The following is a 57,671-nucleotide window of genomic DNA, read 5'->3' as shown; positions in this document are numbered from 1 at the left end:
TGGGGGTGGCCGTGGCAGCAGATGTGTTGATTCAGGCAAATCACGGAATCGGTTTTGGCCATGACCCAGTGCAGATCGTGGGAAACCACCAGCACCGCGCAGCGCAGTTCGTCCCGCAGGTCGGAAATTCGCTGATATAGCGCCTCCTGACCAGTGATGTCGACGCCTTGAGCTGGTTCGTCGAGCACCAGTAGCTGTGGTTTGGCGAGCAATGCGCGCGCCAGTAGAACGCGCTGGGTTTCACCGCCCGACAACTTGTGCATGGAGCTGCTGCCCAAGTGACTGGCGCCTGCGCGCTGCAGGGCCTGGTCGGTGGTCATTGCGCTGTGATGGGCGAGGCTAAGAAAGCGCTTTACGGTCAGTGGCAATGTCGTGTTGGTGGTGAGTTTCTGGGGCATATAGCCTATGCGTAGCCGGGGTGTGCGCTGAATATGTCCGCTGGTGGGTTGGGCCAGCCCCAGTATCAGTCGCACCAGTGACGTCTTACCGGCGCCGTTGGGTCCAATTACGCTGGTTATTTCAGCTTCCCGCAGCGTCAGTGAAATATGCGACAGGATGTCGCGTTCGCCCTGTTTTAGGCAGATGTTATCGAGTGAAATCAAGGGTTTCATACGGCTGCCTGACAGTTTGGGCAGGAACCTACGATCTCAACACTGCTCTGGTGAATCGTGAATCCGCGGGCGGCGGCGCAGCTGGTTAGCGCCTGGCTCACCGGCTCTGCAGCCATCTCTACCGTGGTCTGGCAGTGCCGGCAAATCAGAAATTGGCTGTCGTGAGGTTCGCCCGGCAAATCGCAGCCGATATAGGCGTTCAGGGAGGATAAGCGGTGTACTAGGCCATGTTCCTGCAGAAAATCCAGAGCGCGATATACCGTTGGCGGTGCCGGGTGGCCCTGCCCTTCTGCGGCGAGCTGCTCGAGAATTGCATAGGCACCAAGCGGTTTATGGCTCTGCCACACTTTCATGAGCACCTGTTCTCGCAGGCTGGTCAGGCGCGCGCCGCTGGCTTTGCATATTTGCCGGGCTGCTTGTAAAGCATCCTTGATGCAGCGTCGGTGGTCGTGTTTCTCGTAGGCTGTTGGTGCGCCCATGGCGTATCCCATTGAAGATTTACAATGTTATAATATTGCATTTCTTGCAGAGGTTCACGTTTTGACTCGATACAGGTTGGTGATTGCAGTGCTGGTGCTGCTGACTGCTCCGGGGGCAGTGTTGGCCAGTACCCTCACCGTGCTGAGCAGCGTAAAGCCCATACAGATGCTGGTGTCCGCGGTGGGCGGTGACAATGTGGATAGTCAGTTGCTGCTGCCGCCCGCGTTTTCGCCGCATGATGCGCGGTTGAAGCCGTCTCAGTGGCAGGCGTTGGAGAAGGCGAATCTTATCGTTTGGGTGGGACCGGAGTTGGAGCGTTTTCTGGCGTCGGCCATGCGCGATCGCGAGAATGTGCTGCCCCTTGGGGTGTTGGCGGGCGAGGCGATCAAAACAGATCCGCATATCTGGCTGAGTGTGGATCAGGTGGTGGACATGACCACAACCATTGCCAAAGCGCTGGCGAGAAAGAGTCCGCGCCATGAGGCGGGATTTTTGGCGCGGGCGGCGCGGCTGATTTCCTTATTGCGGCAGGAAGATCTGTTGCTGCGACAGCAGTTTACGCGCAGCTACCCTCCATATCTGCTGCCGCATCGAGGTTATACCCATTTTGAGCAGCAGTACGGTCTGGCGCCGGCGGCGATTGTCAGCCCCGGTGGCGACCATTTGCCTGGTGCGGCCCATATCGTGGCGCTTCGGTCGCGCTTGCTGGCGGGGGAGTTTCGCTGTGTGTTCAGAGAGCCCCAGCACGACGGTAAGTTGATGCAGCGTTTGCTGGACGGGGTTGAAGTGCAGCAGATTACGCTGGACCCCATGGGTGCTGGGATTGAGGGCGGTAGTGATGCCTTTGTCCGGTACTACCTATCCCTGGCAGAAGCCTTTTTGGCTTGCAGGGAGTAAAAAAATAAAGGCGGCCATGCGTGGCACGACCGCAGTCAGTTTTGGCCTTACTTGCTTGTCATCAGCTCTGCTATGCGTGCGTCCAGCTCGGCACCCAGAGAGGCGGAAACCTCGTCCAGTGTGCGATGCATGACCTGCAGGCTCTTGTCAGAAGAGATGGTCTCTTCCTGAGCGGTGCTGGTCGTGACGTCAGTAGAGTTGTAGGCCAGTACCAGCGACTCGTCGATACGAACTTGCGGATCGGCGGCAGTCGCCAGCGTGCTGGCAATCGTCAAAGTGATTGCACTTGCAAGTCTTTTCATCGCTTGGTTCCTCCTTACATGGGCTCCGTGCCCGTTATCAAATGCCTTGTTACATTTGGTGTTACGTAAGGTAACACAGTGCGGATCAATCTTCCCCATTAAATTGGTGTAATTTTGCTCATCCCCGGTGCTAATTTGCATAAAGTGTTACCAGGGGTGCGGCGAAGGTAACACTTTTGTAATAAATCTCTCACGTCGCCGCCATCTTGGGGCGAAATTTGACGCCGTGCTACACTTCCGCGCTCAGCGAATAACAGGCTCCGACTTCCCATGACCACCCTTGATCCCGCCCTGGTGCTGGTAGATGGTTCTTCCTACCTCTACCGTGCTTTTCACGCCCTGCCCATGCTCACCACCTCAACCGGCCGTAATTCCGGTGCTGCTAAAGGGGTGATCAATATGATCCGGCGGCTGAAAAAGGATTACCCCAACGCCACCATCGCCGTGGTATTTGACGCGAAAGGCAAAACCTTCCGCGATGACATTTATCCGCAATACAAGGCTAATCGCCCGCCCATGCCGGAAGAGCTGCGCGAGCAGATTGAGCCCATTCACGCCATTATCCGGGCCATGGGCTTGCCGCTGCTGGCAATCGAGGGTGTCGAGGCTGACGATGTCATAGGTACCCTCGCCGCCCAGGCCGCCAAGGCTGGTCGCTCGGTGCTGGTGTCAACGGGTGATAAAGACATGGCGCAATTGGTGAATGACCATGTGACGCTGGTGAATACGATGACCGACACGGTCATGGATCCGGCGGGCGTGGAGGAAAAGTTTGGCCTGCCGCCGGCGTTGATTATTGATTATCTGGCCCTGATGGGTGACAAAGTCGACAACATTCCCGGCGTACCCGGGGTGGGCGAAAAGACCGCCCTCGCCCTCCTGCAAAACCTCGGCAGTCTAAAAGATATCTACCAGAAGCTTGAGCAGATTCCGGAGCTGCCCATTCGCGGCGCGAAAAAGCTCCCGGAAAAGCTCGAAAATGAGCGCGAAAAAGCCGAACTTTCCTATGAGCTTGCAACGATCAAGCTCGATGTGGAGCTGCCGCTGGCCTTTGACGAGATTCAGCAGGGAGAACAGAACGCCGACGAGTTGCTGCATTGGTACCGGGAGCTGGAATTCAATACCTGGATTGATGAGGTGTTGGCGGGTGGTGAAACCAAGCCTGTGGAAGAGATCAAGGTCGACTACGAGATTGTACTGGACAAAGGGGCGCTGAATGCGTGGCTGGCCCAGCTGGATGCCGCTCCCCTGTTTGCATTTGATACCGAAACCACAAGCCTCGACTATATGGAGGCGCGGGTGGTGGGTGTGTCCTTTGCGGTAGAGGCTGGCAAGGCCGCCTATGTGCCTTTCGGTCACGATTACCTTGGGGCGCCAGACCAGCTCGGTGAAGACGAGGTGCTAAGTGCGCTCAAGCCACTGCTGGAAAATCCGGATAAACCCAAAGTTGGCCAGAATCTGAAATACGACGCCAATGTGCTGGTTAATCACGGCATTGTGCTGCGCGGTATCGCGGAGGACACCATGCTGCAGTCCTATATTCTGGACGCAGCCGGCAACCGTCATGATATGGACTCGTTGGCGCTGAAATATCTGGGCCACTCCACGGTTCACTATGAAGACATTGCCGGCAAGGGTGCCAAGCAGCTGACCTTTAATCAGATTAAAGTTGAAGAGGCGGGCCACTACGCCGCCGAAGATGCCGATATCACCCTGAAACTGCACCAGACACTGCGACCGCAGATAGCGGCCGAAAAGGAGCTGGATGACGTTTATCGCGCCATTGAAATGCCGCTGGTGCCCGTGCTGTCCCGGATGGAGCGCTTTGGCGCCAAGGTGGATCGGGCGTTGCTGGACAAGCAGAGCCAGGAGTTGGCGGAAAAAATCGACGCCATCCAGAAGGCCGCTCACGAGGAGGCTGGCGGACCATTTAACCTCTCGTCACCCAAGCAGCTCGGCGAAATTCTGTTCGACAAGCTGGCGCTGCCGGTAGTGAAAAAAACGCCGAAAGGTGCGCCGTCAACGGCTGAAGAGGTGCTGGTGGAGCTGGCCCATGAGTACAGGCTGCCGCAGCTGATTCTGGATTACCGCGGTATGGCCAAGCTCAAGTCTACCTATACCGACAAGCTACCCCAGATGATCAGCCCCAAAACCGGGCGTATTCACACGTCCTACCATCAGGCTGTGGCGGCCACGGGTCGGCTGTCGTCTACGGACCCGAATTTGCAGAATATTCCCATCAGAACGCCTGAGGGGCGGCGTATTCGCCAGGCCTTTGTGGCGGAGCGCGGCTATAAGCTGGTGGCGGCGGACTACTCGCAAATCGAGCTGCGCATCATGGCCCATCTGTCGAGTGATCAGGGGTTGATCAAAGCCTTTGCTGAGGGCGCGGATATTCACCGCGCGACGGCAGCTGAAGTCTTCGGCTCTACGCTGGAGGAGGTCACTGACGAGCAGCGGCGCAATGCCAAGGCGATCAACTTTGGCCTTATCTATGGTATGTCGGCCTTTGGGCTCGCCCGTCAGCTCCATATCGAGCGCGGCGAGGCTCAGGATTACATCAATCGTTATTTTGACCGCTATCCCGGCGTGGCGCAGTTTATGGAAGACATCAAGGTCAACGCCAAAGAGAAGGGTTACGTGGAAACCCTATTTGGTCGCCGCCTGTATCTGCCGGATATAAAGGCCAGCAATGGCATGCGCCGTCAGGCTGCCGAGCGCATAGCGATCAATGCGCCGATGCAGGGCACGGCTGCCGACATTATTAAACGGGCGATGATCGAGGTTGATGCGTGGTTGCAAAGCAGCGATGTGGATGCGGCCATGATCATGCAGGTGCACGACGAACTGATACTGGAAGTGGCGGAAAATCAGGTGGATAGCGTGTCGCAACAGCTTGAGAAACTGATGGAGGGCGCGGCGCAACTGGCGGTGCCACTGGAAGTGGGGCTGGGTGTCGGCAATAACTGGGATGAGGCCCACTAAGCCCCTGTTATTGTTGGTGTTCCGGGAATATTACCAATTCCCGGGAAACGGGAACTTATCAGCTGGGAAACCTTCTAAGCTAATACAGCAGCATAGCTGTTGGCCGACTTTCTCCATGAGTCGGTTTTTCCCCAGAGAAGCTGATTGCCCGGTGCTCCCCCATGCACCGGGCTTTTTTTGTTGGCTCTCGTTGGTGCGGAAAGGGGGTGCTGCCGGTTTTCAGGGCGTTGCGCCCTCCTCGCTCTCCTCGTCTTCGTCCGTCGCCGCTAGCCACAGATCCAGCTGTTCCTTTAGGTCCTCAAGCCCAGTGCCCTTCAGGGCTGAAAACAGTTGCGCCTGTACCAGAGCGCCGTAGGGTTGTAAGTGCTTCCTTACTTTTAGCAGCGTGTTCTTGGCCTGGCCGTTACTGAACTTGTCCGCCTTGGTTAGCAAAATACGCACCGGCATTTCACTTTGGGCTGCCCATTCGATCATGGTCAGGTCAAAGGTCTGTAGCGGGTGGCGAATATCCATCATCAGCACCATGCCCCGCAGGCAGCGGCGTTCCGAGAGGTATTGTTCCAGATGGCGCTCCCATTTCTTTTTCACTTCGGGGGGCACCTTGGCGAATCCGTAGCCGGGCAGATCGACCAGTCGCTGGGTGTCGCTCAGGCTAAAAAAGTTGATCAGCTGCGTGCGGCCGGGGGTTTTCGAGGTTCGGCACAGCTTCTTGTTTTCCGTCAGTCGGTTGATGGCGCTCGATTTGCCGGCGTTTGAGCGACCGGCAAAAGCCACTTCGGCGCCGATATCGTCCGGGCACTCCCGCAGGCTGGGGGCGCTTTGCTGAAAGCGGGCGCGGCGATAAATGATGGCCGGAATGTCATCCATGGTGGGTCTCTCAGGTGGAATGAGGTGTTCAAAGGGGTTATAGTGCTGCCCCCGTAGGGTTGGCCTCCCCCCGGTGGCATTGTGTATAATGCCGCAGTTTTTTTTCTCGGTCATCCTGCTGGACGTTTTCCGTTGCGATGTCTGTTGTAATTCGTGAGAGCTGATATGAAGAAATCCCTCGCTGCACTGTTGTTTTCTGCCGTTCTGGTCGGCACTGCCCAGGCGGATGCGCTGGAAGATCGCTATAACCGCACCTGTGCTATCTGTCACGCTGCCGGTGCTGCGGGTGCGCCACGCACTGGTGATGCCGATACTTGGAACAAGCGCATTGAAGAGAAAGGCATGGACACGCTGATCGAAAACGCCAAAAACGGGATCAAGGCAATGCCGCCGAAAGGCATGTGTTTTGATTGCTCCGACGAGGATTTCAAAGCGTTGATCGAGCTGATGGCTAAGCCGAAGTCGTAAATCCCACGCCCGAATTTAGACAAGATACTGAGTAGACACCATGAAAAAATCACTGTTGGTCATTCTGTCCTCGCTGTTGTTCGCCCTCCCCGCTGTTGCGGGTGACGCAAAAGCGGGCAAAGCAAAATCTCAATCTTGCGCCGCCTGTCACGGTGCTGACGGCAACAGCGCTGCGCCCACTTTCCCCAAGCTGGCGGGTCAGAATGAAAAATATCTGATCAAGCAAATGAATGACATCAAGTCTGGCGTGCGCCCGGTGCCTACAATGGCAGGTCAGCTCGACAACATGAGTGCGCAGGATATCGCTGATATCGCCGCCTACTTTGCCAGCCAGAATGGCAGCGTAGGCCAGGCCAATGCCGATCTGGCCAAAAAAGGTGAGGCGATCTACCGTGGCGGCATTATCGAGCGCAACATTCCAGCCTGTACCGGTTGTCACTCACCGGCCGGTGAAGGCAATGCTGCAGCTGGTTTTCCAATGCTGTCGGGCCAGCACGCGGCCTACACCGAGGCCCAGCTTAAATCTTTCCGTGCCGCTGCCGATGGAGATTCCAGCGGTCGCATGAACGACGGCGAAGAAACCAAAACCATGCGCACGATCGCGTTCCAGTTGAGCGATAACGAAATCAAAGCGTTGGCTGCCTATATTCAGGGGTTGTACTGATACCGGTATTGGTCCTGACAGGCAGGTGGAAAAAGAGGCGGCTTCGGTCGCCTTTTTTATTTAGAATGTGTTGTTACGTGCCTGCAGGCGGGCTTAAAAAAACCAAGTTTGCGGGAACTGATGCCTGTAATCCTGATCAGATGAACAATGTTTTAGCCTGGAGAGAATAATGCTCATACGCCGATGGCTGATCGCCAGCCTGTTAACCCTGCTGTCGATAGCCGCCTGTGCCGAGGACGCCACCACAAGCTTCGAAGAAGGTAAACATTACGTGCGACTGGATACGCCAGTGCGCACCGTTGACCCGAACAAAATCGAAGTTACCGAAGTGTTCTGGTACGGCTGTTCCCACTGCTTTCATTTCGAGCCCATGGTTCACGCCTGGTCTAAAAAACTGCCCAAGGATGTCGAGTTTGTACAGTCTCCCGCGATGTGGAACCGGGTGATGGAAATTCACGCCCGCGCGTTCTATACGGCAAAAGCGCTGGGCGTTTTGGACAAGGTCCACCAGCCCATCTTTGAGGCTATCAACGTTGAGCGCAATATGCTGACAACGCCCGATGCCATCGCAACGCTGTTTGCCAAATATGGTGTGGAAGAAAGCACGTTCCACAAGGCCTTCAAATCCTTTGCGGTAAACAGTCAGGTGCAGCAGGCTGATGCCCGCGCGCGTGGCTACCAGATCCAGGGCACCCCGGAAATGATCGTTAACGGCAAATTCCGGGTCAGCACCCGTACCGCTGGCAGTCAGCGCGGTATGCTGGAAGTGGTTGACTATCTGGTGCAACAAGAGCGCAACAGCGCGCAGTAGGTTAGCCTTTGACAGCTTCAAACGTGAGCAGCGCGCCGGACTGGATGGTCGACGCGCTGCGCCACAGCGCGCAATCACGCCGGGTTACCGTCGATGGCTGCGCAATCCACTATCTGTGCTGGAATCCCGAGGCAACCGACAAACCTACATTATTGCTCGTGCACGGTTTCTGCGCCCACGCGCACTGGTGGGATATGACAGCCCCCGCCCTTCTCGACAGTTATCGGGTGGTGGCGATGGATTTCAGTGGTATGGGCGACAGTGGCTATCGGGACAGTTATTCCTATGAAACATATTGCCGGGAAGTGGCTGCGGTCATCGACGCCGAGGCCATGGCGCCGGTCAATTTGGTGGGGCATAGCTTCGGCGGGTTGGTAAGTATTCAGACCACAGCGCGTTACCCCGATAAAATTCAGACCCTGACGATAATCGACTCGCGAATCAGCCTGCCTCGAAATGCTGGTGAAACGCCATCGCGCGGCGCCACCGAATTGCGGCCAAAGCGGGTCTACCCTACCCTCGAGCAGGCTATCGCACGATTTCGCCTGATACCGCAGGAAAACAGCACCTTGCCCGCCGTGTTTGAGCATGTTGCGCGCGGTTCGTTGCGTGAAGAAGCTGGGGGCTGGGTGTGGAAATTTGACGACCGAATCACACTTACCCTGGAGCCGGTAGAGGTGCCTGAGGCCGATTTACTGCCCGCTATCGTCTGCCCCACAGCGTTTATATACGGCGAGCACAGTATCGTTGCGCCACGAGAAATGGCTGAAAGAACTGTAGGTTACATGGGTAATGGGCGGCCACCGATCAAGGTTGCTGATGCTCATCATCACGTGCTACTGGATCAGCCACTGGTACTGCGTGAACTTCTCAAAAATCTCTTGGCGGAGTTGCGCGCCGAAACCTGAGGGTTATGATGGAGTATTGAATGTTTGCAGTGCTCCGTCATGAATTTTATACATCGCCAACTCCCCTTCCTTTGTGTTGCTCTTTTTCTGGCGGCTTGTGATGGCTCCAGCTCTTCATCAGGCGGTACGCCGTCGGGCGCGTCGGCAACACCAGCGCCTGATCCGGCGCTCGCCGCCTGTCTACGTGACAATCCGGCGCTGGTGCCGGCCAGTTTTGCGGCGCAGACCGCTCCCGAAGGTTATGTTGCCGACAGCAGCGGTGACTACGAGCTTAACCTGAATGCATTGAATATCAGCGTCGCCGATCAGAGCGGTGATTGCGCTGGCAACACGGCGTTTCGCTTTGGTAGTGGTATCGCGGATATTACCGGGGTGGTTGCTAACACTGGCGGTATGGGGTGGGAAGACCCGGCTCAGGTGCTCAGTGGCGTGCATACTCGTCAGTATGCACGGGCATTTGCCATAGCAAGCCCCTGTAACGGCAAACGTATCCTTTTCGTGTCTACAGATACCGGCATGATATTCGGATCTGTGCGTCAGGGCGTGCTGGCAGCGATCGCTGCCGATGCGCAGCTTGCCACGCGCTACGGTCCGGATAACCTGATGCTCTCGGCGACTCACACTCACTCCGGGCCCGCTGGCTATTCTCATCATGAAGCCTTTAATCTATTTCACTTCGGCTTCGATGAAGACAACCTGAATGTCATCGTCAGGGGTATCGTTGAATCAATCCGTAAGGCTGATGCCAACTTGCAGGCCAATACCGCTACCGCGCCCATAACCCTGGGTATTGGCGAGCTTCTCAATACCAACATTAACCGTTCGCTGCCCGCCTTTGAGCGTAACAGCGAGGCTGAGCGGCGCGAGTTTCTCGATGGCCGAGGCGATCCAGTTGACGTAGACAAGCGCAGCGTACAACTCAATCTTGTGCGTGCTAACGGTTCGCCAGTGGGGCTGATAAATTGGTTTGGTGTGCATCCTACCGTGGTGGGCTCCTACGAATCTTTTGTCAGCGGTGACAACAAGGGCTATGCCTCGCTTTTGTTTGAGCGTTTGATGAACACCGACTATGACGCGGCGGATTCTGTCGATACCTTCGTGGCTGCCTTTGCCCAGACGGACGAAGGTGATGCTTCCCCCAATATTTTTATCCGGCAATTGCCTCACCCTGATCCGGCGCGCGGTGGCGCGGCTAATGATTTCGCCTCTGCAGCGCTTTCCGGAACCAAGCAGGCTGCGAAAGCGTTGGAGCTATTTAGCAGCTCACAGCAGCTGTCCGGGCCGGTGGATTATCGTTTTTTCCACGTCAAAATGGATGAAGTTACGGTGGAGAGCTACGACGGCCCCGCCCTGCCCCCGGAATGGGATGCGCCGGTGAAGCGCACTTGCGATCCTGCGTTAGGCGTTTCTTTTGGTGCCGGTGCTGAAGATGGCCCGGGCCCGACAGTTGAGGGTGCAAGCTGTGCGGACCCGGATTTTGCGCAGGCTGCAGCCGATGATTTTGCAGCGGGCTCCGCGGGTAAGATTCCGCCAAACTTGGCCGCCACTACGGTACTGTGCAATGTTGGTCTGCTGCCGGCGATGGATCTCTCCTGTCACGCGGAAAAGCCGATTCTGTTTGCGATTGGTGAGCCCATGAATGCCGAACCAAGCATCCTGCCCTTTCAACTGTTTCGTCTGGGCAACATGGCCATCCTTGGGGTGCCTTTTGAGGTAACTACCATGGCATCGCGGCGCCTCCAGAAGACCTTGCTGAAAACCCTTGCACCAGTTGGGGTTGATACCGTCGTGATTGCCGGCCTGGTGAACGATTACGTACATTATTTAACAACGCGAGAAGAGTATTCTGCGCAACAGTATGAAGGAGCTTCCACGATTTTTGGGGCCTGGCAATTAGCGGCTGTGCAGCAGGAAAGTGCGCGATTGGCTCAGTCTATGGTGGCGGCAGTCGCGGCGCCGACGGGGCCGGCCTATGTTGATGCAACCCCGGTTGTTCGACGCACACCCTACTCACCATCTGACAGCAGTTCAGGCGGTAGTTACGGCGACGTGTTGGAAGATGTTACCGCCAGTGCGGTTCGCGGTGAAAGCATTAGCGCCGTGTTTCAGGCAGGACACCCGCGCAATGTGGTGCGAGCACAAACTGCACTGTCATTTGCCACCGTAGAGCGTCGCCAGCCTGATGGCAGCTGGCAGGTGTATCGCAACGACAATGCCCCCGAACTTTTCTTCCGTTGGCGAAGTGACAGCCAGATGGAGGGCAACCCCAATGATGCGCCCGTGACCGGGCCGTCGCAAGCAGAGGTACGCTGGGAGGTGCCGCTGGATACCCCGGCCGGTGAATACCGGCTGCGCCACAATGGCGTGGCTCAGGAATCGCCATCGGCGGCGACCATACTTTATGAGGGCGTGTCTTCTGGGTTTACGATCGATGGTGCCGCGCAGAATTGCGATACGATCGCCCCCTACCAGCCTTGAAGGCGTCGGCGTCGGCGTCGGCGTCGGTTCGGTTAAAAAACACGCGTCACGCCCCCTGCTTTTCTGATCAGGCCGGGATGGGGCTAGCGGGGTTGGTGGTGTCGGTCATTGCTATAGCCGTGGCGCAGGTGCGATTGTCGAACAGGCGCTGCTCATGCCATCCGCTGGCGAGGAAGGGGCGCCAGGCGTTCTCTGGCTGCTTCAGTCGATCCGCAAGTAGATAGAGTACCGCCGGGTTGTGGGTCAGGCCCACGTGGCTGCCCGGTACGCGAATGTTCTCACTTTGCGCGCGCTTTTCATCTACGCAGTAGTGCCAGTGCACCACGCCATCGCGTTGGGTAAAGATATTCGAGCAGGGCACTGTAGGAGTGGTTTGCCACAGCTCAGGCTGTTTCAGCATGGGGTCTTCGCCGGAGCCATTGAGCAGCGAAAACGCCCGACCGACGAAGCTTTGCACGCCACTGGAGTCGGTATCTGGAATGGCAAACGGCGAGCCGAGCGTGACGACCTGGCGCACGTTTTCGGGATCTAGAGCGGCCAGTGCTCGGGCATACAATCCGCCGAGACTCCAGCCGACCAGTGTGACCTTTTGTCCGTGTTGTCGCACAATGGCCGCCAGCCGGTGTTGTAAGGCATTCAACTTGTGCTGGTGAAGCCCGGTATTTACGCCCAATTTCCAAGGGTGGGGGTTGTAGCCCAGTGTTGCCAGGGAGTGGCGCAGCGAAGCCGTCAAGATATCGCTGGTCAGAAAAGCCGGAATAACCAGCACGGGGTGACCATCGCCCACGGGTAACAAACGCTCCAGGGGTTTGCTGGACAGGTGCGCCAGTGCCTCCAGTGCGAACCGAGTCTCCAGCACAGTGTGCAGGGCGTGGGGTTTCTTGTTCAACATAGCGATGATCTCCAAATATCTTCGCTTCAAGGAGGCGAGGGGCGGTGACGCTAACGGTTAGCTGTGGACAATGCAAAAGGGCGGGGTGGCCCAACCGGGCCTATTGATCCAAAAAAATAACTCAAGACTATGATTTATATAGAAAAATGTAGCCTACTACGTAATTACCGTAATACCCTCGGGATTTTGTTCAGGAGTTCAATATATTGACCTCGTTTCAGGTTGTGGAGCAGCCGGACTGGTCGCACTGGCTGGCGGATCAGGGGAATACTGTGCTGCTGGTGGATCACGACAGCGAGGCAGCAGACTATCGCCGCCGCATTGCTGAATCTCAGGGGCAAGCCTGGCTGGAAAAGCTGCGTGTGATCCCGAAGGCGCAGTGGTGGGTTGAATTGTGGGACAGCAGCTTCCCCGCGCGTCAGGTATTGCGTCCGGTGCAACTATTGGCGCTGGCAGAGCAGTGTCTTGGCGACAGTGCTCATTTGCCTGAATCAGTGATTGGACTGCAAGGCATTGCGCGACGTTTTGTTGACGCGTTCGAGATTGCCGAACGCTACGCCATCGCGTTAACAATGGCAGATGTGTCGGGGCCTGATCAGGAGGCGTTTCTTGTCTGGCGCGATGAATTGCGTCGGCGCCTGGATGCTATGGATGCTATTAGTGCGGGCCAGTTAGTCGCTACCCTGAGCCAAAACTTTGCATCTCTGGAGCTGCCGCAGCGAGTGCTGTTGAGCCACACACTGGAGCTGAGCCTGCCGGAACAGGATCTGCTGCGGTCAATGCGCAGCGCCGGGGTGACTGTGAATACTCTGCCCGTGTTTACCGAACCCCAAGCCGAGAGTGTCGTCTTTCAGGCGCGCTTTGACGCCGCAAGCGATGAAATTGTGCAAGCGGCACAATGGGTAGCGGCCCGTTTCGACGAGGCCCAACGCGGCAGTGCAGCCTTGCCCCGTCTGGCGATTGTGGCGCCGGATATGGTCAGCCGTGAAAACGCATTGCAGCGTGCGTTGGAGCGCTATCTCTATCCTCTGGCCCTGTTTCCGGCTGTAGCGGGGGGGCGAATCAACGAACCCTGGCGGGTCGGCAGCGGTAAGCTGGCAGGGTATCCGGTGATTGCGTCGGCCCTGGATGCTCTGCAGGCCGCCGCCGGCGACACCGAGCTTGAGCAAGTCAGTCGCCTGCTGCGCAGCTCCTTCATCGCCGAAGCCACTGAACTGTCAGCGCGTCGGGCGCGTCTCGACTGGCATTGGCGTGAATATCTGCAGTCGAATACATCCCTGCAGCGGGCCCTGCGTGAGGCTGAGTTCGCAGGATTTGCCGATAGTGTGGCGGCCCTTGCTGCCTTGCGCGATGCTGCGGAGGGACATCACTCGCGCTGTCTTCCTTCGGTCTGGGTTGAGCGCTTTGATAAAGAATTACTGGCGGTCGGTTGGCCAAATCGCGAGGCTGGCGATCCGGTAGTTGATCAGTGTCGGCAAGGTTTCAGTCAGGTGATGGATACCCTGCGTGCACTCGATCGCCAGCTGGGACGGATTTCCCGCACTCAGGCGCTGCGATGGCTACAGCACGTTTTGCAGAATAAACGTTTTGAGCTGCGCCGGGATCAGGCCCCTATGCTTCAGCTGCTGAATTTTGATGAGGCCAGTGGGCAGCACTTTGACGGACTCTGGATTATGGGGCTGACGGATGCTGCGCTGCCGGCCGCCGTGGAACCGTCGCCGTTCTTGCCACGCGACAGCCTGTTGCGGGCCGCGGTGCCTCGCGCTGATCATCGCGACGCGCTACTGCGAGACCAGCGGCTGCTAAGCTCGCTGATGACGTCAGCCAGGCAGGTGGTGTTGTCCAGTGCCGGCCAGAGTGAGGAAGGCGTGCCCCAGTCTGCCTGCACGCTGATTGACTGGCATTATCCGCAGTATCCTTTGGCGGTGGATGAGGAGGCTTTTGAACTATCTATCGGCGTGACACTGCCTGACGAGGACCCGGTGCGACCGGTATCCGCGGCCGAGCGACAGGGTTTGCGCGGAGGAACCGGCATTTTCAAGGCCTTTGCGGCGAGTCCGTTTTTCGCCTTCCTGAAATATCGCTTGCGACTGGAGGCACTGCCGGTGCCGGTTGAAGGGCTAGATGCTCGCGTGCAAGGACAATGGATTCACCGCGCGCTGGACCACTTCTGGGCTGAAGTGAAAACCAGTGCTGCGCTGGCTACCCTGACTGACACACAGGCTGAGGCGCTATTGGAAGCGGCGGTGGGGCGCGCTATGAGTGATGCGGTCGCGCACGGCGACGAGCTGCAGCGTATCGAAAAGCGCCGGATTCTCACCTTGCTGAATGAATGGCTGGCCTTCGAGCGCAGTCGCAATGAACCCTTTGTCGTGGAAGCCAGAGAAGTAGGGGGCAAGGTTGATGCCTTTGGGCTGCCACTGCGTATTCAGATTGACCGTATAGACCGCATTGGCGATCACCGGGTGGTACTGGATTACAAAACCGGTAGTGTCACGGCCAGTGCGCTTAATGCTGAGAACCTGCTGGAGCCGCAGTTACCGCTCTACGCATTGCTTGGCGAGGCGGTGACCGGGGAACCGGTGGACGGCGTTGTACTGGCCCAGATCCATCCCCGCGACGGGATGATGGTGCATATGCGTTCTTGTTGGGCTGCTAACCTGGTGGATAAAACAGTCAGAAACCCGGTGGATACGCCGGAGAAATGGGAGGCTGAGTTAACCGCCTGGCGTAAGGTATTGGCAGGCTATGCCAATGGTTTTCTCGCCGGTGACAGCGGGCATGATTACGCTCAGGGCGCAGGGGCCTTTCCCTATGATCCCTATGTGACGGTGCTGGCGCGCGAAGAGGTGCTGGACGATGAATAAGCCGGTACCAGATCAGGCGGCCCGCGATGCTGCAATAGATCCGCATCACTCCGTTCTGCTGCGCGCTCCTGCCGGTTCGGGTAAAACTGGGGTGTTGCTATTGCGCTTTCTGAATTGCCTGCTGAGCGCCCCGACTCCGGAAGCGGTGGTGGCCATCACGTTCACCCGCAAGGCTGCAGCGGAGGTGCGCGAACGTATTCTTGATGCCTTGACGATTCAAGAAGGGGATGGCTCACCCTACGGCGATACGCTGGCGGCGCTGGCGTCTCAGGTTCGCGAGCGAGACCAACAGCAGGGTTGGGGATTGCTGCATAATCCGTCGCGACTGCGTATTTCCACCTTTGACAGCTTTTGTGCGCGCATCGCGCGCCGCTTGCCGCTGCTGTCAGGGCTTGGCCAGATTCAGACCACCGATGACGCGGACGCGCTGTATCGAGAGGCCATATTTAATCTGTTCCGCCAGTTGGAAGGGGATGATGCCGCATTGCGCGCGGCGCTGGGTAATGTATTGGACTACGCCAGTAACCGTCTGGAGCAGTTGATTCCCCTGTTGAGCAATTTGCTGGCCAAGCGTGATCAGTGGGTTGAAGGTGTAGTTGCCGGCGATGTGGCAGGGATGGAGCAGGCTCTACAGGCGGTGGTTGTCAGCGCGTATCAGGATTGTTGTGAACACCTTGCACGCCATGATTTTTCGCAGCTTATTGAGATTGTCAGGCAGCAGTCAGGCCATGAAGAAAAGCTCGCCTGGGCGTGTGACTGTGCTGAGCTGCAGCCATTTGATGAAGGCAATCTGCGGCTGCACGCGCGCCTGGCAAATCTGATGTTAACTGGCACGGGCAACAGCCGTAGCCTGCGTAAGCGGGTGGATAAAAACCTGGGGTTTCCTCCTAAACAGGCCGCTACCGAGGCCCTGAAAGCCTGGCTTTCGCAGCGCCATGAAGACCCGGCGCTGGAAGAGTTTACCGCCACCCTGCGGGCGCTGGCCGATCTGCCGTTGCCTACTTTGCCGGAGGCGGCGCGCAGTCTGATCGAAGACCTGATGCGGGTTTTGAAACATCTGCTGGCAGAGCTGCATCTGGTGTTCGACAGTCGCGGCCAACTGGATTTTCCGGAAGTGGCATTTCGCGCCATTAACGCGCTGACACCGCTGCCCGACAGCGAAGGTGTTTATGGTGATGCGCTACTGCAGGAAGATCGAATCCAGCATGTGCTGGTAGACGAAATGCAGGACACCTCGGTAAACCAGATTGTGCTGCTGCAACACCTGATGCAAGGCTGGGAGCCCGGCGATGGTCGCAGTTTGTTCCTGTGTGGCGATCTGCAGCAGTCGATCTACCTGTTTCGCGGCGCACTGGTGGGTGAATTTGAGCAGTTGCTGGCGCTGGGCTCCTTCAACGGTCATCCCTTGGTGTCGCTGCAGCTGGTGTCTAACTTTCGTTCGGCGCCGGCACTGGTGGAGTGGGTGAACACCGCGTTTACCGACACCTTTGCCGACAGCTATACCCCGGCGCAGCCTCAGCGCAGCGAGCCGGGCGAGGTGGTCGTGCATGCCTTTGCGGGCGATAAGGCCGCCGCCCGGGAGCAGGAGGCGGCGCGTGTCGTAGCACTGGTGCAGGCCGCGCAACGCGACAACCCTGAAGGGAGTATCGCCATATTGGTACGCTCGCGCAGCCATCTGCGGGCGATCGTACCGGCCTTGAAGCAGGCGGGCTTGTCCTTTGCGGGGCAGGATATAGATCGCCTGGCAAGTCAGAGTGCGGTTATGGATTATCTGGCCCTGCTGCGCGCCTGGTGGCACGGCGCCGATCGCGCCAGTTGGATCGCTTTGCTGCGCGCGCCGTTTGTCGGCTTGAACTGGGACGACTGCTGGGTGGTGGCCAATGCTGCCAAGGAGCAGCTGATCAGCGAACTGGTATTGGAATTCGATCAGGGTTCGACACCGGCGATCTTTCAGGGAGAGTTGGCGCTGTCTGGCGAGGGAGTGGCGCGACTCCAGGCGCTTGCTGCGGTGTGGCGCTGTATTGCCGATCACCCCCGCGCCGTCGATATTCGCTGGGCGGTGCCGGCGCTGTGGCATAGCCTTGGCGGTCCGGGGCTGGTTGACGGCCAGTCGCGGCGCCATATCGAGCGGCTGACCAATTTGCTGGCTGATCACAGCCCGGGTGGAATACTGCAAAACTGGCAGGAATTTCAGCGCGCCCTAGACAAGCTCTATGCTGAATCTGCGCCAGCGAAGCTGGAGATCATGACCATCCACAAATCCAAGGGGCTGGAGTTTGACACGGTCATATTGCCCGGCTTGGGCGAACAGGGGCGTAACGGTGAGGGCGCCCTGTTTTATTGGCGGCGCATGGCCGGGCAGCTGGTCCTGGCGCCGCGTTCGCCGCGCGGTAACGACGAGGACACCGACCGGCTATATCGCTATCTGCAGCAGTTCCAGCAAAGCGAAGTTAACCGTGAACTTGATCGCCTGCTCTACGTGGCGCTTACCCGGGCGCGACGCAGCCTGCATCTGGTTGGCGCGGCAGGCGTGAGTAGTAAAGGCGACCTGACAGTTAGCAGCAGTTCGCTGCTGGCACGGCTGTGGCCGCAAGTGACAGCCGATTTTGAAGCCGCTGAGGTGCTCGAGCCGGTGGCTGCAGAAGCTGTTCTGCGCACGCCGCTCGCGCCGCGCCGCGATGGCGAACTGGCGCTGACTGTCAAACGCGAGTGGCCCGGTGAAAACACGGTAGAAACGACGGTCGACCGGCTAGCGCGGCAGGCCCGCGAAGGTGTTTTGGAGGCCAATATCGAGGAGCGTTGTGTCGGGCTGGTCTACCACGAGCTGATGCGTCGTCTGGCGATGACGGGGGCGCCCAGAGAAGACCTGTATCCGGCCATTGCTGCTCGCCTGCGTCATTACTGTCATCCAGAAGCAGCACTGCAAACCAGTATCGAGCAGGTTATCAGCCTGGTGGAGAACACTTTTTCCTGTGAGCACGGTCGCTGGATTCTGGGAAGTTATCAGGCCTCGGGTGCCGAACAGGCTCTGCGCCGGCAAATGGGCGACCGCTTGCAGAAGTTTATCGTCGACCGCTTTTTTGTGGATGGCGACACCTGCTGGATCATCGATTACAAAACTGCTCGTGGCACTGGCGAGGCCTTCCTGGCAGCGCAACGCGATCGCTACAGCGAAAAAATGCAGACCTATAAAATGGTGATATCTCAGGCCACGGGGTGGCAGGAGGTGCGCGCCGCGCTGTATTTCCCGGCTTCGCAGTCGCTGGTTGAGTGCTGATGGGGGGTTAGCGTCGGCCGCCGATGGCGTCTAGCAGCGCGGCAAAGCGGGCGAGGTCGCGGTCATAGCGGGCCGCGGTCTGTTCTTTTTCGGTTTCGCGTACCTCAATCAACTCTTCGACATCGCTGAGCTGCTGTTTAAGGGTGGCGATGGCATCGAGCTGTGCATCACTGACTTTCTGGCCCTGGCGCTCGGCTTCGGCCGCCCGAAAAACCTCCCGTTCGACCTGCGTTTTCAGGTAGTTGCGGTTACCTTTGAGAATCGATATGCGTACCTGAATGTCGCTGAGGGCGCGTTTCTTGGCTTCGCGGATATCGTTGACATCGCTGTAGCGCAGCAGCAGTGACTCATCCCACCGTTTTTGTTGTGCTTCGCGTTCCCGGGCCAAGTCGGCTGCCTCGGCGGCACCGGGAGGCAGAGCCGGTGCGACGCGTTTTACCACCTGACCGCCCGGTTTTATGACCTCGTAGCCGCGATTGACGGCAGCTGGTGGGAGGGTGTCATTGAGCACTATGCTGCCCTGCTCGTCCTGATACCGGAAAAGCAGTTTCCCTGCCTGCGCGGGGTAGGCCAAGGTGGCTGCCAGTAGCAGCACGCCTAAATGGGTTTGCGTCAATCGTTCTCTCATCGCGAGGGCTTGGCCACCAAAGGGGGATTAGACACCAAACTGACGGCGGTAGTTCTCAATAGCTTCAAGGTTAGCAGCTTCCACGGTATTTGTACGCAGGTACTCCACAATATCGTCTAGTTGAATAATACTCACTACGGGAAACCCGAAACGTTGCTCAACTTCCTGAATGGCCGATAATTCGCCCTGGCCGCGTTCCTGCCGGTCGAGCCCGACAATCACGCCAGCTACCTCGCCACCGGCAGCGGCGATGATGTCCACAGATTCGCGAATGGCGGTGCCGGCCGTAATCACGTCGTCGATAATCAGGGCCTTGCCCTGCAGTGGCGCGCCTACTAACACGCCACCTTCACCGTGAGATTTGGCTTCTTTGCGGTTATAGGCATAGGGGACATCGCGATGATGGTGGTCGGCCAGTGCGCAGCTGGTTGCGGCGGCCAATACGATACCCTTGTAGGCTGGGCCGTAGAGCACATCAAATTCCGGTGCTCTGGCGCTAATGGCGGCCGCGTAGCAGCGGCTCAGGGTGGCTAGCGCTGCGCCCTGGTAAAATTTTCCGGCATTGAAGAAATAGGGGCTTTCGCGGCCGGATTTGAGGGTAAATGTGCCAAATGTGAGTGCTTTTGCCGCAATGGCCTGTTCAATAAATTGTTGTTGATAAAGTTCCATAGTACCCTTCAGCTCCAGCCTCTATGTGGCAGATTTTTCGCGCTTTTTTCGGACAGATTGCTCCGGCTGCGCTAAACTGCCCATTGTAGCAGCCAAAAGCGCGCAATAATAAATTGGCTGGCAGTGCCACCGGCGTACCTTAAAGCGTAAATAATGGGTATTGCAGGGTGGCTGGCTGCGAGCACTGTATCTTACCGAGAGCTTATTGGGTTATTAATGAGAATAATCAGCTTTTGTGCCAACGGCATTGAAGACGCCGCCCAGCGCGGGTTTTTCGAATGGATTGAAGAGCAGGACGCTGACATCATCTGTATTCAGAACATTGGTGTTCAGGAGTACAAGCTGCGTGATCCCAAGTTCTTTCCGTCGGAGTACAACGCGTATTTCTTCGACGCAGCTGAACCCAATACCAACGGTGTGGCCATTTATACCCGGCGACTGCCCAAGGCTATTATGTATGGCCTGGGGTTTACCGATTTCGATATGGAAGGCCGCTATATCCAGGCGGATTTCGACGAGCTCAGTGTTGGTTGTCTGCTGGCACCAAGCGGTTACCCCAAGGATGCCAAAGCTCAGGCGCGCAAGGGCGAATTTTTTGACCTGTATTACAACCACCTGAACAAGATTCGCAACAAACGTCGTGAGTTCGTGATCTGTGGCAACTGGAATATGGTGCACCGCAACATCGATGTGCAAGAGCCGGATGCCGTCCAGGGTATGTCCGGGTTTCTCGGCGAAGAGCAGCAGTGGATGGAGCGGCTGTTTCACGAGCTGGGCTATGTCGATGCCTTCCGGCAGGTTAACCGCGACGCGGACGAATTTACCTGGTGGCCCGACGGTGACCAGAACAGCAGTGGCTGGCGGGTGGATTACCAGATTGTGTCGAACCGTTTTAAACCGTATATCGAATACGGCACCATCTACAAAAACCAGCAGTTTGGGGATCATGCGCCCCTGATCATGGATTACGATTACGAACTGCCAGAAGCAGAATTCTAAGCGCCCCCAGCAGGGTGCAGCTAACCTGTTGTTGTAGCCAGCTCAGCCAGCAGCGCTGAATTCAGGGCTTCCTCTATCTGTACTTTATGGCGCAATGCCTCACCAAGACGCTGCCCCGCGTTGACACCTTCCTGCGCGCGGTCGCGATAAAGAATCTGGTTCACGTAACAAAAGCGCAGCTGGTGTGGCGGCAGCTGCTCGCGAATGTAATCGGCGGCGTGCTTCAGAATGTCTTTCCCGTACTGGGCAAAGTGCAGGGTTTTCTGGTTGATTTTCAGGTCGAAGCGAGCACCGTCATCGTCGGTGCGCGAGGCCAGCATATTCACCACAATACGCAGTCTATCCGAGCGCAGCTGCTGAGCGAGCGGTTCAACGAGCGGGCGACCGTTACGCTCAACCAATTCGTACCAAGCCACGGCGCAGTTGTTGAAGTAGTTCTTGCGCAGGCTGTCGATAAAGTTTTTCAGTTGGCCGAGCATGATACTGCTGTCGTCGCAGAGCAGTGACTGATAGTGAATGCCACCGCGGCCATCAATAACATAAATGTCGGCTGCTTCCTCACGCCTTTGGAACACTATGCGCAGCGCACCGGGGCTCTGCAGCTCACTGACACAGCGCAGGGCTTGTAGGTTTGCGTTATCGCGGCTCACCTCAATACGGCTGTTGGCGTGCTCGCTGCCAGCCAGCAACTGGGTAAGGTCGCTGAAGTTCGACGCGGCGCGCAGGCGGACCGTGTTCCTGTGGCGCTGAAAACAGTAATAAGTGCGACCAGCCTCAAAAATAAAACGATCGCCGTCCCCCGCTTTGTCAAAAAACGCCATTACGGGCTGCAGGTCGTCGTTAAACTGGCTCGCGTAGCGCTCAGCGCTTAAAGAAAAGGGTTTGATCTGCAGCGCTATCGGTTGTTTCTGGCTCACCGTTGCCGCCAGTACATACTGCATCGCTTTGGCGGCTGCGTGGCTGTCGGTAAAGCTTTTGCAGATCACCTCGCCCCAACTGGTGACGTTGACTATATCGACATGTCCCACAAGTGGAGTGTCGAAAGAAGAACGTTGGCTGGCGCTGCCCACAATGCAGGTCAGCGATTGCGTATAGCGCGCACTTTCAAAGCGTTGATGATACTCGGGGTGGGTGGCGTAGGCCGAGTCAGGCAGGATGCCTGCAAGCTGCTTGACCAGGTTTTCCAGCTTGCCGCGATGGTGATCCGGATGATCCGACGCTAGATGAAAGCGGGTGTCGCCGTCGATCAGGCCATTGCACAAACACCAGCAAATGAGCGCAGGCAGGCTGTCGCTTTCGCGTAGCGCCGTGCTGCTGTGCCAGTTCACCAGCGTGACCTTGCCGGCTATTAGCGCCCAGCTGGGCTTGTCGGGGTCGGCCTTGCCCAAGTAGCAGAAGCTTAAGTTTTTTTCTGCCAAGTCTTCGGAGATGCCGCTGTTGATCCAGTCGATCTTGTCCGGTTGGCGTTCGAATGCGGAAAACAGTTTGCGGCCCAGCACGCTCATTTCTCGGGAGCTGATCAGTTGGTCGGCCTGGTTCCGGGTGGCGAAGTTCTGTAGAAATCGGTAGCTGCCGGTTAGCTCGCGCACCAGTTCCAGGTGCTCCTCGCGCACTCGGGTTACCCGCCAGCTGTCGCGCATGTCGAGGTTGTGCAGCTGCTCATTGCTCCAGCCCCATTGCCTGACGAGCTCTTCGAGCACATTTTCCCGCCACCCAAGATAATTGCTGCGGCGGCTCAGTTTGAGCTCGGTCTTGAAATAGAAGGCGCGGCGCAGCAAGTTCAGGCGCAGCGGCTCGTCGCGCTGCTCTAGGTAAGCTTCCAGGCGCTGATAAATCATCGTGTAGGGGTCGTGTGGTTCCGCCCGCCACTGGGGTTGGTGCAGTTGGCGCTTTAATGTTTCCGATAGGGTGTGATTATCAGGGTGGGCGCTGGCGTAAGCTTCAATCAAGAGCAGCTTGATCAGCGACTTATGGGGTTGGCTGATGGCTTTGAATAGCTGCCAGATGCCGGCGCCCACGTACTCCCCAGCTGGAATCTGATGCACATTGCCAAAATCTAGGGTCAGTCGGCCAATGCGCTTGTGTTTGTGGTGAAGCTCGGCGAGCGCGCCATCGTAGTCCGTGGTGTCGGGAGAAATCAGCCACCAGGCCGGATACTTACCGGCGACAAGTATGGCGCTGCGGTAAAATTCGTCCAGTAAAAGGAAGTGTTGCGTGCTGCCGCAGTCTTCGGCGTTCAGGGCCTTGCGTTCACCGGCGCGGAAAGCCTGCGCCGACATCAGGAAAAAATGTATTTCCAGCCCTAGTGCTTTGTTGGCGTAGTGGCTCAGGTCTTCGCATTTCTGGTTCAGTGCGGCTCGATCGCCGTCGCTCAGGTCGGCGCGGTGGCAAACCCACACATCGATGTCTGAACTGGGTGCGTGGGCCACACTGCCGATCGAGCCCATCAGAAACAGCGCTTCCAGATCGTGATTTTTGTCTGCCGAGGGGGTGTACTGAAAACTATTAGCCAGATGCCGTTTAACGCGCTGCACCATTTCTGGCGAGGGCTGGTAGCCGCTCAGCCCCGCCGGGCATTGTAGCGACTGGAAGCCGGGCAGGACGGGGTGATTGCAATGAAAAAACAGGGGTAGGAAATCCAGAAACAACTGCTGGCGGGGGCCGAGCAGGGAGCGGGCACGCTCCAGCCGCAGCTGGTTCATGGTTTGTAACCGCTTGAAAACCTCTTTGATGTCAGGGGCTTGGCGATGAAAAAATCGACGAAACCCGGCACTCAATGGCTGCAACATTGCTGGACGCTGTGCTCCCCGGCGGCCGAAAGGTGTGGCTCGCAAGCCAAAAGCTGCCTAAACATTCTCCTGTAATCCTGTGATATGCAAGCCATTTTTTTATATTGATGCAGACACTATTCCGGCATCGCGCTATTATGGTTTAGACCATAAGTATCTGCTGCTGATCGGCGTGAACGGCCCCGGTCAGCGCTACAATAACTCCGTGGAGGTTGTTCCCATGAAAACACGCTCGCCTGTCGCACGCTGGTTTAATGCGCTCTGCCTGTCTCTGGCTCTGATAATACCGCAATTGTCGGTTGCTGACGTGGTAAAGCAGCAGCCGACCGCCCTAGCGATGGCGACGGATACAGTCATCGTGCGTCCAGTCATGCTGGCCGTTACTGTGGTGGGAACCGCCTTTTTTCTGGTGAGTTTGCCGTTTTCAGCCTTGGGCGGCAATGTCGGCCAGGCAGCGGACACCCTGATGGTACAGCCGGCGGCCAACACCTTCCTGCGTTGTCTGGGCTGTACCCGCATGGAATACCGAGAGCGTGACGAAGACTGAGTTTCACATTCCTCTCGGATGACTACCTATACCGGGCGGCAGCTCCTTTAAGGGGGCCACATCGCTCCCGGAATCCTTTAGAATAGCCGCAATCTCCGGTGCGCCCCATCAGGGCGCGCACCGCGTTCCGTAATATCCCCGGTGCGCACCTCCGGCACCGCATGTGACATTACACTCCCAGGCAAGGATTTGGATAGTGGAAGACACCCCCTCACCAAAGAAGGGCTTTTTTGATCGGATAAAGGCTGGTTTGACCGGGTCTGAAGAGGATCTGGCAGCCGCTGAAGGTTTTATCGATGACGCCGAACTAGCGCCCTGGCAGCATGTTGAGCTGACCGACGAGCAGCGCATGCGCCTGTTCGAGCGCCTCACCCGTGGTCTGCAACAGACCGGCGCCAACATCGGGCAGGGGCTGGGCAACCTGATTCTCGGTCGCAAAGCTATTGATGACGACCTGCTGGAAGACATCGAAACCCAGCTGCTGATGGCTGATATTGGTATCGATGCCACGCAGCAGATCATCGACAACATCACCGATGCGGTTAAACGCAATCAATTATCTGATCCGGAAGCCTTGTATCAGGCGTTGCAGCAGGAGCTGACAGCACTGTTGGCGCCGGCGCAGTCGGAGCTGGTGATCGAAGAGGCCCATAAACCCTATGTCATTCTGGTGGTGGGTGTAAACGGTGTTGGCAAAACCACCACCATCGGCAAGTTGGCAAAACAACTTCAAGTGCTGGGCAAGTCGGTCATGCTGGCAGCCGGCGACACATTTCGCGCCGCTGCGGTCGAGCAGTTGCAGGTCTGGGGTGACCGCAACAAGGTACCGGTAATTGCCCAGCACACTGGCGCAGATTCTGCGTCGGTGATTTTCGACGCCCTTCAGGCAGCCAAATCCCGCGACGTGGACGTTTTGATCGCGGATACGGCGGGTCGACTGCACAACAAAGACAACCTGATGGAAGAGCTGAAAAAGGTTGTTCGGGTAATGAAGAAAATCGACGATACCGCACCCCACGAAGTGATGCTGGTGCTGGATGCCGGCACCGGGCAGAACGCATTGACTCAGGCGAAACACTTCCAGCAGGCGGTCGGTGTGTCCGGCGTCACCCTGACCAAGCTCGATGGTACCGCCAAAGGCGGTATTATCTTTGCCATCAGCCAACAGCTTGGTATTCCCATTCGCTTCATTGGTATTGGTGAAGGCATTGGTGACCTGCGACCATTTCGCGCTGACGAATTTGTGGAGGCGTTGTTTGCCCGCCGAGCAGACGAAGCATAGGATAGGTTGCCTCCAACATGACAACTGTCCGGACGATAACTAATTCATGATCCAGTTTGATGACGTCTGCAAGCGCTACCCCGGTGGCCACTCGGCGCTCAATCATCTGAGTTTTCAGGTGGAACGCAACGAGATGGTGTTTCTCACTGGGCACAGCGGTGCGGGCAAGAGTACGCTGCTGAAATTGATCATGATGATGGAGCGCCCTACGTCGGGACAGGTCTTTGTCGACGGTAAAAATCTCAATCGTCTGTCGGCGCGCAAAATTCCGCAGCACCGACGCGGTGTCGGCGTGGTATTTCAGAATCATCAGCTGTTGTTTGATCGCAGTGTGTTCGACAACGTGGCCCTGCCGCTGATTATTGCCGGTTTTCAGCCGCGTGATGTGGGTCGACGGGTGCGGGCGGCATTGGACAAGGTCGGTTTGCTCGACAAGGAAAAGAAGAATCCGGTCACTCTATCTGGTGGTGAACAGCAGCGTGTGGGTATCGCGCGCGCTGTGGTGAACAAGCCAGCCTTGTTGTTGGCGGACGAGCCCACCGGCAACCTCGACCCGGAGCTATCGGCCGAGATCATGAATCTGTTCGAACAGTTCAATCAGGTCGGCGTAACAGTGATGATTGCCAGTCATGATCTGTCGCTGATTGAGCGGATGCCTTACCGGGTGCTCACACTCAAGGAAGGGCAGATGTTGCGCAGCGCGGCGGTGAGCTCATGAGTGCCACGCCAACGCGTAAACCGCGACGCTCACCCCCGGAACAGAAAACGCCGGGGCTGGGCGCCAGCCTTGCCCCGATCGGATTGAAAGAACGCTGGCACGGCTACTGGGCCAATCAGCGGCAGGTGGGAAAGCAAACACTGCAGCGACTGCTCGGTGAGCCCGCCTCGACGGCGATGACAGTCCTAGTGATCGGTATCGCCTTGGCGCTGCCGTTAGTCATGATGGTTGCGTTGTCCAATATAGAACAGCTCGGACGGGGCTGGGATGGATCTGCCCGGATTTCACTGTTCCTCGATAAGAAGCTCAACGACCGGGATAGCGAAGCCTTTGCATCGCGCCTGCGGCAGCGCCCGGAGATTGCGGCGGTCGACTATCGCTCATCGCGTCAGGCGCTGGATGAATTCCGTAGTCTCTCTGGCTATGGTGATGTGCTCAATTCACTCGACAGCAACCCGCTGCCGGCGGTGGTGTTGATTACACCAAAAGATAAGGCGCCGGCGCAGAGTCGATTGCTGCTGACAATGCTGTCGGCAATGCCGGAAGTGGCGCAGGCCAAACTTGATCTGGAGTGGGTGCAGCGACTGCAGGCAATGATGGACATCGGCAAACGTATAACACTGGCGATGGCTTTTCTGCTGGTGCTTGGCGTCTTGCTGGTCATTGGCAACACTATCAAGCTGGCGATTGAAGCGCGTCGCGATGAAATCGTGGTGGTGAAGCTGGTGGGTGGCACCGATGCTTTTGTAAGACGCCCCTTTCTGTTTACGGGCTTCTGGTACGGGCTTGGTGGCGGTTTGGTAGCGTGGCTGATTTTGCAAATCAGTCTGCTGCTGGTGGCCGGCCCGGTATCGGCCCTGGCTGGGCTGTACGATAGCCAATACACCCTGATGGGGCTTGGCTTCGGCAATACACTAATGCTCTGGTTTACCAGTGGCTTTCTCGGCTGGATGGGCGCCTTTCTAGTGGTGGGTCGCCAGCTCAAGGAGATTGAGCCGCGCTAAACACTGCGGTTGCTACAGGCGAGGCGTTCGATCTCTAACTCTCATTTTTATGTCGCTGCGTGTGGTGGCTTCGTGTCGTGGGTGGCCAGCCTGCCACTGCCACGCAAACCTCTAACAGAGCAGCCGCAGTGGACAACACTGACCTCCTCAGTCAAACTTCATAAACCAAAAAAAATATTATGAAATAAGATTCTCAAGGGGGATTTATGTCCGGTCGACTATATGTATTGCTAATGCTTGGTGTGAGCACACTGTTAACAGCCTGCGCGTCAAACCATGTTGCCAACAGCGAGCAGATTGAAATGCGCGCTATGGAGCAGGCTGGCAATGCTGACATCACACCGAAAGACGCGATTCAACGCGCGTCAGAGGCTTACGAGAAAGCCATCGCTGATGAATTACTGTTTTATGCGCCGTCTCATATGGAGAATGCAAAGGCGAAACTCTCACAGGCGATCAAGACGAATCACACCGCCAAAGCCCCTGAAGACGAAGTAGAAGCGCTGAGCGCGGCTTTCGCTGCCAGCAAATTGGTCGCTGATGCGTACACCAATAGAGAAAATGTAGAGACGCATTTGAGCAAGGTGTTGGAGCACCGTGAAGTTCTGCTGGAGGTGCAGTCCGATAACGTGCATCCAAAGCTGTTCCGCAAAGCGGTCAATCAACTGGAAGGCTTGATCAGGGATATTGAAGGCGGCCAGCTGGCGAAGGCAAAAGACAAAGAGGCGTCGGTGCTGGCGTACTACGCCAAAGTTGAAATTGAGACCATGAAGACGCAGCATCTCAGTAAGGCTGTTGAGAAACTGGGCGAAGCCGAGTCCATTGGAGCTGATGAAAATGCTCAGCTTACCTTTGAAAAGGCGGAAGAGGCTGTCGACTACGCCAACAACTTTATAGAAGCCAACTATCGAGACCGCGACGGCATAAAGCGCGTGTGTCACAAGGCTCTGGTCGCTGCTAAACATGCATACTATGTTGCGGAAGAGTCAGCCAGGCTGGTTGAAATAGGGGAGAAAGAAGCAGAGCAGTATGTGCTCTACATTGGATCCTTGTTGCAGCGAGTTAATGAAAATGTCGGTATAGCGGATTTTCAGGCCTTGCCTCTCAGAGAGCAGGCGCGAGAGCTGGCTGAGGCCTTCAAGATCGAAGCCCGCAAGCGTGAAACTCTATCAGAGCGCGAGCTGAACGAGGTGGACGCGGTAACTGAAGAAGAAAACCAAGCAATAATGTAAGTAAGTTGCTGCGAGCCGGGTACCGCGTTACCCCCCGGCCTTGGTAAACCTGAACACTGCGCGGGATTGTTCGGTCCACTCGCTGATAGCAGTTGTCACTGTGCCGTTTACAATGACTGCAGCAAATGCCCGCCATCGACCGGCAGTGCCACACCGGTCATAAACGATCCGGCTTCGCTGGCCAGCAGTAGCAGTGGGCCGCTCAACTCGTCCAGTTGGCCGAGCCGTTGCGGCGGAATCCTGTTCAGATAGCTTTTGCCTTTGTCAGTCTGAAAAAAATCGCTGTTTAGCTCAGTTTCAAAATAGCCGGGGCACAGTGCATTGACGCGTATATTTTTGCGCCACAGTTCCAGTGCCTGGGTTTTGGTGAGCTGTACTACGCCGGCTTTGGCGGTCGCGTAAAAAGTCTGATCGAGCCCGGGTTGCAAGCCGAGGATGGAGGCGACATTGATAATGCTGCCGCCGCGCTGGGCCTTAACCAATCGGCGCGCGGCTTCTTGGGCAACACGCCACACCGCTTTGAGATTGGTGTCCATAGTGAAATCCCAGCCTGCTTCGTCGCCATCGAGGAAGCGGCTTGGCGCCGCGACACCGGCGTTATTGACCAGAATATCAACCGTGTCAAAGTGGGTTTCGGCGGCATCGAAGGCCGCGCTGATGGAATCGGCGTCGGTGACATCCATGGCCGCTGCCAAGGCTTCTCCGCCGCTCTGGGTAATTGCGTTGACCAGCGAATGCAGCCGGTCAACGCGGCGTGCGCCGACCACCACGCGTGCACCAGCCTGCGCCAACACTTTGGCAAAATGCTCGCCGAGGCCGCTGGATGCACCGGTAACCAAGGCTACTCGGCCCGACAGTGAAAAGTTGTCCATCAGTAAATTTCCTTAACCGTTTTCTGCGGTTGCCAGACCCAGCTCTGCGAGCGGGCGGGCAAGCGCGCCATAGGCGGTGGCTTTGTCGCTGGATGCATTGCCGTCCAGCGCCCGTTTCTGGATTCCCTGCAAAATGGCGCTTAAGCGGAAAAATGAAAACGCCAGATAAAAGGTCCAGTGGTCAATGCAGTCAATGCCGCGGCGCTCGCAATAGCGCGCGACGTAATCTTCTTCGGTGGGAATCCCCAGTGCTGTTCGATCGATATCGCCCAAGCCGGGTATGGCCGCATCGGAGGGAATGCGCCACTGCATGCACTGGTACGCCAGGTCAGCGTAGGGATGGCCGAGGGTGGATAGCTCCCAGTCCAGGAGGGATACTACCCGATTCTCACTGGGGTGAAACATCATGTTGTCGAGGCGAAAGTCGCCGTGATTGATGCACACCAAACCATCGTCTTTAGGCTTGTTTGCTTCCAGCCACTGTATCAGGTCTTCCATGGCGGGTATGTGTTCAGTCTCGCTGGCACGGTACTGCGTGGTCCAGCGACCAAGCTGGCGTTCAAAATAATTGCCTGGCTTGCCGTAGTCAGCCAAACCAACAGTGGCAGGGGATACGCTGTGTAGATCGGCTAACACCTGGTTCATGGCGTCATAGATTGCCGTGCGGTCGGCTCTGGATTGCTCCGGCAGGGCAGCGTTCCAGAAGATACGGCCTTCGACGAAATCCATCACGTAAAACATGGAGCCAATGATTGATTCATCTTCACACAGCACACGCATGGCTGGTACCGGTACTGGTGTGTCGGCCAACGCACGCATCACGCGAAACTCGCGGTCTACCGCGTGGGCTGACTTGAGTAAATTGCCCGGCGGCTTGCGCCGCAGTACATAACGGCCAGTTTCAGCGGTGATGAGGTAAGTGGGGTTGGATTGGCCCCCGGCAAATTTTTCGGCGTTGATGGGGCCGCGAAAACCTTCGATATGGTGTTCCAGGTAGGCGGTAAGCGCCTCTGTATCCAGTTCGAAACCGGTCATGGTTATCTTCCTCAGGCAGAATAGCGGTCGATGATTTTCTTGCCCAATGCCATTTGATGGACTTGGTCAGGACCATCGGCCTGACGACACCAGCGGGCATAGTTGAAGGCTTCGGCCATAAAGTAGTCTTCGGTCAGGCCGCCGGCGCCATGTAACTGCATACAGCGATCAATAACCGTCTGTACCAGCAGCGGTATGGTGGTCTTGGTGGCCGCGATCATGTCGACTGAGGCAGGCACGCCTTCGCGGTCTATTTTGTCGCAGGTTTTCAGTACCAGCAGCCGGCCCATTTCGATTTCGGAGAAGCTTCTGGAGATATCCTCGCGCACTGACTGGTGTTTGCTCAAGGGACGCCCAAACGTGCTGCGCGACACTGCTCGCTGGCAGGCAAGCTCCAGCGCGCGCTGGGCAGCACCAATCAGTCGCATGCAGTGATGCATGCGGCCAGGTCCGAGTCTGCTCTGGGCGATTTCGAAACCGCGGCCTTCGCCCAGCAGTACGTTGTCGGCGGGTACCCGTACATTGTCGAAGACCAGCTCCGCATGCCCAATGGGGGCGTCATCGTAGCCCAGCGTGGTTAGCGGTCGAATGATTTGTAGTCCGGGTGTGTTCTTTGGGACCAGTACCTGAGTTTGTTGCAGGTGGCGATTGGGGTTCTCCGGGTCGGATTTGCCCATCACGATGAAAATCTTGGTGCGTTCGTACATCGCGCCGGTAATAAACCATTTACGACCATTGAGTACCCATTCGTCACCGTCGCGCTCGATACTAAGCTCAATGTTGGTTGCGTCGCTGGATGCCACCTGTGGCTCAGTCATGGCATAGGATGAACGGATCTCGCCGGCCAACAGAGGCTTTAGCCACTGTTCTTTTTGCGCCTGGGTACCAAAATTCATCAACACCTCCATATTGCCCGTGTCGGGCGCGTTGCAGTTAAACACCTCGGGGCTCCACTGTACGCGCCCCATCAGTTCGGCCAGCGGCGCATAGTCGCTGAAACTCAGTCCGTCGTGATCGGCGTAATGCGCGTGGGAGGGTGGGATAAACAGGTTCCACAGCCCCTCGGCTTTGGCCTTGGCTTTGAGGTCGTCCATGATGGGCAGCGCGGCAAAGCGGTTGTTTGCGCGATGTAGCTGTTCGGCGTAGGTTTTTTCGTTGGGGTAAATGTGCTTGTCGAAAAATACCTGCAAGCGAGCCAGAAGTTCTTGGGTTTGGGCTGACGGTGAAAAATCCATGCAAAGTCCTCGCGCGTGTCTGGTGGATCGTGGCCGGTGGGCTCTCGCAGGCCGCTCTAGCCAGTCGGGTTTGTCAGGTGTAGGTAATCAGTCGGCTATCGTCCGGGCTCTCCAGGTGAGGCACGGCGTTAAACGTGTTCAGGCGCAGGAGCTTCTGGTTACCGTAGTAGCGGGTAATGCCAGTGTTAAGGGCCTGCAGGTTGAGGTTGACCATGTTTTCCACGCTTAACTGCAGTGTCTCGCGAACCACCGCGCTGATAGGGCCGCCGGAACTGACGACCAGAACTCGGCCGCGGGGTTCGGTCAGTGCTGACAAGGTGCCTCTCACCCGCGATTCAAATGCCGCCCAGTCTTCTGCCACATCGATCAGTTCGCCGCGATTCCAGGCCAGCAAGGCATCGCGCAGGCAGCCGTAAAAGGCGCGTGCGTCTCGCGTGTCTACATTCGTATCCGGGTTGAGGGCCCGATAGGCGGTGACCAATGCGTGAAAATCAAACTCGTTGAGCCCGGGCAATTCTGTTGCTGGGGGCTGTTCTGACAGGGCCTCCAGCACACCCGCCAGTGTTTCCCGGTGGCGGCGCATGGTGCCGGTAAATATGGCATCGAAGGTCATCTGGCGGCGCACAAAGTAATCGCCGAGCAGGCGGGATTGCTCCCAGCCCACTTCGGTGAGCCGGTCGTAGTCATCGGTGCCAAAGGCCGCCTGGCCGTGTCGCACCATCAAAATCTCAGCCATTGCAGTGCTCCTGTGTAGGGGGAATCAGGATAGGGTGATTATTGTTATTAGTTAAATTGATCATTTTTATGGATTACTATAATACAGGCTTATAATATATGACCTATGAACCTGTCCCGACTCGATCTCAATCTGTTTATTGTGTTTGACGCAGTCTACGCCCAGCAGAGTTTGACTCGGGCGGCGGAGGTGCTGCATGTCACACAACCCGCAGTGAGTAATTCGCTGGCGCGGTTGCGTGAGCTTTTCGATGACCCCCTGTTTGTGCGCAGCAAGGGTGGCGTGCGCCCCACACCGCTGGCCCGGCAGCTGATCGAGCCGGTGCGGGCCGCGCTGGCTACGCTGAATGATTGTGTCAGTGCCCGCCTGGATTTCGACCCCGCAGTGGCGCAGCAGACCTTCCGCCTCCACGCTACTGAACAGGCCGAGTTCAATCTATTGCCGGCGCTATTACGTGCGCTGACCCGGCTGGCACCGGGGGTGCATCTTGAAGTGGTGTTTTTAAGTCGCCGCGAGGTACCCCTGGCTCTGGCCAGTGGTGAGCTGCAGCTGGCGCTGGATGCGCCTCTGCTCAATCACCCAGAGCTGCTTAGTAGTCCCCTTTACAGTGATCAGTATGTCTGTGCCTTTCGCGCGGGGCATCCGCTGGCTGGGGAACCCTTGACCCTGTCGCGCTATCTGGCCGCCGAACATATACACGTCTCCAGTCGTCTCAAGGGCAGTGGCCACGTGGATCTCGCTCTGCGGTCTATTGGTCAGCGCCGCCGCATTGCTTTGCGCTTGCAGCACTATGGTGCCTTGCCGGGGATACTGGAAGATTCGGATCTGGTGGCATCGATACCGGCAGGACTGGCCAGAACCTGGGGCTTAACAGTGACGGAATTGCCTTTTGAGACCGCGGCCACTGACCTGCACCTGTTCTGGCACAGAACGGCAGATCACGACCCGGCAATCATCTGGATGCGAGAGTTGATTAGTTCGCTGCAGTAAGGGTTAGTTGGCTATTAGGGTGCTGCGCAACATCGGTTTTCGAAATTGAAATGCGCGAACGTAGTCGATGATCTGATCTTTCGGCAGTGCCGGTGAAAAGTAGAAGCCTTGCACATAGCGGCAGTTCATACCCTGCAGGATAGCGAGCTGTCCTGCGGTTTCCACCCCTTCGGCGACCACATCTATTTTCAGGCTGTGGGCCATGGAAATGATGGCTTTGACCAAGGCTCGGGCTTCGAAGTCAGTTTCAATGCCGTGTACAAAGGATTTGTCGATTTTCACAATATCCACCGGGAATTTGCGCAGATAGCTCAGCGATGAGAAGCCGGTACCGAAATCGTCAATGGCAATTTTGATACCGGCGTTGCGCAGTTCGCACAGCTGGTCGATGGTTTCCGGCTGATCCTGCATCAGCAGATTTTCGGTGATTTCCACGGTGATATTCGGAAACTGGTCCTGCACTTTGAGGGTGTTCAGTACCGACTGGTGGTGGCGTCGTTCATCGGCAAATTCGCGCGTTGATTTATTGAAGGCAAGCGCCAAATGCCCGCCTGTTTCTCGGTTGATGGCAGCCAGATCCTGGCAGGACTTGAGCATAACGTACTGGCCGAGTTCGGCAATCATGCCGGTTTCTTCGGCAATGGGAATGAATTCAGCAGGCGAAATCGACCCCCAGCGCAGCAAGGCTTCGCATTTGGCTACTTGGCCGGATCGAATATCGATAATCGGCTGGTAGTGCACGCTCAGCTCATCGTTTTGCAGGGCACACGCCAATTGCGTATGTAATGAGTGGCGACGATCGGCCTCCAACTGCATGGATTCGGTAAAAAAGCGCACAGTATTGCGACCGGCCGCTTTGGCCGCGTACATAGCCTGGTCTGCATGCTGCAGTAGTGTGGTCACATCGCGACCGTCTTCGGGAAACAGGCTGACCCCAATGCTGGCGGTGGTAAATACCTGATGGCCATCGATCACTGCGGGGGCGTGCAGTGACTGCACCAGGTTGTCAGCAATCAGTGCGCAGTGACGTGTGCCCTTGATACCGTCCAGTAATATGGTGAACTCGTCACCTCCCAGGCGGGCTACCGTGTCCGAGCCACGCACGGCGTGGCGGAAACGCTGGCCTATTTCAGCCAGCAGGGCATCGCCGGCACTGTGACCCAAAGAGTCATTGATGTTCTTGAAGTGATCCAGGTCGATAAACAGCACGGCCAGGTTACGCCGTTCCCGGTGGCTGGATTGCAGCGCGTGCGCAAGGCGCTCAGTAAACAGGTTGCGATTGGGCAGATTGGTGACCGGGTCGAACATGGCCTGCCGGGCAATGGTGGCATCGGCGCGCCGGATGGCTGAAATATCCTGCACTACCCCCTGCAACAGCACGACCTCATTGCCCTCCCAAACGGGCTCGATCATGTGGCGCAGCCAGATATTGCTCCGACCACCCTCATTGATCAGCAGCTCAAAGTGCTGTGCCTCGCCAGTTTGAATGGCTTCCTGGATGCGATGTTCAACGATTCGGCGATTGGCTTCATCGTAACGATCCAGCCAACGGCGTGGCCGCTCATCGATCAGTGGAATGGGCGACACACCGTGCAGGCGGAATACCTCGCTGGACACGTATTCCTGACCATTACGCAGATCTAGCTCCCAGCCACCCACGTCGGCGATGCGACCGACTCGTCGCAGTATGCCTTCGTTGCGCTGCAGCTTGGAATCTACTTCATGGCTGGACTGAAACTGACGGATAACCGTATACAAGATCAGTGAGGCGATGCCTGTGGTCAGCAACCCCACCAGCTTGAGCCATTGAATCAGTGGCGGATAGTTACCCCAGCCGCCGATGGGTGTGGCGGCGATTTCCCACTCAACGGCACCAAGTGAGACGGGCATGATGACCGGGTCAGTCGCAAATACCCGCTCTGCCCCAAAAAAGGCGCGCGAGCTTTCGCCGGTGAAGCGCTGGTTGCCGTGCCGCAGTGCTATATCGATCAGCAAATGCTGGGCGTTCAGCCCCACATTGTCGAGCAGGCCGTCAAAATCTATGGGCGCTGATACGATGCCCCAGAACGTGTGCTCCCCAGAGGTCACGTCATTCAAAAATACCGGCGCCCGACCGATGATCGCCCTTCCACCCTGAACGAGCTCCAGTGGACCGGCAACCACCAGACTGCGGCTGTCTCGGGCAAGTTCCACCATAGGACGCTGGACTTCATTGCGGTGGTAGTTCAGCCCGATAGCCTTTTGATTGCCGGCCAGCGGGTAGATCATTTTGATAGTGAGATCCGGCGCGGCCGCGATATTGATAAGCAGCGGCTCAAGATCAATCAGCGTGCCGACAAAATCGCTGAAGCGTTGTTGGTCGACCGTGGGCTCTGCGCTGATCATTCCCACGACCGATCGCAGCAGGGCGAAATTGCGGTGTATTACCTCTTCGAGCTTTTGCCGGTATTGAACAATTTCATTCCAGACATCACGGCGTTGAGAATCCAGGTAGCTTGCTTTCAGCTGGTGCTCAACAATCCAGATTACCGGGATAAGTACGCTGGCCAGTACCAGTGGCGCGCTGATTCTGGCGGGCAACATCAATACCGCGATGGTCAGTACGATTACGGCGCAGATAGCGCCGACGATCCAATTCCATCGGCTCTCAGCGGGAAGCTGATTGGCAACAGGCGAGAAAAACAGCGACTCGCCAGGGTAGGAGCCAGCAACCAGCCCAGCAGTTTTCAGCAGATGGTGGCTTTGTTGCCAACGCTCTGGTTCATTCTGACCAATGCGGACATTGGGATAGAACATATACTCCGGGCTTTGGCGGGCAAACGCGGCGTTGTAATGTTCGGCAGAGGCGTAGTGCACCTGATAACGCGGCAAGGATGAGATCTTTGCTGCCATTTCATCCCGGTGCTGCATGGCGTATTCCCAGCCGCGTAGGCTTGCCTGCACAAAGCGTTGAACCGCATCCGGGGAGCGGTCGATGACCCGCTGATGGGTGTACAGGGTGTCGCCGTAGAAAGCGCGCTCAGCGTCGGCAATGTTGAGTCGTCGAATGGCCAGCCCCCGCTCGTAGGCAGCTTCCTGTGCCGAAACGCCGTAGGTCAGCAAAGCGTCGGCGCGACCATTCAAAAGGGTGTCCAGCGTGAGGGGTTCGTCCACCAGCTGTGGTGGTGTCAGGCGTGATTGCCGGCTGCCCAACAGGGCCTGAAACTCGCGGGTGATATAGTCGTCCCGGTTGACGGCAATTCGCAGACCGGCAAGATCTCGCAGCGAGCGAAGCTTGGTATTCGCCAACGTCACGATGGCTCCAGGGGTTTTCTGGAAAATCGGTGCCAATATAACCAAGGCATGTCCTTTGTCGCGCCCGGCAAGGATGTCTAGCCCGCCAATGGCGAAATCTGCGGAACCCTGAATGAGTGCTGCCTGTGGATCCGTGTACTGACCATCCTCTGCAAAGGCTGAGCGCAGTGTCACCTCCAGTCCGGCTTCCTTGTAGTAACCCTGCCACAGCGCAGCGTAGTAGCCTGCAAACTGGAATTCATGCTCCCATTTCAGCTGCAATACCATGCGCTCGGCCGCTGCCACGGGCAGTGCCAGCACGAGCATAAGCATGGTGAATGTGTGAATCAGCGGTTTGAACAAAAGAAAAATACCTGCATTACCCCATCGTTTAGTGTATTCACCCTGCGGTATACAACCATCGCGACTTCTACCTACTTATGGCTCTTTCATCCAGCGCCTGATCCGGGCATCATGCGCCCCAAACAGTAAAGAGGAAGTATTTCGCCGTGCCTGTGTTGACCGCTCGTGAACTCGAATTTTCTGTGGGGCAGCAGATTCTGCTGGATCGTGCCAGCCTGCAGCTCGATCCCGGTGAGCGGGTCTGTCTGGTCGGGCACAACGGCTCGGGTAAATCGACTCTGCTCTCGATTATTGAGGGGACGCTGGCTGCCGATGGGGGCGAAGTGGCCTTGCAACCCGAGGCCACCATCGCGAGCATGCCTCAGGCCCCTCTGGAGATGGCAGCCGATACCACGGTCTACGACGCTGTGGCAGCCGGCCTGCGAGAGACCGGAGAACTGTTGCGCCAGTATGAACAGGCCGCGCGCCAGGCCGATATGACGGCGCTGGCCCGCTGCCAAGAGCAGTTGGAAGCGAGCGGCGGCTGGCACTTTCATCGCGCCATCGAGCAAACCCTCGATCGACTTAAACTCAATGGCGATACGCTGGTGGCGGAGCTCTCTGGCGGTTGGCGGCGGCGGGTGGCGCTGGCCCGTGCACTGGTTGCGGAGCCGGATATTCTGCTGCTCGACGAACCGACTAACCATCTGGATATTGCCGCGATCGAATGGCTAGAGCAGACCGTGTTGAATTACCGGGGGGCGGTACTGTTTATCACCCACGACCGCGCCTTGATTGACCGGTTGGCCACCCGCATTGTGCTGCTGGATCGTGGTCACCTGAAAAGCTATCCAGGTAACTACACTGAGTTTATGACGCGCCGCGCCGAGGATCTGCGGATAGAGGAAGAGCAGAATGCGCTTTTCGACAAGCGCCTGGCCGACGAAGAGCGCTGGATACGCACGGGTATCAAAGCACGACGCACCCGCAATGAAGGGCGGGTGCGAGCCCTCAAACGATTGCGCGAAGAATATGCGCAACGCCGCAGTGTGCAGGGCAGTGCCCGTCTGTCGGTGGAGCAAGCGGCATCCAGCGGCAAGCTGGTGGCGGAACTCACCGGGGTCGGCCATGGCTACAACGGCACGCCTTTAATACGCGATCTCGACCTGATTATCAGTCGGGGCGACAAACTGGCTCTGATAGGCCCTAACGGTGTCGGCAAGACCACGTTACTGCGGTTGATTGTGGGGGAGCTTGAACCCAACGAAGGTGCGGTCCGGCGTGGCAGCAAGCAGCAGATAGCCTATTTTGACCAGATGCGCTCGGTGCTCGATGACAACAAAACCGTGGTCGACGTGGTCGGGCAGGGGAGAGAAAGCCTGACCGTCAATGGTAAACAGAAACATATCATCAGCTATCTCGGTGATTTTCTGTTTACTGCTGAACGGGCGCGGTCGCAGATACGCGTGTTGTCTGGCGGAGAGCGGGCGCGAGTGATACTCGCCCTGTTATTCAGCCAGCCCGCCAACATTTTGGTGCTGGACGAACCGACTAACGATCTCGATATGGAGACACTGGAGCTGCTGGAAGAGCTGTTGATGGAGTTCGAAGGCACCGTGCTGTTGGTGAGCCACGACCGGGCGTTTGTCGACAATGTCGCCAGCGCCTGTCTGTTGTTCGAAGGCAACGGCCGAGTCGATAATTTTGTGGGCGGCTACAGTGACATTCCCGCCCAGCGCGTAAAGGCGGCATTTGCGCCGGCGGTAGAAGCCACGCCGTCGCCTGCGTCAAAAACCGCGCCGGTTGCAACAAAACCGGCACCTGCCAAAACCAAACTCAGTTACAAACTGCAGCGCGAACTCGATGCACTGCCGGATCGGATCAGCGAGCTGGAAAGCGAGATAGAGCAGCTCAATGCGCGTAGCCTGGAAGCCGACTTTGGCAGCCTGCCTCACGATGAGCTTAACGCCCATTGGCAGCGGATGACCGAGTGCCAACAGGCGCTGGATGAGGCCATGGAGCGCTGGCTCGAACTCTCGGAGCTGTAGGGAAAATTACGGATTTTCTGACCACGCCCAGGCGCTATGCTATAGCGGTTAGTGACTGGGCGGTTGTCATGAGTATCAAGCTGTTTCTGAAAGTGCGTCCAAAAGCATCACCGCTGCAGGGGGAAGTCTGCAACGCTTCTCTGGGCGGCGATTATGTGGTGACCCTTAGGGCCGATACGCCGCCTTCTTGCCTCGCCAGCGCTGCCTTCGATGCGGTGCTGAAATTCTATCAAGTCAATAATGGCGAAGATTTCAACGTGAACGCACGCGACGTTAAAGGTCGCATTGTGCTCGACACCGAGCTGCCGGATTACGGTGCGATGGCAGAGTACGCCCTCGATGCCAAACGATTGGACTCTGCCGCGCCGCCGGTGTCCTGACCACCGAGCTTCGTGTTCAGTGCGGTTGTCGATGTTTCCAACCGATTAACGTTCGGGCGCTTCTGCACGGTAGCGCTAATTACAGCACGACCACCGCGGCATTGACCGCCATGATCAGCAGCACCACCGAACTCAACGCAAACAGTGTCAGTCGAAGCATGACTTTGTTGATCGTTGCGTGCACCAGGCTATGCACAACGCGCAATCCTACATAGACCCAAGCCAGGGTGACGTTGATGGTGCCGGCGCTGCCAATAAAGGCCCAGACAAAGGCGGTGGCGTAGAAGATGGTCGGGTGCTCCATCAAGTGATTGTAATTATCGGCCTTCCACTGAATTTGTTTGGGCATTAGCCCTGCCAGCTCCGCGGTGCGCTCGCCTTTCTGCGGGTGCACCCGGTTTTTACGTAGGTAGGGAATGCGGGTCAGCGCCATCCAGCCCAGTACAAAGCAGGTCCAGAGTACGAGAGCCATTACCGGGGCGAGTATGGGGTCGGGTAGTGTCATTAGCGTTCTCCGCAGCAGGTATTGTTATCGGTGCAGAGAGGGTAGGCCGGTGAACAGGATTGGGCAAGGGGGGCGGCTGCAGAAAGCCCGTGCGCCGGATGCAGTGCACCCGGCGCGTGCTACTTAGTCAAAGGGGTGGCGCAGCACGATGGTCTCGACACGGTCCGGGCCGGTGGAAATGATATCGATGGGCACACCCACGAGCTCTTCTATGCGCTGAATGTAGTCGCGCGCATTCTGCGGCAGCTCTTCCAAGGTTTTGGCGCCCAATGTGGTTTCGCTCCAGCCGGGCAGTTCTTCGTAAACGGGTTCCAGAGTGCTGTAATCGTCGCAGTCGATGGGGGCGGGAATGACGTCGCCAGCAGCGTTCTTGTAGCCGGTACAAACGCGCACCACTTCCAGTCCGTCGAGGACATCAAGCTTGGTCAGGCAGATACCGGAAATGCTGTTGATCAGTACCGACTGACGTAGGGCAACGGCGTCAAACCAGCCGCAGCGGCGGGCGCGACCGGTGGTGGCACCGAATTCGTGGCCTTTGGCGGCCAGGTGCTTGCCCACATCGTCGAACAGCTCGGTGGGGAAGGGGCCGGAGCCGACACGGGTGGTGTAGGCTTTGGTAATGCCCAGTACGTAATCCAGATACAACGGGCCGAAGCCGCTACCGGTGGCGGTGCCGCCGGCGGTTGTGTTGGATGAGGTCACAAACGGGTAGGTGCCGTGATCGATATCCAGCAGCGAGCCTTGAGCGCCCTCAAACAGGATTTTCTGATCGTCCAGGCGATAGTCGTGCAGTAGTTTAGTGACGTCTGCCACCATGGGCAGCAACTGTTTGGCCATTTCCAGCGCGTCGTCGAGGGTCTTTTGATAATCGACGGCTTCAACCTTGAAGTAGTTGGTCAGCACAAAGTTGTGATAATCCATGACTTCGCGCAGCTTAGTGGCAAAACGCTCGGGATGCATCAGGTCACCCAGGCGCAGGCCGCGACGAGCGACCTTGTCCTCATAGGCTGGGCCTATGCCGCGCCCGGTAGTGCCGATCTTGGCTTCGCCCTTGGCCAATTCGCGGGCCTTATCCAGCGCAACGTGGTAGGGCAGAATCAACGGGCAGGATGGGCTCAGTCGCAGGCGTTCACGCACCGGTACATTTTTGGCTTCCAACTCACCAATTTCTTTGAGCAGGGCATCGGGGGCTAGCACGACACCGTTACCGATCAAGCAGGTAACGCCTTCGCGCAATACGCCGGAGGGAATCAGGTGCAGTACGGTTTTTTCACCACCAATCACCAGAGTGTGGCCGGCGTTGTGGCCACCCTGAAAACGAGCCACGATGGCAGCCTGATCGGTCAGCAGGTCAACAATCTTGCCCTTGCCCTCATCGCCCCACTGGGTACCGAGCACCACGACGTTTTTGTTCATTGAATCCATCTCAAAAAATTACAGAAAAACACTCAGCGCGGCACTACTTGCCAGTCGCCATCTTTGAACACCAACTCGCGTGTGCAAGCCGGCACCTGGGTATCGCCCGGTAGGGCAAAAACTATCTGTTCGCCACTGGCGCGCAGTGCCTGTACTTTGTGCCAGAGATCCGGGTTCTTGCTGTTTGGTGCAAGAATGGCGGAGCCTGCTTCGCAGTCTGGCAGCAGGGCCAGCAGGGCTTTCAGGTCAATGCTGAACCCGGTTGCCGGGCGCGCCCGGCCAAAGACACGGCCAATATCGTCATAGCGCCCGCCCGAGGCCAGCGCCCGGTCGCAATCGCTGGACAGGGCAGAGAACACCGCGCCGGTGTGGTAGTGATAGCCGCGCAATTCGGCCAGATCAAAATACAGTGCAACGCCGGGAAAGCGAGCCTGGACATCGGCTGCCAGCTGGTCGACGGCTTCAATGGCGGCCACGGCGCGCGGATAGGCCTTGAGGGCTTCGCGACCGCGCGCCAGAATGCTGGCGTCCCCGTGCAATTCCGCGAGCACAGCCAGCGCCTGCTTGATGCTGTCGTCTAACGGAAGCTCTGCCAGCAGTGCCTGCAGCTCTGCGGCGGCCTTGCGTTGCAGGATGGAGAAGTAGCGCTGTTCAGTGGCCTCATCGAGGCCGGATACCACGGCGGCGTAAATACCAACGTGGCCCAGATCCAGGGTCAGGTTCTGGACGCCGGCAACGGTCAGTGTCTGCAGCATCAGGCTGATGATTTCCAGATCACTGTCGGTGCTGGCGTCACCGTAGAGCTCGGCTCCCAGTTGAATGGGGGAGCGGGAGGCCAGCGGTGATTTTGGTCGGGTATGCAGTACGCTGCCCGCATAACAGAGCCGGGTTACACCGTCGCGACCGAGGCTGTGGGCGTCGATACGCGCCGCCTGCGGTGTGATGTCGGCGCGCAGGCCCATCATGCGGCCAGTGAGTTGATCGGTTACCCTGAAGGTTTGCAGATCAATGTCGCTGCCAAGGCCCACCAGCAGTGATTCGGTGTATTCCAGTAAGGGTGGGATGACCAGTTCGTAGCCCCAGCTCTGGTAGAGATCCAGCAGTTGGCGTCGCAGATGCTCAACCTTGGCCGCATCTTTTGGCAGCAGTTCCTCTACCCCGTCGGGCAGCAACCAGCGGTCGGCTATGGTCATAGGGATTCCGTTTTACTCTATCGTACCCAATACAGCAGGGCCAGACCGGACAGCATGCTGACCAGCCCCACTATGCGAATCTGTTTGTCGTCGGTGCGGGCAATGTTGAGCACGACCGCGCGCCATTGGCCCGGGCTGATGAAGGGCATGAGGCCCTCTATAACCAGTACCAGACTGAAGGCAATTGCCAGCTCCTGCCACATGCTTTCGTTCCACACAAACACAAAAAAACCGCGCAGCCCTTCACCGTAAAACGGTAAGCACTGCCCGGTTGCGCGATTGTAACATGATCCGGCGCCGATGTTAGCGCTTGCTGTTGACGCCTTCGTTCAGATATTTGAAGAATTCACCCTCTGAATCTACCACCAGGATGTCATCCTTGCCTTTGAAGGAATCCCTGTAGGCCGCCAGACTGCGCATGAAGTTGTAAAACTCCGGGTCGCGTGAGTAGGCCTGGGCGTAAATTTCGGCAGCGCGGGCGTCGCCGTCACCGCGAATGCGCTCGGCATCTCGGTAGGCATTGGCCTCGATCACCGTGCGCTCGCGGTCGGCAGCGGCGCGGATGAATTCTGCCTGCTCGCGACCGGTGGAGCGGTGCTCGCGGGCTTCACGTTCGCGTTCGGACTTCATCCGGTCGAAGACCGACTGGCTGACCTGCTCTGGTAGATCGATACGCTTGACCCGGATATCCACCACTTCGATACCGAATTCGGTAGTGGCGATCTGGTTCAGTTTATGGGTCAGTTCCACCATCAGCAGGTCCCGCTCGCCGGATACCACTTCGTGAACCGTGCGCTCACCAAACTGGTTGCGCAGTCCGTCATTGATACGCTGGGCCAGCAGCCGGTGGGCCCGGGCCTCTTCGCCGTTGGTGGCGGTGTAAAACTTGAAGGTGTCGATAACCCGCCATTTGGCGTAGAAATCCACGTCCAGCGGTTTCTTCTCAACGGTGAGGAAGCGCTCGGGCTGGGAGTCCAGGGTGAGAATGCGGCGATCAAATTTGCGCACCACGTGCATCAATGGAACCTTGAAGTGCAGGCCCTTCTCGATATCTGGCACTGCCACTTCACCGAACTTCAGCAGTACACCGCGCTCGGTTTCCTTGATCACGTAGAGGGTCTGGAAGCCAAGCATGACGGCGAGGCCAACCAGTATCAGTATGCCTAATCCACGGTTATTCATGATCAACGGCCCTCCCGACGACGTGACTGGGTTTCGCGGCGCAGCTGATCGACCACGCGGTTGGTCAGCTCCTCAATATCGATATTGTCGATGCTGCCGCTACCGCTGCCGCCGTTGCGATTAGCTATGCGATCCAGGGGCAGGTAAAGCATGTTGTTGCCGCCTTTGACGTCAACCATCACTTTGGTGCTGTTGCTGTAGACGTCTTGCATGGCATCGATGTAGAGGCGGCGGCGGGTAACTTCCGGCGCCTTCTTGTATTCCGTCAGCAGCTTGGTAAAGCGTGCGGCCTCACCCTCAGCGCGAGCGGTCACCTGATCGCGATAGGCGTTGGCCTCCTCCAGCTGACGCTGAGCGGCACCGCGCGCTTCCGGGATGATGGTGTTGGCGTAGGCTTCAGCTTCGTTTTTCAATCGTGATTTGTCTTCCTTGTCACGGGTTAAGTAGTCAAAGGCGTCCATCACCAGGGCCGGTGCTCGGGATTCCTTGATGTTTACCTCCGATACCAGAATGCCGGTCTCGTAGTTGTCGAGATAGTTCTGAAGACGCTGCTTCACATCGACGGCCATTTTTTCCCGGCCGGCGGTAATGACGTCATCCATGGACGAACCACCCACCACGTGGCGCAGTGCGCTTTCCATGGCCTGTTCAAGGCTGTGCTCGGGGTTGCGCACTTTCAGCAGGAAGTGTGCGGGGTCCGATACGGTGTACTGTACCGACATGGGTACATCGACGATGTTCTCGTCTTCGGTCAGCATCGACGCGCGGTGTTCAGCCTGGCGAACCTTGGTGACGTTGACCTTTTCCACTATGTCGATCAGCGGGGGGCTCCAGTGCAAGCCGGCCGAATGGGTGGTGTGGTAAACGCCAAGGCGCAGCACCACAGCCTTTTCCTGTTCATCGACTTGATAGAAACCAAATACCGCCCAGATGAAAGCAGCGATTGCCAGGATGGCACCGGCTGAACCCGTGCTAAAGCCGGAGCCCTGGCCTCCAGATCCGCCACTGCCGCCGCCAAAGATGCCGCCGAGCTGTTCTTTGAATTTCTTCAGAGCCTCGTCGAGGTCTGGTGGCCCCTGATTGTTGCCACCCCACGGGTCGTTATTTTTACCACCCGGTTCATTCCAGGCCATGCCCTTCTCCTAAACAATCTAAAATGTCGTCACCAAAAAGCGCTTCGAAGTCTATCAAACTTTGCTGGGGTGGTCGTACCTCAGCGCGGTTGCAGATTTTCCAGCTTTTCTCCTTCCTGGGCGAGTACTCGCATCAGGTCGGCTTTTGGCATGCGTATGTGCAGGGTGCTGCCCTGCTCGTTGTATTCTTCTTCCTGTACCCCGCCGAGTGCGAACAGGCGCGAGCGTAGACGCGATTTTTCCGGGGCCAAAACCACATCGGTATCGACCACGTCGCCGGCGAGCAGTTCGCTCAGGGCTTCCATCAATAGCTCCAGGCCCTTGCCCCGGCGCGCAGACAGCCACACCCGGTAAGGTCTGCCCTGCTCATCGCGGTCTATACGCGGCGCCTGCCCAATCAGGTCAATTTTATTGTAAACCTCGAGCATGGGCAGTTCGTCGGCACCAATTTCTGCCAACACGGCATGCACCTGCCGGCAGTGGTCATCGCGTTCTTCGTCGGCGCAGTCGATGACGTGCACCAGCAAATCTGAACTCACGGCCTCTTCCAGTGTGGCCCGAAAGGCTTCGACCAGTTTGTGTGGCAGGTGGCGAATAAAACCAACTGTGTCAGCCAGCACCACGGGCCCCACGTCTGCCACCTGCAGGCGGCGCAGGGTGGGGTCGAGGGTAGCAAATAGCTGATCGGCTGCGTAGACGCGCGCTTCGGTCAGGGAGTTGAACAGTGTCGATTTGCCCGCGTTGGTGTAGCCCACAAAAGACAGTGTGGGAATTTCGGCTCGCTTGCGGGCGCGCCGCGACTGATCGCGCTGCTTGCGCACTTTCTCCAGTCTCGCTTGGATGCTTTTGATGCGTGCACGCAGCAGGCGACGGTCACTTTCCAGCTGGGTTTCACCGGGGCCGCGCAGGCCGATGCCGCCCTTCTGGCGTTCAAGGTGAGTCCAGCCTCGAATCAGGCGGGTGGACATGTGTTCGAGCTGCGCCAGCTCCACCTGCAATTTACCTTCGTGGGTGCGCGCACGCTGGGCAAAGATATCCAGAATCAGGCCGGTGCGATCGAGCACCCGGCACTGCAGCACCTTTTCCAGGTTTCGTTCCTGACTGGGAGACAGGGAGTGGTTGAATAGCACCAGCTCGGCCTCGTGTTCCACCACAACCTGCCGGATCTCTTCCAGCTTGCCAGACCCGACAAAGGTTTTGGCGTGAGGCATGGGGCGCTGGCCGCGCATGAAATAGACGGGTTCGCCGCCGGCCGAAGTGACCAGCTGCATGAATTCGTCCGGATCTTCGCGCTCGGTTAGCCCATTGAATTCAATGTGCACCAGTACTGCGCGTTCACCGGTATCGGGGCGCTCAAATAGCAAGGGGTTCTCCCACAGCACAGCCGCCAGCTGCCCAACGGCGCCAGCGGCTGATAAAGGAGTTCAGCAATGTACAGTCAGAACCAAAGAAAGCAGGTGCCTCAGCTCTCATCGTCTTCCGGCGGGTGCTGCATTGGCAGCCGGACGACGCGCGAGGGCACGACGGTGGAAATGGCGTGCTTGTACACCATTTGGCTGACCGTGTTCTTAAGCAGCACGACAAACTGGTCGAAAGACTCGATCTGTCCTTGAAGCTTGATGCCGTTTACCAGGTAAATGGATACCGGTACTCGTTCCTTACGCAGAATATTAAGGTAAGGGTCTTGTAAGCTATGCCCTTTTGACATGGTGTAGCCTCCTTGAGTGGCCATTGGCCAGAATAAGCGACAGACGGTGGCATGTCCGAATGGAGACCTAAAAAGCAGTTCTCGGACGCCTACGCCTCCCGCAAGCTGAATCAAATAAGACCCGGGTTACGGAATTACTTGAAGTTTAAGGGCTAGTATAGCCCATCCACTGGAAAATCAACATCGCTGAGCTTCTCAAAAAGCGCCGGCAACAAGCTTTCTTCGGCATCTTTCCACAGCAGCCAGTGCAGCGCCGGCCACTTGCGCAGCCAGGTGAACTGGCGCTTGGCAAGTTGGCGGGTGGCCGCCAGCGCTTTGGTCTGCATGTCGCTTTCGCTTATCTCACCGCTGAGATATTCCCAGACTTGCCGATATCCGACAGCGCGAATGGCCGGAAGGTTCCGGTCGAGATCGCCGCGCTGATAAAGCTGCCGAACCTCGTCGACAAAGCCGCTGGCAAACATGGTGGTCAGGCGCTGCTCGATGCGCTGGTGCAATAGGGTCCGCTCCGCAGGTGCCACCGCTAGCTGCAATAGCCGGTAAGGGAGCGCTTGCTCAGCCTGCTGGCGCCGCCAGTGACTGAGGGGGCGCCCGGTGCTGCGGTATACCTCCAGCGCCCGGCAGATGCGTTGCGAGTGATTGGGGTGGAGGTTGGCGGCAGTCTCCGGGTCGCATTGTGTCAGCTCGGCGTGCAGCGCGGGCCAGCCGCTTGTCTTTGCTTGTCGTTCGATGCTTGCGCGGATTGTCGGCTCGATGGGTGGCAGTTCTACCAGTCCGTCCAGCAAGGCCTTGAAATACAGCATGGTGCCACCCACCAGCAGGGGCACCTTGCCCTGTGCGGTGATATCGGCCATCGCTGCCAGCGCATCGCGACGAAAGTCAGCCGCTGTGTAAGGGTTGGCGGGGTCGCGGATGTCTACCAAGCGATGGGGGTAGCGTTGCAGTTCCTGCGCGGTGGGTTTGGCGCTGCCGATATTCAGGCCCCGGTATACCAGGGCAGAATCCACGCTGATGATCTCCGCGTTGAGGTGGTCACACAATTCAAACGCCAGCCGGGTTTTGCCGGAGGCGGTGGGGCCCATCAAGAAAATGGCTGGGGGTAAATCCTCAGCGGCCACGTAGAAACCATTTGTCGAGTTCGGGCAGTGATACCTGCACCCAAGTTGGTCGGCCGTGATTGCATTGGCCGCTGCGTTCGGTCGCTTCCATGTCCCGCAGCAGGGCGTTCATTTCCGGGATGGTGAGTTTGCGGTTAGCGCGTACCGAGCCATGACAGGCCATGGTGGCCAGGATTTCATCGATATGGGCTAGCATCCGATCAGAGCTACCGTATTCCATGAAATCGGCGAGCACGTCGCGAACCAATTGATCCACGTCGCTGTTAGCCAACATCACAGGCAATTCGCGCACGACCAGTGCCTCTTCCCCGGCCCGCTCCACGCGCATGCCCAGCTGGCCGAACATTTCGCTGGACTGTTCGGCACAGGCCGCTTCGCGCTCGCTGACGGCAAGGGTCATCGGGACCAGTAGTGGCTGGCTGCGAATGGCCTGATTGTCGCGCGCGGTTTTCATTCGCTCGTAAGTAATGCGCTCGTGGGCGGCGTGGATATCCACCATGACTAAGCCGTGCTCGTTTTCCGCAAGAATATAGACGCCCTTGAGTTGAGCGAGCGCGTAACCCAGCGGCGGTATTTGTTCGTCCTCGGCCGGCGGTGCCATCGCTTGGCTGGTTACTGTGGCTGGCATTGCGGTCGGAGCGCGCGATTGCAATGCGGTATAACCTTGTAGCTGTTCGCGAACATCGCTTTCGCTGACTCTGTTTTCGTATTGCGATGGCCGAAAGCTAATAGGAGCCTGCTGCGGTGCGATCTCTGCCGGTTGTTGCTGGGTTTCCAGGCGCGCGTTGTTGACCTGATCTTCTGGCCGCACCTCGGCCAGCAGGCGATGCAAGTTCCGGAAGATAAAGTCGTGCACGGTGCGGCCATCGCGGAAGCGAACCTCATGCTTGGTGGGATGCACATTGACGTCGACGATCGAAGGGTCGAGTTCCAGATACAGAACGAACGCTGGATGGCGACCGTGGAACAGTACATCCCGATAGGCTTGCCGTACCGCGTGGGCGATCAGCTTGTCCTTGATCATGCGGCCGTTGACGAAAAAGTGCTGCATGTCGGCCTGGCTGCGAGAAAAAGTGGGCAGCGCCACCCAGCCCCACAGCTTCAGGCCAGCCGCTTCGGTTTCGATATGGAGAGCATTTTCCAGAAAGGCCGGGCCGCATACCCGGCTCAGCCGCCGTTCCTGCTCCAGTTGATTGGTAGCCGCTGGCAGACTGTGCACGACACGGCTGTTATGGCGCAGGTTGAACGCCACGTCGTAGCGGCTCAAGGCCAATCGCTTGACCACTTCTTCAAGATGGCCGAATTCGGTTTTTTCGGTGCGCAGAAATTTGCGACGGGCGGGTGTGTTAAAAAACAGGTCGCGCATTTCCACAGTGGTGCCGCGGGGGTGGGGTGCGGGCTTCACGGTGGCCTGCATTTCGCGACCTTCACAGCTTACCTGCCAGCCGGAGCTGGATTCGTCGGTGGCCGAGGTCAGGGTTAGTCGGGCAACCGAGCTGATACTGGCCAAGGCCTCGCCGCGAAAACCAAGGCTGAGAACCTTTTCTAGGTCTTCCAGGTCGCGGATTTTGCTGGTGGCATGGCGGCTCATAGCCAGGGGCAGGTCGTCTTTGTCGATGCCGCCGCCATTATCGCGGATACGGATCAGCTTTACGCCGCCGGCCTCCACCTCCAGATCAATACGACTGGCGCCGGCGTCCAGACTGTTTTCCAGAAGTTCCTTGACGACGGAGGCGGGGCGTTCGACCACCTCCCCGGCAGCGATCTGGTTGGCGAGCCGGGGGTTGAGCAATTGAATTCGGGGCATTAGAACAGTATCAGGATTCGGGAATTTTCAGTGTCTGGCCCACCCGTATCTGGGTGTGGGCGAGTTTGTTTTCACGCTGCAGCTGCGTCACGGTGACATCGAAACGGGCAGCAATCTCTGACAGTGTATCACCACTGCTGATTGTGTACTCCCGGGGTTTAATCTCGCCGCGCTTGAGGGCCGCCAGGTAGGTGTCGGGCGGTGGGCTGCGCTTGAAGTGGTTGTCGATGCCGTTGAAGATGGCCCGCGCCATTTTTGCCCGATACCAGTTGGTTGCCAGATTCTTGGCTTCGCCGGGGTTGGAGATAAACCCGGTTTCCACCAAGATGGAGGGGATATCAGGGGATTTCAGCACAGCGAAGGCGGCTTGTTCCACCCGGCGGCTGTGCAGTTTTGACATCTGCCCCATCTCGCTCAAAACATTGCTGCCAATTCTTAGACTGGCGTCCAGGCTGGCGGTCATGGACAGGTCGGTCAGTACACCGGCGAGAATGTCGTCTTTATCTGACAGGCTTACCCCGCCCACCAAGTCTGAATCATTCTCCGTTCTCGCCAGAAAAGCCGCCGAGGCGCTGGTGGCGCCGCGCTGGGATAGGGCGTAGACCGAGCTGCCTGACGCTTTGGCGTTGGTAAACGCGTCAGCATGCACGGAGACAAACAGGTCTGCCTGCATTTTCCGAGCGATATCCCGGCGTTGGCGCAGGCCGACATAGTAGTCGCCGGTGCGCACGAGCTCGGCCTTGTAACCCTTGGTGGTGTTGAACAGCCGTTGTAATTCCTTGGCGATCTCCAGTACCACATGTTTTTCATAGAGACGACCGGGGCCAATAGCGCCGGGATCTTCACCGCCGTGGCCGGCGTCGATGGCTATCACGACGGGGCGCCGGTCGCTGGTGATGTCCACCGCTTTTTTAACGGTTCGGGCCTGCTTTTCCTTTTCGTGAAAGTCGATTACCAGACGATCGTGCAGTTCGCCGCTGGCTTTGAGCATGAAGCTGCGCACTTTGACCTGCTGGCTCAGGTCGAACACCACGCGTAGGTCGCCCCCATTGCGCACGCCGTGCCGCATTCGGCTCACTGGGGTGTCCTGGAAGTCGAGGTTGGATGGCAGCTTTTTCAGGTTGGTCTTCTGGATGTCGACCACCAGACGCTCTGGATCGTTAAGCTGAAATACCTGGTAGTCGGCCGGGCGGCTTAAATCGAAAACGACTCGGGTGTGATCGGGGGCTCGCCATAAGCGCACGTCGCGTACGTCGGCAGCAAAGCTCGCCGCACTCATGACAAATGCAATGAAGAGAACCAGCAGGCTATACGTTTTTTTCATTATCTCTCGTCTGCCTGATAGCGTTGAGCAATGCGCTCACCGAGTGCCGATGCTGATTCAATCTGCAGGGTGCGTGCGCTGCCATCGGTTTCAATCCTAACCCGTATGTCGGGGGTAGGCAAAACTCCGACGCCACGTTCTGGCCACTCGATCAGGCAAATGCTGTGGTTGCCAATATAATCGCGAATTCCCATATATTCGAGTTCTTCCGGATCGCCCAATCGGTAAAGGTCAAAATGATAGATAAGACCCGCCGACAACTCGTAAGGTTCCACCAGTGTGTAGGTTGGACTTTTAACCGCTCCTGAATAGCGAAAAGCGCGGAGGAAACCGCGACAAAACGTGGTTTTGCCCGCGCCAAGGTCGCCCTCAAGAAATAACACGGTGCCTGGCTGGGCCGCATGGCCAAGGCGCTCGCCGGCGGCGACAGTGGCGGCTTCATTAGCAAGATACTGCATCACGGATTCAGCACATTCCTTAGGTGATCGATAACGTCGCTGGCCAGCAGGCCGCGCTCTCCGTTTTGTGCCGCAAGGTCGGCGGCAGCACCATGGGCGCAGGCTGCAAGACAAGTTGCCTCGCCTGGGCTTAGCTGTTGGGCCAGCAGCGCGCCTATTACGCCGCTGAGCACATCGCCCATACCGCCGCTGGCCATGCCCGGGTTGCCGTAGTTGCACACAGCAATGCCCTGGCTGTCGGCGATGACCGTGCCGGCACCCTTCAGCAGCACGGTGGCGCCGGTTTGCAGGTGCAGATCTTGCGCCGCTGCAAAGCGGTCGCGTTGAACTGTAGTGCTGGCTACATCAAGCAGCCGTCCGGCTTCGCCCGGATGTGGCGTGATCACGGTAGGCGCATTGCGCGCCAGCGTCGGTTTGGGTCCGAGCAGGTTGAGTGCATCGGCGTCGAGCACGATTGGCTTCTTAAAAGTCAGAGTGCGCGTGAGGAGCATGCGCCCCCAATCATTCTGGCCGAGGCCGGGGCCAATAACGACCACGCTGGCTCTGGCCAGCAACGGCTCGAGCTGTGCTGGCGCTTCAACCGCGTGCACCATGACTTCCGGCCGGTTCGCCAGCAGGGCGGTGGTGTGTTCGCCGCGTGTTGCGCAGCTGATCAAGCCGGCTCCACAGCGCGCTGCCGCTGCGGCGGCCAACATAATCGCACCGCCCATACCGTGGTCCCCCCCAACAATCAACACATGGCCAAAATGTCCTTTGTGAGCGCTGCGGGCACGGGCGGGCAACGCGCTGAGACAATCGTCCAGTCGTAAATGTCGGGCAGCCGGGACCTGATTTTGGTAGGCAGCCGAGGGAGCTTCCAGATCGCTGAAGTACAAATGGCCAACGCAGTCGGCGGCGGCGCCGGTAAACAGGCCTCGTTTTAGGCCGATAAAGCACACGGTCACGCTGGCGTGTACCGCGTCGCCGAGAATCTGACCGCTATCGGAGCACAAGCCTGAGGGCACATCCACAGCGAGCACAGGCAGCCCACTGCGATTAATGGCGCCAATGGCGTCGGCGAAGCGCGGTCGCACCTCGCCCTGGAGACCGGTGCCTAGCAGACCGTCTACGATGACCCCCTTGGTTGGTTGCTCGCCCTGCCAGGCTTTCACGCTAACCCCAGCGGCGATGGCGCGTTCACGCGCGGCGAGCGCGTCTCCGCGCTGGGGAACGTCGCCAACCTGCCACAGCTGCACCTTGTAATCGCGCTCGATGGCCAGTGCCGCCAGCAGGTAGGCATCGCCGGCATTGTTGCCCTTGCCGCAAAACACCTGCAGCTCTCGGCAATCGGGCCATTGAATTTCCAATGTTGAAAGCAGGGCGCGGCTGGCTTTGAGCATCAACTGAATGCCTGGGACGCCGTGCTGTTCAATAACGCAGGCATCGAGGGCGCGGACTTGCTCGGCGGTATAGAGCGTGGTGGGAAGATTGTCGCTGCAACGAAGCATGAACACTCTCGATCTGGCAGAATGGCGCTATCTTAACGCATGCGCTATTGCCGCCACGAGCCCCATGTCTACTATTCCTCAAACAGATCTGACTCATCTGGCTGGTGCGATCCGTCGCTGGGGTGAAGAGCTGGGTTTCCAGCAAGTGGGCATCACCGATGCGGACATCGGTGTGCATGCCCAGCGGCTGAAGCAGTGGCTGGCAAAGGATTATCACGGCGAGATGACTTATATGGCGGAGCGCGCCGGGTTGCGTGAGGAGCCGGCTGCGCTGGTGCCGGACACGCTGCGGGTGATCAGCTTCCGAATGGATTACTTCCCCGATGAGCCCAATACCGGAGATCTGCTGGATCAGCCTGAGAAAGCATATATCTCCCGCTACGCCCTGGGCCGTGACTACCACAAGCTGATTCGCAAGCGACTGGCGACAATTGCCGAGCGGATAAAATCGCATGGCGGTGAGCATAGCCGCGCCTTTGTCGATAGCGCGCCGGTGTTGGAGCGGGGATTTGCAGAAAAAGCAGGGTTGGGCTGGATCGGCAAAAACAGCATGCTCATCAATCCGAAGGCGGGTTCCTGGTTTTTTCTCGGGGAAATCTACACCGATCTGCCATTGCCAGTCGATCAGCCGCAGTCGAGCCTGCACTGTGGTACCTGCACGTCCTGTCTTACGGACTGCCCTACCGGTGCCATTGTGGCGCCTTTCCAGGTAGATGCCAGGCGCTGTATTTCTTATCTGACCATTGAGCTCAAAGGTGCAATTCCGGAAGAACTGCGGCCGTTGATGGGTAACCGGGTGTTCGGATGTGACGATTGCCAGCTGGTGTGCCCGTGGAACAAGTTTTCACAACCCACGATAGAGTCAGACTTCAAACCGCGCCATCAATTGGATAGCGCAGACCTGCTGTCATTGTTCCAGTGGAGTGAAGCAGATTTTGATCGCAATACTCAGGGGTCGGCGATCCGCCGGATCGGCTACCAGCGCTGGCTTCGAAACTTGGCGGTGGCGCTGGGCAACGCGCCGAGAAATCCGGCGATTATTGCAGCGTTGCAGGCGCGTCTACCGCAGGTAGATGCCATGGTGGAGGCGCATATTCGTTGGGCTCTGGCACGGCAGCGCGAAGGCTGAGGGTGTAGTAAGCTTGGCTAATCGACAGCAGATAGCGTGGTTCAGGATGACCCCAAGTAACCCCCTCACTATTCAGCCAGTTCACTGTCGCGTCCAATGTTTCCGTGCGGCGCATCTGCGCGGTTTTACTTTGCTGGAAATGTTGGTGGTGTTGGCGGTTGTTGCCATTCTGGCAACGCTGGCGGTGCCCGCCTCGGGTTACCGCACTATCCAGAAACAGGTGGTGGAATCAGTCGAGCTGGTCGATGTCTACAAGCTGCCACTGGAAGCCAGCTTACGTGCATCGGGCAAGTTTGCGCCAAATAACAAAGCGGCGGGTATGCCCGAAGCAGACAAGATTATTGGTAACTATCTGCAATCGGTTACGGTAAAAAGCGGAGCGATGCATTTGACCTTCGGTCGCAAGTTTCCCGAGTCCCAGCACGGCAAAGTGCTGAGTATCAGGCCGGTTTACGTGGAGGACTCACTCGCAAGCCCAGTGTCGTGGATTTGCGGCTACGATGAAGTGCCCGCGGGAATGATAGCGGCCGGCGAAAACCGCACCGATCTGGATATCAAGTATCTGCCGCTGCGCTGCCGTTAGTCGCATAGCGGGTATCGTAAGACGCGCATAGCGAGGTCGGGAAGGAAAGTTAAGGGCAGGGCCTAACGGCTTGTGTCCGAAATGGAGCGTGATACTTTCTGCAGCTGGCGCGATACCTGGCGCAAATCCTGCTGATACCGAGTGCTGCATTCCTGCCAGGTGTCCAGACGCAATCGCGCACCTTGGTCGCTGGGGTCAAAACGGGGTTCGTCACCACATGCCTGATGCATTTGTGACAGTAGCGCGCCCTGCACCCGCTCGAGACGCTCGAGCTCCGCGTGGCTTTCTGTTCGGTACTCAATCAGGTCTTTTTCTCGGTTGTCAGCCCAATTCATTGCGCAGCGCAGATCTCGGATCTGTCTGATATTGTTTTCTTGGCGTTGAAATTGTTCTAGCTTCTGCCGGTTGCGGTAGCTGTCATCGCGGTATGGGTGGCGGTTGTAGCGCTGTTGATTGCGCAGCGCATCCTGGGTTTGTTTTTCTAGGGCACTGAGGCGCCGCTGCCAGCGTTTCTGGTTGCGGTTAAGCTCTTTCATAAAGCGGTCGGGTTGGCCGCTGTAGTCAATTTTATTGGGTAGCTCGATGTCGCCGCAAAACTGAATGCTACCTATTTTAGTGAGGGGAGTCATACCGTCATTGGCTCCCTCCAGCGTGATATTTTCTACCGCGGCGTCATCAACTTTCTCAGTCGGTGGAAATTGACTGAATGTCACGTTGCCGTCTTCGTCGACGATTTTATAGAGTTCCGCCTGCGGGGAGAGCGCCATACTCGCCAACATTAGGGCTGCTGCCAGCTGATAACCTATTCTCTTCTGCTTTTTCAAAATCGCTACCCGATTGTCGGCCTCACTTTCCGTCGCCCCAACTTCTGCGCTCAGGCCCTTAATGAAAGTCTACAATACAGCATCGTTAGCTCAAGCAAAAACTACGCCGAGCCCAGGTATTGAGTGTCCAGAGGATTATCTCTAAAAACAGAGCGTACGCTATCTCTGAGGCGGCCACCCGGGTGGTCTGCTCTGCGCTTCTGGGATGACTGCGGGTTTGCCGGGTTGTCGCACGAAAATTTGCTTTAATGCAGGGCTCGGCTACCAGCTATTCGCAGAGTATCTTCAAAAGGGTCGCGACGCTGTATAGATGCGACCAAAGGGGGCGCACGAGCGTTTCTGAGTTGGGCGTTCTGCCGCCGCATTTACTGTTAGCCATGTCATCTATTTCTACCGCTAATAAGACGACTTAAGTCATCGCGCGATGACACCATGACGCCTAGTAGCTGGCTCAAGTGAGTTGCGTTTTGGCTTAGCGGTAACTCGGTGACGATCGCGGCGTACTCGCAATCAAAGTGATGTGCGCAGGCGTAGGTGTCGACCACAGTCATTATGTCGACGCAGTTTCCAGAGGCGACACATTGGGCAGCGATAACAGAATCTGAGCGATCTAACATCAGGTGCCAATGTTTGCATGAGCGGTAAGCCGAAATGGCGCCAATGCTTAGAAGCTGTTCTATATTTCGCGCAACTTGTTGTCTGTAAGCCTGTTGTGCGGCAGTGCTGCTCCGGGGCACGGGCAGGCTATGCTGCTTTAATGTTCCCCAGTGTTCGATCACAGCATCGGTAGTGCTTCTGATTGAAGCTGACCAGAAGTTTGTCCATTTAAAGCGACTCCCTGGGTTGAGATTAAGCACATAGAGGCTCGCATAAAAGTTGTGCTGGGCTTCATCGAATATTTTCTGTAGGAATCCTTCGTGGCAGAGTTTTCGTATATCGTCGATGGAGTCAAAAGTCGATATGTGCGGAATTAGTTCGTCGCAGCATACGCGAACAGCGTGCTGGATGCAGGAGTTAGCGAGCGACGTATAGCTGCCGTGAAATCCATTAATCATTGCGGTAGATGTATAAAATAACGAGCTTAGTAAGCCGTACTTGTCTGGATGATGGCTGATTGGAGTTCTTATTATTGCGGGCCTTTCTTGGAGTGCTGATTGATTCGCATTTGTCATAATGCCACCCGTGCCTTGCAGCTTCTTTTATAAGAGGAGCTGTGCGTTGTAGTTTAAATGGAAAAATTTATAGAGTCGTTTCGAGGAAGTATTCTGTGTCTTTTTCGATCGAAATATTGCCGCATTGAACTTCGATAATCGTAAGTAATGCTTTTCCTGGATTCTGAATGCTATGCCAATCCGCGAAATTTATGCTGACGGATTCGGCTTCTTGCACAAGAAATGTTCTATCGCCCAAAGTTACACTGGCGACTCCCGATACAACCACAAGCCGCTCTCTTCGGTGAAGGTGTCTATGTAGTTGTATTTTTTTTCCAGGGTCTAGTGACACACTATTGATGCAATATTTTTTGCTTTCAAAAAACTGAGCGCAGTTTATGCCGCGTTCTGGAAGCTTCGCTCTGTTCATTTCTAAGGCCTCTTTGCCGTTGTGACGCAAGCGTTCTTTGCGCTTGATCTCCCTGAGTTTTTCTCTGTTGAAATTTCGTAGCTCTTCATTTAGCGATGAGTAATACTCGATCATCCTTGCCCTTTCAGATGGCTTAGGGGTTGCCGGTTGGAACGGCGGTAGAATAGCCATCGGTACGTCTCCAGTTGTCCTTTTGTCTCTACTTTTAAAATAGGTCAGGCGCGGCACGAGCGTTAACCGAGTTGACGACTATTGCGAGAAAAATTGACCTATTACGGATTGGTCAGCCGTTAAATGGCCGTATGGCGATGTAAAAGTAATTTAATATCAATGGGTTGTGGCGATGTTGGGGGAGGCGGCCTGAGCATTGAGGATTTGGTCGAGGCTTCACCAGGCTTGGCGCAAACGCTGCGGGATGCTGTTGGGCGCTGCGCATTTTTTAGTTGATCAAGGGATCGATGATCGTCGCGTTGTTGGCGGCTTACGGAATTATGGTGTGGATGAATGTTAGGGGTGAGGGCCCTGTTCAAGATTAATTATAAGCCTATCAATTTAGCCACAAGCGCAACATATTAAATATGTTAGTTATCAAAAAGTGTATTCTATATATGTTTTTTTTTCTTCATTGGGCACTGTCAGTGCTCCTTCTAGTTCTTTCACGCATTGTTGTGCTTTTGATAACGAGTAGATGCTTTTCTATTTTCAATTAGATTGCGGTGTGTTGTTTATCGTCCCAAATGATCTTTCTTGGCTGTCTTCTCTGTGTGCGACGGGTTCATGATGTCTGGGCTGACTTTTGTGAATATTACGGATGGTGCTATGCCTTCTTATATAGGAGTTTAGGCGTTTCTAGGTTGTCGGTCTCGTGATTTGCCATAGATCAAGATACGGGAAGATAACGACACTCAGGGGTGGTTTTTGTGCAGTAACGGTACTT

48 protein-coding genes (1 of these 48 running past the window's edge) are annotated in these 57,671 nt (G+C 57.1%); 20 read left to right on the top strand and 28 right to left on the bottom strand.

The window, feature by feature from the left end; genetic code table 11:
• Nucleotides 1-611, bottom strand: partial view of a zinc ABC transporter ATP-binding protein ZnuC gene (znuC, locus tag AC222A_RS04415; RefSeq protein WP_372747319.1) — the 5' portion only. Its footprint begins 139 nt before the window's first position; 611 of the gene's 750 nt are visible here — the first part of the coding sequence; it begins with the start codon at nt 609-611; the stop codon falls past the left edge of the window.
• A complete protein-coding gene (locus AC222A_RS04410) occupies nt 608-1,090 on the bottom strand; it encodes a Fur family transcriptional regulator (protein WP_372747320.1) in 483 nt (160 codons plus the stop codon). The genes znuC and AC222A_RS04410 overlap by 4 nt, the downstream gene beginning before the upstream one ends.
• 61 nt (nt 1,091-1,151) lie before the next feature.
• On the opposite strand from AC222A_RS04410, the gene AC222A_RS04405 reads away from it, so the two are divergent.
• Entirely contained in the window at nt 1,152-1,988 is an 837-nt protein-coding gene (locus AC222A_RS04405; RefSeq protein WP_372747321.1) for a metal ABC transporter solute-binding protein, Zn/Mn family, read from the top strand.
• A 47-nt stretch (nt 1,989-2,035) separates the two neighbouring features.
• Here the strand turns inward: AC222A_RS04405 and AC222A_RS04400 are convergent, their stop codons facing one another.
• A complete protein-coding gene (locus AC222A_RS04400) occupies nt 2,036-2,290 on the bottom strand; it encodes a hypothetical protein (RefSeq protein WP_372747322.1) in 255 nt (84 codons plus the stop codon).
• A 270-nt stretch (nt 2,291-2,560) separates the two neighbouring features.
• Here AC222A_RS04400 and polA point away from each other — a divergent pair, with 270 nt between their 5' ends.
• Nucleotides 2,561-5,275, top strand: coding sequence for a DNA polymerase I (gene polA, locus AC222A_RS04395; RefSeq protein ID WP_486774673.1), 2,715 nt, complete (start codon nt 2,561-2,563; stop codon nt 5,273-5,275).
• Between the two features lie 219 nt (nt 5,276-5,494).
• On the opposite strand, the gene yihA is transcribed toward polA, so the two are convergent.
• Nucleotides 5,495-6,142: a ribosome biogenesis GTP-binding protein YihA/YsxC gene (yihA, locus tag AC222A_RS04390; protein ID WP_372750589.1), complete on the bottom strand. Its 648-nt coding sequence runs from the start codon at nt 6,140-6,142 to the stop codon at nt 5,495-5,497.
• 165 nt (nt 6,143-6,307) lie between these two features.
• Between yihA and AC222A_RS04385 the strand changes: the two genes are divergently transcribed.
• The 5 genes from AC222A_RS04385 (at nt 6,308) to AC222A_RS04365 (ending at nt 11,471) form a co-directional block, all read left to right on the top strand.
• Complete coding sequence (locus AC222A_RS04385; protein ID WP_372750588.1) at nt 6,308-6,610, top strand: c-type cytochrome; 303 nt, start codon at nt 6,308-6,310, stop codon at nt 6,608-6,610.
• Nucleotides 6,611-6,650: 40 nt separating this feature from the next.
• Nucleotides 6,651-7,274, top strand: coding sequence for a c-type cytochrome (locus AC222A_RS04380; protein ID WP_372759379.1), 624 nt, complete (start codon nt 6,651-6,653; stop codon nt 7,272-7,274).
• 169 nt (nt 7,275-7,443) lie between these two features.
• Nucleotides 7,444-8,085: a thiol:disulfide interchange protein DsbA/DsbL gene (locus tag AC222A_RS04375; RefSeq protein WP_372759905.1), complete on the top strand. Its 642-nt coding sequence runs from the start codon at nt 7,444-7,446 to the stop codon at nt 8,083-8,085.
• Between the two features lie 8 nt (nt 8,086-8,093).
• The gene (locus tag AC222A_RS04370) at nt 8,094-8,993 is read left to right on the top strand and encodes an alpha/beta fold hydrolase (RefSeq protein WP_486774672.1); all 900 of its coding nucleotides are present in this window, start codon (nt 8,094-8,096) and stop codon (nt 8,991-8,993) included.
• Nucleotides 8,994-9,032: 39 nt separating this feature from the next.
• The gene (locus AC222A_RS04365; RefSeq protein ID WP_486774671.1) at nt 9,033-11,471 is read left to right on the top strand and encodes a neutral/alkaline non-lysosomal ceramidase N-terminal domain-containing protein; all 2,439 of its coding nucleotides are present in this window, start codon (nt 9,033-9,035) and stop codon (nt 11,469-11,471) included.
• A 67-nt stretch (nt 11,472-11,538) separates the two neighbouring features.
• On the opposite strand, the gene AC222A_RS04360 is transcribed toward AC222A_RS04365, so the two are convergent.
• Nucleotides 11,539-12,363, bottom strand: coding sequence for an esterase/lipase family protein (locus AC222A_RS04360; RefSeq protein WP_486774670.1), 825 nt, complete (start codon nt 12,361-12,363; stop codon nt 11,539-11,541).
• A 206-nt stretch (nt 12,364-12,569) separates the two neighbouring features.
• Here AC222A_RS04360 and AC222A_RS04355 point away from each other — a divergent pair, with 206 nt between their 5' ends.
• Nucleotides 12,570-15,230, top strand: a complete 2,661-nt coding sequence (locus AC222A_RS04355; RefSeq protein ID WP_486774669.1) for a PD-(D/E)XK nuclease family protein — start codon at nt 12,570-12,572, stop codon at nt 15,228-15,230.
• Entirely contained in the window at nt 15,223-18,507 is a 3,285-nt protein-coding gene (locus AC222A_RS04350) for a UvrD-helicase domain-containing protein (RefSeq protein WP_486774668.1), read from the top strand. The genes AC222A_RS04355 and AC222A_RS04350 overlap by 8 nt, the downstream gene beginning before the upstream one ends.
• 7 nt (nt 18,508-18,514) lie before the next feature.
• Here AC222A_RS04350 and AC222A_RS04345 read toward each other — a convergent pair whose 3' ends face one another.
• The gene (locus AC222A_RS04345; protein WP_372765374.1) at nt 18,515-19,123 is read right to left on the bottom strand and encodes a hypothetical protein; all 609 of its coding nucleotides are present in this window, start codon (nt 19,121-19,123) and stop codon (nt 18,515-18,517) included.
• Between the two features lie 39 nt (nt 19,124-19,162).
• The gene (gene pyrE, locus AC222A_RS04340) at nt 19,163-19,804 is read right to left on the bottom strand and encodes an orotate phosphoribosyltransferase (RefSeq protein ID WP_372749680.1); all 642 of its coding nucleotides are present in this window, start codon (nt 19,802-19,804) and stop codon (nt 19,163-19,165) included.
• 216 nt (nt 19,805-20,020) lie between these two features.
• Here pyrE and AC222A_RS04335 point away from each other — a divergent pair, with 216 nt between their 5' ends.
• On the top strand, nt 20,021-20,803 hold the full coding sequence (locus tag AC222A_RS04335; RefSeq protein ID WP_372749681.1) for an exodeoxyribonuclease III: 783 nt from the start codon (nt 20,021-20,023) through the stop codon (nt 20,801-20,803).
• 20 nt (nt 20,804-20,823) lie between these two features.
• On the opposite strand, the gene AC222A_RS04330 is transcribed toward AC222A_RS04335, so the two are convergent.
• Nucleotides 20,824-23,592 carry a class I adenylate cyclase domain-containing protein gene (locus AC222A_RS04330; protein ID WP_486774667.1) on the bottom strand — a complete coding sequence of 923 codons (2,769 nt, stop codon included), beginning with the start codon at nt 23,590-23,592 and terminating at the stop codon, nt 20,824-20,826.
• Nucleotides 23,593-23,812: 220 nt separating this feature from the next.
• Here AC222A_RS04330 and AC222A_RS04325 point away from each other — a divergent pair, with 220 nt between their 5' ends.
• The 5 genes from AC222A_RS04325 to AC222A_RS04305 all read left to right on the top strand — a co-directional run bounded on the left by AC222A_RS04325 (nt 23,813) and on the right by AC222A_RS04305 (nt 28,375).
• Nucleotides 23,813-24,139, top strand: a complete 327-nt coding sequence (locus AC222A_RS04325) for a hypothetical protein (protein WP_372749886.1) — start codon at nt 23,813-23,815, stop codon at nt 24,137-24,139.
• 163 nt (nt 24,140-24,302) lie between these two features.
• On the top strand, nt 24,303-25,421 hold the full coding sequence (gene ftsY / locus AC222A_RS04320) for a signal recognition particle-docking protein FtsY (RefSeq protein WP_372749887.1): 1,119 nt from the start codon (nt 24,303-24,305) through the stop codon (nt 25,419-25,421).
• Between the two features lie 46 nt (nt 25,422-25,467).
• A complete protein-coding gene (gene ftsE / locus AC222A_RS04315) occupies nt 25,468-26,139 on the top strand; it encodes a cell division ATP-binding protein FtsE (protein WP_372749888.1) in 672 nt (223 codons plus the stop codon).
• Nucleotides 26,136-27,143, top strand: coding sequence for a permease-like cell division protein FtsX (gene ftsX / locus AC222A_RS04310; RefSeq protein ID WP_372781478.1), 1,008 nt, complete (start codon nt 26,136-26,138; stop codon nt 27,141-27,143). The genes ftsE and ftsX overlap by 4 nt, the downstream gene beginning before the upstream one ends.
• A gap of 206 nt (nt 27,144-27,349) precedes the next feature.
• Nucleotides 27,350-28,375, top strand: coding sequence for a hypothetical protein (locus AC222A_RS04305; protein ID WP_372781476.1), 1,026 nt, complete (start codon nt 27,350-27,352; stop codon nt 28,373-28,375).
• 107 nt (nt 28,376-28,482) lie between these two features.
• On the opposite strand, the gene AC222A_RS04300 is transcribed toward AC222A_RS04305, so the two are convergent.
• From AC222A_RS04300 to AC222A_RS04285, 4 genes are all read right to left on the bottom strand, one after another.
• Nucleotides 28,483-29,247 carry an SDR family NAD(P)-dependent oxidoreductase gene (locus tag AC222A_RS04300; RefSeq protein WP_372749468.1) on the bottom strand — a complete coding sequence of 255 codons (765 nt, stop codon included), beginning with the start codon at nt 29,245-29,247 and terminating at the stop codon, nt 28,483-28,485.
• A 12-nt stretch (nt 29,248-29,259) separates the two neighbouring features.
• Nucleotides 29,260-30,282, bottom strand: a complete 1,023-nt coding sequence (locus AC222A_RS04295) for a phosphotransferase family protein (RefSeq protein WP_372781474.1) — start codon at nt 30,280-30,282, stop codon at nt 29,260-29,262.
• Nucleotides 30,283-30,293: 11 nt separating this feature from the next.
• Entirely contained in the window at nt 30,294-31,517 is a 1,224-nt protein-coding gene (locus AC222A_RS04290) for an acyl-CoA dehydrogenase family protein (protein WP_372759213.1), read from the bottom strand.
• Between the two features lie 73 nt (nt 31,518-31,590).
• Nucleotides 31,591-32,253 carry a histidine phosphatase family protein gene (locus AC222A_RS04285; RefSeq protein ID WP_372749471.1) on the bottom strand — a complete coding sequence of 221 codons (663 nt, stop codon included), beginning with the start codon at nt 32,251-32,253 and terminating at the stop codon, nt 31,591-31,593.
• A gap of 105 nt (nt 32,254-32,358) precedes the next feature.
• On the opposite strand from AC222A_RS04285, the gene AC222A_RS04280 reads away from it, so the two are divergent.
• Nucleotides 32,359-33,243 (top strand): LysR family transcriptional regulator, encoded by an 885-nt coding sequence (locus AC222A_RS04280; RefSeq protein ID WP_372749472.1) that lies wholly within the window; start codon nt 32,359-32,361, stop codon nt 33,241-33,243.
• A gap of 3 nt (nt 33,244-33,246) precedes the next feature.
• Here AC222A_RS04280 and AC222A_RS04275 read toward each other — a convergent pair whose 3' ends face one another.
• The gene (locus tag AC222A_RS04275) at nt 33,247-36,879 is read right to left on the bottom strand and encodes an EAL domain-containing protein (RefSeq protein ID WP_486774666.1); all 3,633 of its coding nucleotides are present in this window, start codon (nt 36,877-36,879) and stop codon (nt 33,247-33,249) included.
• 146 nt (nt 36,880-37,025) lie between these two features.
• Between AC222A_RS04275 and AC222A_RS04270 the strand changes: the two genes are divergently transcribed.
• Together AC222A_RS04270 and AC222A_RS04265 are read left to right on the top strand one after the other, a co-directional pair.
• Nucleotides 37,026-38,906, top strand: a complete 1,881-nt coding sequence (locus tag AC222A_RS04270; protein ID WP_486774665.1) for an ATP-binding cassette domain-containing protein — start codon at nt 37,026-37,028, stop codon at nt 38,904-38,906.
• 68 nt (nt 38,907-38,974) lie between these two features.
• Nucleotides 38,975-39,286, top strand: coding sequence for a hypothetical protein (locus tag AC222A_RS04265; RefSeq protein WP_372798268.1), 312 nt, complete (start codon nt 38,975-38,977; stop codon nt 39,284-39,286).
• A gap of 79 nt (nt 39,287-39,365) precedes the next feature.
• On the opposite strand, the gene AC222A_RS04260 is transcribed toward AC222A_RS04265, so the two are convergent.
• The 13 genes from AC222A_RS04260 to AC222A_RS04200 all read right to left on the bottom strand — a co-directional run bounded on the left by AC222A_RS04260 (nt 39,366) and on the right by AC222A_RS04200 (nt 52,617).
• Nucleotides 39,366-39,791, bottom strand: coding sequence for an MAPEG family protein (locus AC222A_RS04260; RefSeq protein ID WP_372758635.1), 426 nt, complete (start codon nt 39,789-39,791; stop codon nt 39,366-39,368).
• Between the two features lie 123 nt (nt 39,792-39,914).
• Nucleotides 39,915-41,207, bottom strand: a complete 1,293-nt coding sequence (locus tag AC222A_RS04255) for an adenylosuccinate synthase (RefSeq protein WP_372758634.1) — start codon at nt 41,205-41,207, stop codon at nt 39,915-39,917.
• Nucleotides 41,208-41,239: 32 nt separating this feature from the next.
• Nucleotides 41,240-42,400: an ATP phosphoribosyltransferase regulatory subunit gene (locus AC222A_RS04250; RefSeq protein ID WP_372750484.1), complete on the bottom strand. Its 1,161-nt coding sequence runs from the start codon at nt 42,398-42,400 to the stop codon at nt 41,240-41,242.
• A 17-nt stretch (nt 42,401-42,417) separates the two neighbouring features.
• Nucleotides 42,418-42,603, bottom strand: a complete 186-nt coding sequence (locus AC222A_RS04245) for a DUF2065 domain-containing protein (protein ID WP_372750485.1) — start codon at nt 42,601-42,603, stop codon at nt 42,418-42,420.
• Nucleotides 42,604-42,703: 100 nt separating this feature from the next.
• The gene (gene hflC / locus AC222A_RS04240) at nt 42,704-43,582 is read right to left on the bottom strand and encodes a protease modulator HflC (protein WP_372758633.1); all 879 of its coding nucleotides are present in this window, start codon (nt 43,580-43,582) and stop codon (nt 42,704-42,706) included.
• 2 nt (nt 43,583-43,584) lie between these two features.
• A complete protein-coding gene (gene hflK / locus AC222A_RS04235) occupies nt 43,585-44,715 on the bottom strand; it encodes an FtsH protease activity modulator HflK (RefSeq protein WP_486774664.1) in 1,131 nt (376 codons plus the stop codon).
• Between the two features lie 80 nt (nt 44,716-44,795).
• Nucleotides 44,796-46,079 carry a ribosome rescue GTPase HflX gene (gene hflX / locus AC222A_RS04230; protein WP_372749879.1) on the bottom strand — a complete coding sequence of 428 codons (1,284 nt, stop codon included), beginning with the start codon at nt 46,077-46,079 and terminating at the stop codon, nt 44,796-44,798.
• A 98-nt stretch (nt 46,080-46,177) separates the two neighbouring features.
• Nucleotides 46,178-46,423, bottom strand: coding sequence for an RNA chaperone Hfq (gene hfq / locus AC222A_RS04225; protein ID WP_183411307.1), 246 nt, complete (start codon nt 46,421-46,423; stop codon nt 46,178-46,180).
• 152 nt (nt 46,424-46,575) lie between these two features.
• Complete coding sequence (miaA, locus tag AC222A_RS04220; protein ID WP_486774663.1) at nt 46,576-47,505, bottom strand: tRNA (adenosine(37)-N6)-dimethylallyltransferase MiaA; 930 nt, start codon at nt 47,503-47,505, stop codon at nt 46,576-46,578.
• Between the two features lie 25 nt (nt 47,506-47,530).
• On the bottom strand, nt 47,531-49,348 hold the full coding sequence (gene mutL, locus AC222A_RS04215) for a DNA mismatch repair endonuclease MutL (RefSeq protein WP_486774662.1): 1,818 nt from the start codon (nt 49,346-49,348) through the stop codon (nt 47,531-47,533).
• 10 nt (nt 49,349-49,358) lie between these two features.
• Nucleotides 49,359-50,672, bottom strand: a complete 1,314-nt coding sequence (locus AC222A_RS04210; protein ID WP_372763755.1) for an N-acetylmuramoyl-L-alanine amidase — start codon at nt 50,670-50,672, stop codon at nt 49,359-49,361.
• The gene (tsaE, locus tag AC222A_RS04205; RefSeq protein WP_372758715.1) at nt 50,672-51,130 is read right to left on the bottom strand and encodes a tRNA (adenosine(37)-N6)-threonylcarbamoyltransferase complex ATPase subunit type 1 TsaE; all 459 of its coding nucleotides are present in this window, start codon (nt 51,128-51,130) and stop codon (nt 50,672-50,674) included. Before tsaE ends, AC222A_RS04210 begins: the two co-directional genes overlap by 1 nt.
• Nucleotides 51,130-52,617 carry an NAD(P)H-hydrate dehydratase gene (locus AC222A_RS04200; RefSeq protein ID WP_486774661.1) on the bottom strand — a complete coding sequence of 496 codons (1,488 nt, stop codon included), beginning with the start codon at nt 52,615-52,617 and terminating at the stop codon, nt 51,130-51,132. Before AC222A_RS04200 ends, tsaE begins: the two co-directional genes overlap by 1 nt.
• Before the next feature lie 64 nt (nt 52,618-52,681).
• On the opposite strand from AC222A_RS04200, the gene queG reads away from it, so the two are divergent.
• Nucleotides 52,682-53,746 (top strand): tRNA epoxyqueuosine(34) reductase QueG, encoded by a 1,065-nt coding sequence (gene queG, locus AC222A_RS04195; RefSeq protein WP_372758717.1) that lies wholly within the window; start codon nt 52,682-52,684, stop codon nt 53,744-53,746.
• Between the two features lie 70 nt (nt 53,747-53,816).
• Nucleotides 53,817-54,329 carry a pilin gene (locus tag AC222A_RS04190; RefSeq protein ID WP_486774676.1) on the top strand — a complete coding sequence of 171 codons (513 nt, stop codon included), beginning with the start codon at nt 53,817-53,819 and terminating at the stop codon, nt 54,327-54,329.
• A 62-nt stretch (nt 54,330-54,391) separates the two neighbouring features.
• Here the strand turns inward: AC222A_RS04190 and AC222A_RS04185 are convergent, their stop codons facing one another.
• Together AC222A_RS04185 and AC222A_RS04180 are read right to left on the bottom strand one after the other, a co-directional pair.
• On the bottom strand, nt 54,392-55,108 hold the full coding sequence (locus AC222A_RS04185; protein ID WP_486774660.1) for a DUF4124 domain-containing protein: 717 nt from the start codon (nt 55,106-55,108) through the stop codon (nt 54,392-54,394).
• Nucleotides 55,109-56,392: 1,284 nt separating this feature from the next.
• Complete coding sequence (locus AC222A_RS04180; protein ID WP_372758710.1) at nt 56,393-56,905, bottom strand: phosphomannose isomerase type II C-terminal cupin domain; 513 nt, start codon at nt 56,903-56,905, stop codon at nt 56,393-56,395.
• Nucleotides 56,906-57,671 lie beyond the last annotated feature (766 nt).

It is taken from the genome of Litorivivens sp. (genome assembly GCF_057445395.1).
Note: the sequence above shows the minus strand (reverse complement) of the source record. Positions and strands in the feature narration are given on the sequence as shown.

Bases quoted from the DNA above. Each gene is read 5' to 3' on its own strand.
- AC222A_RS04285 (WP_372749471.1), bottom strand. From the start codon at position 32,253: ATGGCTGAGATTTTGATGGTGCGACACGGCCAGGCGGCCTTTGGCACC.
- AC222A_RS04280 (WP_372749472.1), top strand. From the start codon at position 32,359: ATGAACCTGTCCCGACTCGATCTCAATCTGTTTATTGTGTTTGACGCA.
- tsaE (WP_372758715.1), bottom strand. From the start codon at position 51,130: ATGCAGTATCTTGCTAATGAAGCCGCCACTGTCGCCGCCGGCGAGCGC.
- AC222A_RS04380 (WP_372759379.1), top strand. From the start codon at position 6,651: ATGAAAAAATCACTGTTGGTCATTCTGTCCTCGCTGTTGTTCGCCCTC.
- AC222A_RS04400 (WP_372747322.1), bottom strand. From the start codon at position 2,290: ATGAAAAGACTTGCAAGTGCAATCACTTTGACGATTGCCAGCACGCTG.
- hflC (WP_372758633.1), bottom strand. From the start codon at position 43,582: ATGAATAACCGTGGATTAGGCATACTGATACTGGTTGGCCTCGCCGTC.
- AC222A_RS04290 (WP_372759213.1), bottom strand. From the start codon at position 31,517: ATGGATTTTTCACCGTCAGCCCAAACCCAAGAACTTCTGGCTCGCTTG.
- miaA (WP_486774663.1), bottom strand. From the start codon at position 47,505: ATGGGCCCCACCGCCTCCGGCAAAACCCGGCTGGCGTTTGAATTGTGT.
- AC222A_RS04255 (WP_372758634.1), bottom strand. From the start codon at position 41,207: ATGAACAAAAACGTCGTGGTGCTCGGTACCCAGTGGGGCGATGAGGGC.
- yihA (WP_372750589.1), bottom strand. From the start codon at position 6,142: ATGGATGACATTCCGGCCATCATTTATCGCCGCGCCCGCTTTCAGCAA.
- queG (WP_372758717.1), top strand. From the start codon at position 52,682: ATGTCTACTATTCCTCAAACAGATCTGACTCATCTGGCTGGTGCGATC.
- hflK (WP_486774664.1), bottom strand. From the start codon at position 44,715: ATGGCCTGGAATGAACCGGGTGGTAAAAATAACGACCCGTGGGGTGGC.
- AC222A_RS04365 (WP_486774671.1), top strand. From the start codon at position 9,033: ATGAATTTTATACATCGCCAACTCCCCTTCCTTTGTGTTGCTCTTTTT.
- AC222A_RS04350 (WP_486774668.1), top strand. From the start codon at position 15,223: ATGAATAAGCCGGTACCAGATCAGGCGGCCCGCGATGCTGCAATAGAT.
- AC222A_RS04330 (WP_486774667.1), bottom strand. From the start codon at position 23,592: ATGTTGCAGCCATTGAGTGCCGGGTTTCGTCGATTTTTTCATCGCCAA.
- mutL (WP_486774662.1), bottom strand. From the start codon at position 49,348: ATGCCCCGAATTCAATTGCTCAACCCCCGGCTCGCCAACCAGATCGCT.
- pyrE (WP_372749680.1), bottom strand. From the start codon at position 19,804: ATGGAACTTTATCAACAACAATTTATTGAACAGGCCATTGCGGCAAAA.
- hfq (WP_183411307.1), bottom strand. From the start codon at position 46,423: ATGTCAAAAGGGCATAGCTTACAAGACCCTTACCTTAATATTCTGCGT.
- AC222A_RS04250 (WP_372750484.1), bottom strand. From the start codon at position 42,400: ATGACCATAGCCGACCGCTGGTTGCTGCCCGACGGGGTAGAGGAACTG.
- AC222A_RS04305 (WP_372781476.1), top strand. From the start codon at position 27,350: ATGTCCGGTCGACTATATGTATTGCTAATGCTTGGTGTGAGCACACTG.
- AC222A_RS04210 (WP_372763755.1), bottom strand. From the start codon at position 50,672: ATGAAAAAAACGTATAGCCTGCTGGTTCTCTTCATTGCATTTGTCATG.
- AC222A_RS04185 (WP_486774660.1), bottom strand. From the start codon at position 55,108: ATGTTGGCGAGTATGGCGCTCTCCCCGCAGGCGGAACTCTATAAAATC.
- AC222A_RS04265 (WP_372798268.1), top strand. From the start codon at position 38,975: ATGAGTATCAAGCTGTTTCTGAAAGTGCGTCCAAAAGCATCACCGCTG.
- AC222A_RS04410 (WP_372747320.1), bottom strand. From the start codon at position 1,090: ATGGGCGCACCAACAGCCTACGAGAAACACGACCACCGACGCTGCATC.
- ftsE (WP_372749888.1), top strand. From the start codon at position 25,468: ATGATCCAGTTTGATGACGTCTGCAAGCGCTACCCCGGTGGCCACTCG.
- AC222A_RS04385 (WP_372750588.1), top strand. From the start codon at position 6,308: ATGAAGAAATCCCTCGCTGCACTGTTGTTTTCTGCCGTTCTGGTCGGC.
- AC222A_RS04300 (WP_372749468.1), bottom strand. From the start codon at position 29,247: ATGGACAACTTTTCACTGTCGGGCCGAGTAGCCTTGGTTACCGGTGCA.
- AC222A_RS04335 (WP_372749681.1), top strand. From the start codon at position 20,021: ATGAGAATAATCAGCTTTTGTGCCAACGGCATTGAAGACGCCGCCCAG.
- AC222A_RS04245 (WP_372750485.1), bottom strand. From the start codon at position 42,603: ATGTGGCAGGAGCTGGCAATTGCCTTCAGTCTGGTACTGGTTATAGAG.
- ftsX (WP_372781478.1), top strand. From the start codon at position 26,136: ATGAGTGCCACGCCAACGCGTAAACCGCGACGCTCACCCCCGGAACAG.
- AC222A_RS04375 (WP_372759905.1), top strand. From the start codon at position 7,444: ATGCTCATACGCCGATGGCTGATCGCCAGCCTGTTAACCCTGCTGTCG.
- polA (WP_486774673.1), top strand. From the start codon at position 2,561: ATGACCACCCTTGATCCCGCCCTGGTGCTGGTAGATGGTTCTTCCTAC.
- AC222A_RS04295 (WP_372781474.1), bottom strand. From the start codon at position 30,282: ATGACCGGTTTCGAACTGGATACAGAGGCGCTTACCGCCTACCTGGAA.
- AC222A_RS04360 (WP_486774670.1), bottom strand. From the start codon at position 12,363: ATGTTGAACAAGAAACCCCACGCCCTGCACACTGTGCTGGAGACTCGG.
- AC222A_RS04180 (WP_372758710.1), bottom strand. From the start codon at position 56,905: ATGGCTATTCTACCGCCGTTCCAACCGGCAACCCCTAAGCCATCTGAA.
- AC222A_RS04325 (WP_372749886.1), top strand. From the start codon at position 23,813: ATGAAAACACGCTCGCCTGTCGCACGCTGGTTTAATGCGCTCTGCCTG.
- AC222A_RS04200 (WP_486774661.1), bottom strand. From the start codon at position 52,617: ATGCTTCGTTGCAGCGACAATCTTCCCACCACGCTCTATACCGCCGAG.
- AC222A_RS04260 (WP_372758635.1), bottom strand. From the start codon at position 39,791: ATGACACTACCCGACCCCATACTCGCCCCGGTAATGGCTCTCGTACTC.